The organism is Pseudomonas sp. E141 (genome assembly GCF_052659885.1).
The window spans coordinates 4,411,447-4,467,278 of the sequence record NZ_CP084024.1 but is presented as its reverse complement, the minus strand read 5'-3'; the positions used below and the strand labels follow the sequence as shown (position 1 = coordinate 4,467,278).

56 protein-coding genes and 1 tRNA gene (2 of these 57 only partly in view) are annotated in these 55,832 nt (G+C 60.4%); 32 read left to right on the top strand and 25 right to left on the bottom strand.

What is annotated here, in order from left to right; translation table 11 throughout:
• Positions 1-217 carry the end of a Nudix family hydrolase gene (locus GKKCFE_RS20070; protein ID WP_445577014.1) on the top strand. Its footprint begins 728 nt before the window's first position, so 217 of the gene's 945 nt are visible here — the last part of the coding sequence; the start codon falls outside the window, past its left edge; the stop codon is at positions 215-217.
• A 141-nt stretch (positions 218-358) separates the two neighbouring features.
• On the opposite strand, the gene GKKCFE_RS20065 is transcribed toward GKKCFE_RS20070, so the two are convergent.
• From GKKCFE_RS20065 to GKKCFE_RS20055, 3 genes are read right to left on the bottom strand one after another with little or no spacing between them, the layout of a single operon-like run.
• Positions 359-940 (bottom strand): cob(I)yrinic acid a,c-diamide adenosyltransferase, encoded by a 582-nt coding sequence (locus GKKCFE_RS20065; protein ID WP_445577013.1) that lies wholly within the window; start codon positions 938-940, stop codon positions 359-361.
• Between the two features lie 2 nt (positions 941-942).
• Complete coding sequence (locus GKKCFE_RS20060; protein WP_445577012.1) at positions 943-2,979, bottom strand: sensor histidine kinase; 2,037 nt, start codon at positions 2,977-2,979, stop codon at positions 943-945.
• Between the two features lie 46 nt (positions 2,980-3,025).
• Positions 3,026-3,943: a putative 2-dehydropantoate 2-reductase gene (locus GKKCFE_RS20055; RefSeq protein ID WP_439125205.1), complete on the bottom strand. Its 918-nt coding sequence runs from the start codon at positions 3,941-3,943 to the stop codon at positions 3,026-3,028.
• A gap of 142 nt (positions 3,944-4,085) precedes the next feature.
• Between GKKCFE_RS20055 and GKKCFE_RS20050 the strand changes: the two genes are divergently transcribed.
• Together GKKCFE_RS20050 and GKKCFE_RS20045 are read left to right on the top strand one after the other, a co-directional pair.
• Positions 4,086-4,571: a YajQ family cyclic di-GMP-binding protein gene (locus GKKCFE_RS20050; RefSeq protein ID WP_003205057.1), complete on the top strand. Its 486-nt coding sequence runs from the start codon at positions 4,086-4,088 to the stop codon at positions 4,569-4,571.
• A 97-nt stretch (positions 4,572-4,668) separates the two neighbouring features.
• Positions 4,669-5,511: a mechanosensitive ion channel family protein gene (locus GKKCFE_RS20045; protein WP_445577011.1), complete on the top strand. Its 843-nt coding sequence runs from the start codon at positions 4,669-4,671 to the stop codon at positions 5,509-5,511.
• Positions 5,512-5,662: 151 nt separating this feature from the next.
• On the opposite strand, the gene GKKCFE_RS20040 is transcribed toward GKKCFE_RS20045, so the two are convergent.
• Entirely contained in the window at positions 5,663-6,925 is a 1,263-nt protein-coding gene (locus GKKCFE_RS20040; RefSeq protein WP_139049279.1) for an OprD family porin, read from the bottom strand.
• Positions 6,926-7,780: 855 nt separating this feature from the next.
• On the opposite strand from GKKCFE_RS20040, the gene GKKCFE_RS20035 reads away from it, so the two are divergent.
• The gene (locus GKKCFE_RS20035) at positions 7,781-8,206 is read left to right on the top strand and encodes an HIT family protein (protein WP_076383691.1); all 426 of its coding nucleotides are present in this window, start codon (positions 7,781-7,783) and stop codon (positions 8,204-8,206) included.
• Positions 8,207-8,209: 3 nt separating this feature from the next.
• Positions 8,210-8,416, top strand: a complete 207-nt coding sequence (locus tag GKKCFE_RS20030) for a SlyX family protein (protein ID WP_047227075.1) — start codon at positions 8,210-8,212, stop codon at positions 8,414-8,416.
• 70 nt (positions 8,417-8,486) lie between these two features.
• Here the strand turns inward: GKKCFE_RS20030 and GKKCFE_RS20025 are convergent, their stop codons facing one another.
• The gene (locus GKKCFE_RS20025) at positions 8,487-9,092 is read right to left on the bottom strand and encodes a cold-shock protein (RefSeq protein ID WP_047227074.1); all 606 of its coding nucleotides are present in this window, start codon (positions 9,090-9,092) and stop codon (positions 8,487-8,489) included.
• A gap of 374 nt (positions 9,093-9,466) precedes the next feature.
• On the opposite strand from GKKCFE_RS20025, the gene GKKCFE_RS20020 reads away from it, so the two are divergent.
• The 18 genes from GKKCFE_RS20020 to GKKCFE_RS19935 all read left to right on the top strand — a co-directional run bounded on the left by GKKCFE_RS20020 (position 9,467) and on the right by GKKCFE_RS19935 (position 23,190).
• Positions 9,467-9,940 (top strand): Dps family protein, encoded by a 474-nt coding sequence (locus GKKCFE_RS20020; RefSeq protein WP_047227073.1) that lies wholly within the window; start codon positions 9,467-9,469, stop codon positions 9,938-9,940.
• Positions 9,941-10,146: 206 nt separating this feature from the next.
• Positions 10,147-10,524 (top strand): ribbon-helix-helix domain-containing protein, encoded by a 378-nt coding sequence (locus GKKCFE_RS20015; RefSeq protein WP_076383692.1) that lies wholly within the window; start codon positions 10,147-10,149, stop codon positions 10,522-10,524.
• A 123-nt stretch (positions 10,525-10,647) separates the two neighbouring features.
• Entirely contained in the window at positions 10,648-10,869 is a 222-nt protein-coding gene (locus GKKCFE_RS20010; RefSeq protein ID WP_003178589.1) for an FmdB family zinc ribbon protein, read from the top strand.
• Positions 10,870-10,944: 75 nt separating this feature from the next.
• Positions 10,945-12,720, top strand: a complete 1,776-nt coding sequence (gene aspS / locus GKKCFE_RS20005; RefSeq protein ID WP_047227071.1) for an aspartate--tRNA ligase — start codon at positions 10,945-10,947, stop codon at positions 12,718-12,720.
• Between the two features lie 119 nt (positions 12,721-12,839).
• The gene (locus GKKCFE_RS20000) at positions 12,840-13,586 is read left to right on the top strand and encodes a YebC/PmpR family DNA-binding transcriptional regulator (protein WP_188252013.1); all 747 of its coding nucleotides are present in this window, start codon (positions 12,840-12,842) and stop codon (positions 13,584-13,586) included.
• Between the two features lie 162 nt (positions 13,587-13,748).
• Positions 13,749-14,273: a crossover junction endodeoxyribonuclease RuvC gene (ruvC, locus tag GKKCFE_RS19995; protein ID WP_030140802.1), complete on the top strand. Its 525-nt coding sequence runs from the start codon at positions 13,749-13,751 to the stop codon at positions 14,271-14,273.
• Between the two features lie 114 nt (positions 14,274-14,387).
• Positions 14,388-14,996: a Holliday junction branch migration protein RuvA gene (ruvA, locus tag GKKCFE_RS19990; protein WP_047227070.1), complete on the top strand. Its 609-nt coding sequence runs from the start codon at positions 14,388-14,390 to the stop codon at positions 14,994-14,996.
• Positions 14,997-16,058: a Holliday junction branch migration DNA helicase RuvB gene (gene ruvB, locus GKKCFE_RS19985; protein WP_047227069.1), complete on the top strand. Its 1,062-nt coding sequence runs from the start codon at positions 14,997-14,999 to the stop codon at positions 16,056-16,058.
• A 128-nt stretch (positions 16,059-16,186) separates the two neighbouring features.
• Positions 16,187-16,654 (top strand): tol-pal system-associated acyl-CoA thioesterase, encoded by a 468-nt coding sequence (ybgC, locus tag GKKCFE_RS19980; RefSeq protein WP_047227068.1) that lies wholly within the window; start codon positions 16,187-16,189, stop codon positions 16,652-16,654.
• On the top strand, positions 16,644-17,339 hold the full coding sequence (gene tolQ / locus GKKCFE_RS19975; RefSeq protein ID WP_047227067.1) for a protein TolQ: 696 nt from the start codon (positions 16,644-16,646) through the stop codon (positions 17,337-17,339). The genes ybgC and tolQ overlap by 11 nt, the downstream gene beginning before the upstream one ends.
• 23 nt (positions 17,340-17,362) lie before the next feature.
• Positions 17,363-17,815 carry a protein TolR gene (gene tolR, locus GKKCFE_RS19970; protein WP_160893274.1) on the top strand — a complete coding sequence of 151 codons (453 nt, stop codon included), beginning with the start codon at positions 17,363-17,365 and terminating at the stop codon, positions 17,813-17,815.
• Positions 17,815-18,858, top strand: a complete 1,044-nt coding sequence (gene tolA, locus GKKCFE_RS19965) for a cell envelope integrity protein TolA (protein ID WP_076383694.1) — start codon at positions 17,815-17,817, stop codon at positions 18,856-18,858. The genes tolR and tolA overlap by 1 nt, the downstream gene beginning before the upstream one ends.
• Positions 18,855-20,156, top strand: coding sequence for a Tol-Pal system beta propeller repeat protein TolB (gene tolB / locus GKKCFE_RS19960; protein ID WP_076383695.1), 1,302 nt, complete (start codon positions 18,855-18,857; stop codon positions 20,154-20,156). The genes tolA and tolB overlap by 4 nt, the downstream gene beginning before the upstream one ends.
• Positions 20,157-20,208: 52 nt before the next feature.
• On the top strand, positions 20,209-20,706 hold the full coding sequence (pal, locus tag GKKCFE_RS19955) for a peptidoglycan-associated lipoprotein Pal (protein ID WP_003205029.1): 498 nt from the start codon (positions 20,209-20,211) through the stop codon (positions 20,704-20,706).
• Positions 20,707-20,712: 6 nt separating this feature from the next.
• On the top strand, positions 20,713-21,543 hold the full coding sequence (ybgF, locus tag GKKCFE_RS19950; protein WP_445577010.1) for a tol-pal system protein YbgF: 831 nt from the start codon (positions 20,713-20,715) through the stop codon (positions 21,541-21,543).
• 166 nt (positions 21,544-21,709) lie between these two features.
• Positions 21,710-22,357: a 7-carboxy-7-deazaguanine synthase QueE gene (gene queE / locus GKKCFE_RS19945; RefSeq protein ID WP_047227061.1), complete on the top strand. Its 648-nt coding sequence runs from the start codon at positions 21,710-21,712 to the stop codon at positions 22,355-22,357.
• A 19-nt stretch (positions 22,358-22,376) separates the two neighbouring features.
• Complete coding sequence (gene queC, locus GKKCFE_RS19940; protein ID WP_171061329.1) at positions 22,377-23,051, top strand: 7-cyano-7-deazaguanine synthase QueC; 675 nt, start codon at positions 22,377-22,379, stop codon at positions 23,049-23,051.
• Positions 23,052-23,114: 63 nt separating this feature from the next.
• A tRNA-Lys gene (locus GKKCFE_RS19935) sits at positions 23,115-23,190 on the top strand.
• A 126-nt stretch (positions 23,191-23,316) separates the two neighbouring features.
• On the opposite strand, the gene GKKCFE_RS19930 is transcribed toward GKKCFE_RS19935, so the two are convergent.
• A complete protein-coding gene (locus GKKCFE_RS19930) occupies positions 23,317-24,252 on the bottom strand; it encodes a LysR family transcriptional regulator (RefSeq protein ID WP_047227126.1) in 936 nt (311 codons plus the stop codon).
• Between the two features lie 171 nt (positions 24,253-24,423).
• On the opposite strand from GKKCFE_RS19930, the gene GKKCFE_RS19925 reads away from it, so the two are divergent.
• The 6 genes from GKKCFE_RS19925 to GKKCFE_RS19900 are packed head-to-tail and all read left to right on the top strand — an operon-like array spanning position 24,424 to position 31,331.
• On the top strand, positions 24,424-25,041 hold the full coding sequence (locus GKKCFE_RS19925; protein ID WP_047227059.1) for a thermostable hemolysin: 618 nt from the start codon (positions 24,424-24,426) through the stop codon (positions 25,039-25,041).
• Positions 25,038-26,603 (top strand): AMP-binding protein, encoded by a 1,566-nt coding sequence (locus GKKCFE_RS19920; protein ID WP_274089938.1) that lies wholly within the window; start codon positions 25,038-25,040, stop codon positions 26,601-26,603. Before GKKCFE_RS19925 ends, GKKCFE_RS19920 begins: the two co-directional genes overlap by 4 nt.
• Positions 26,578-27,459 carry a TauD/TfdA family dioxygenase gene (locus GKKCFE_RS19915; protein ID WP_047227057.1) on the top strand — a complete coding sequence of 294 codons (882 nt, stop codon included), beginning with the start codon at positions 26,578-26,580 and terminating at the stop codon, positions 27,457-27,459. Before GKKCFE_RS19920 ends, GKKCFE_RS19915 begins: the two co-directional genes overlap by 26 nt.
• Positions 27,460-27,467: 8 nt before the next feature.
• Entirely contained in the window at positions 27,468-28,595 is a 1,128-nt protein-coding gene (locus GKKCFE_RS19910; protein ID WP_076383699.1) for an aminotransferase class III-fold pyridoxal phosphate-dependent enzyme, read from the top strand.
• Positions 28,573-29,913, top strand: coding sequence for an aspartate aminotransferase family protein (locus GKKCFE_RS19905; protein WP_445577009.1), 1,341 nt, complete (start codon positions 28,573-28,575; stop codon positions 29,911-29,913). Before GKKCFE_RS19910 ends, GKKCFE_RS19905 begins: the two co-directional genes overlap by 23 nt.
• A complete protein-coding gene (locus GKKCFE_RS19900; RefSeq protein ID WP_173406626.1) occupies positions 29,910-31,331 on the top strand; it encodes an amidase in 1,422 nt (473 codons plus the stop codon). The genes GKKCFE_RS19905 and GKKCFE_RS19900 overlap by 4 nt, the downstream gene beginning before the upstream one ends.
• Before the next feature lie 6 nt (positions 31,332-31,337).
• On the opposite strand, the gene GKKCFE_RS19895 is transcribed toward GKKCFE_RS19900, so the two are convergent.
• The 6 genes from GKKCFE_RS19895 to GKKCFE_RS19870 form a co-directional block, all read right to left on the bottom strand.
• Positions 31,338-32,249 (bottom strand): DMT family transporter, encoded by a 912-nt coding sequence (locus GKKCFE_RS19895; RefSeq protein ID WP_445577008.1) that lies wholly within the window; start codon positions 32,247-32,249, stop codon positions 31,338-31,340.
• Between the two features lie 112 nt (positions 32,250-32,361).
• Positions 32,362-33,549: a cyanate transporter gene (locus GKKCFE_RS19890; protein ID WP_445577007.1), complete on the bottom strand. Its 1,188-nt coding sequence runs from the start codon at positions 33,547-33,549 to the stop codon at positions 32,362-32,364.
• Positions 33,550-33,675: 126 nt separating this feature from the next.
• Complete coding sequence (gene copD, locus GKKCFE_RS19885) at positions 33,676-34,536, bottom strand: copper homeostasis membrane protein CopD (RefSeq protein WP_445578058.1); 861 nt, start codon at positions 34,534-34,536, stop codon at positions 33,676-33,678.
• Between the two features lie 67 nt (positions 34,537-34,603).
• Positions 34,604-34,990: a copper homeostasis periplasmic binding protein CopC gene (gene copC / locus GKKCFE_RS19880; protein ID WP_047227052.1), complete on the bottom strand. Its 387-nt coding sequence runs from the start codon at positions 34,988-34,990 to the stop codon at positions 34,604-34,606.
• Between the two features lie 59 nt (positions 34,991-35,049).
• The gene (locus tag GKKCFE_RS19875; protein ID WP_445577006.1) at positions 35,050-35,952 is read right to left on the bottom strand and encodes a copper resistance protein B; all 903 of its coding nucleotides are present in this window, start codon (positions 35,950-35,952) and stop codon (positions 35,050-35,052) included.
• Between the two features lie 10 nt (positions 35,953-35,962).
• Positions 35,963-37,696 (bottom strand): copper resistance system multicopper oxidase, encoded by a 1,734-nt coding sequence (locus GKKCFE_RS19870; protein ID WP_339491049.1) that lies wholly within the window; start codon positions 37,694-37,696, stop codon positions 35,963-35,965.
• A gap of 393 nt (positions 37,697-38,089) precedes the next feature.
• On the opposite strand from GKKCFE_RS19870, the gene nadA reads away from it, so the two are divergent.
• On the top strand, positions 38,090-39,148 hold the full coding sequence (gene nadA, locus GKKCFE_RS19865; protein ID WP_047227049.1) for a quinolinate synthase NadA: 1,059 nt from the start codon (positions 38,090-38,092) through the stop codon (positions 39,146-39,148).
• Positions 39,149-39,197: 49 nt separating this feature from the next.
• Here the strand turns inward: nadA and GKKCFE_RS19860 are convergent, their stop codons facing one another.
• The 8 genes from GKKCFE_RS19860 to GKKCFE_RS19825 all read right to left on the bottom strand — a co-directional run bounded on the left by GKKCFE_RS19860 (position 39,198) and on the right by GKKCFE_RS19825 (position 49,412).
• Positions 39,198-39,686 (bottom strand): RDD family protein, encoded by a 489-nt coding sequence (locus tag GKKCFE_RS19860; RefSeq protein WP_047227123.1) that lies wholly within the window; start codon positions 39,684-39,686, stop codon positions 39,198-39,200.
• Positions 39,687-39,779: 93 nt separating this feature from the next.
• Positions 39,780-39,992 (bottom strand): cold-shock protein, encoded by a 213-nt coding sequence (locus GKKCFE_RS19855; RefSeq protein WP_047227048.1) that lies wholly within the window; start codon positions 39,990-39,992, stop codon positions 39,780-39,782.
• Positions 39,993-40,386: 394 nt separating this feature from the next.
• Positions 40,387-41,511 (bottom strand): glycine cleavage system aminomethyltransferase GcvT, encoded by a 1,125-nt coding sequence (gcvT, locus tag GKKCFE_RS19850; RefSeq protein ID WP_445577005.1) that lies wholly within the window; start codon positions 41,509-41,511, stop codon positions 40,387-40,389.
• Positions 41,512-41,550: 39 nt separating this feature from the next.
• Positions 41,551-42,927, bottom strand: coding sequence for an L-serine ammonia-lyase (locus GKKCFE_RS19845; protein ID WP_107321979.1), 1,377 nt, complete (start codon positions 42,925-42,927; stop codon positions 41,551-41,553).
• Positions 42,928-43,113: 186 nt separating this feature from the next.
• Positions 43,114-45,963: an aminomethyl-transferring glycine dehydrogenase gene (gene gcvP, locus GKKCFE_RS19840; protein WP_445577004.1), complete on the bottom strand. Its 2,850-nt coding sequence runs from the start codon at positions 45,961-45,963 to the stop codon at positions 43,114-43,116.
• A gap of 10 nt (positions 45,964-45,973) precedes the next feature.
• Complete coding sequence (gcvH, locus tag GKKCFE_RS19835) at positions 45,974-46,357, bottom strand: glycine cleavage system protein GcvH (protein WP_047227044.1); 384 nt, start codon at positions 46,355-46,357, stop codon at positions 45,974-45,976.
• Between the two features lie 431 nt (positions 46,358-46,788).
• Positions 46,789-48,297 carry a sigma-54-dependent transcriptional regulator gene (locus GKKCFE_RS19830; protein WP_047227043.1) on the bottom strand — a complete coding sequence of 503 codons (1,509 nt, stop codon included), beginning with the start codon at positions 48,295-48,297 and terminating at the stop codon, positions 46,789-46,791.
• Between the two features lie 209 nt (positions 48,298-48,506).
• Positions 48,507-49,412: a LysR family transcriptional regulator gene (locus GKKCFE_RS19825; RefSeq protein WP_107321983.1), complete on the bottom strand. Its 906-nt coding sequence runs from the start codon at positions 49,410-49,412 to the stop codon at positions 48,507-48,509.
• A 112-nt stretch (positions 49,413-49,524) separates the two neighbouring features.
• Between GKKCFE_RS19825 and GKKCFE_RS19820 the strand changes: the two genes are divergently transcribed.
• Together GKKCFE_RS19820 and GKKCFE_RS19815 are read left to right on the top strand one after the other, a co-directional pair.
• Positions 49,525-50,403, top strand: a complete 879-nt coding sequence (locus tag GKKCFE_RS19820; RefSeq protein WP_445577003.1) for an MBL fold metallo-hydrolase — start codon at positions 49,525-49,527, stop codon at positions 50,401-50,403.
• Between the two features lie 197 nt (positions 50,404-50,600).
• Entirely contained in the window at positions 50,601-51,215 is a 615-nt protein-coding gene (locus GKKCFE_RS19815) for an NAD(P)-dependent oxidoreductase (RefSeq protein WP_047227040.1), read from the top strand.
• A gap of 31 nt (positions 51,216-51,246) precedes the next feature.
• On the opposite strand, the gene GKKCFE_RS19810 is transcribed toward GKKCFE_RS19815, so the two are convergent.
• The 5 genes from GKKCFE_RS19810 to GKKCFE_RS19790 all read right to left on the bottom strand — a co-directional run.
• Entirely contained in the window at positions 51,247-51,576 is a 330-nt protein-coding gene (locus GKKCFE_RS19810; protein WP_173407518.1) for a GlpM family protein, read from the bottom strand.
• Positions 51,577-51,602: 26 nt separating this feature from the next.
• The gene (locus GKKCFE_RS19805) at positions 51,603-52,883 is read right to left on the bottom strand and encodes a sigma-54-dependent transcriptional regulator (protein ID WP_230682613.1); all 1,281 of its coding nucleotides are present in this window, start codon (positions 52,881-52,883) and stop codon (positions 51,603-51,605) included.
• 44 nt (positions 52,884-52,927) lie between these two features.
• Positions 52,928-54,829 carry a sensor histidine kinase gene (locus tag GKKCFE_RS19800; protein WP_047227037.1) on the bottom strand — a complete coding sequence of 634 codons (1,902 nt, stop codon included), beginning with the start codon at positions 54,827-54,829 and terminating at the stop codon, positions 52,928-52,930.
• Between the two features lie 160 nt (positions 54,830-54,989).
• Positions 54,990-55,724 carry an amino acid ABC transporter ATP-binding protein gene (locus GKKCFE_RS19795; protein ID WP_047227036.1) on the bottom strand — a complete coding sequence of 245 codons (735 nt, stop codon included), beginning with the start codon at positions 55,722-55,724 and terminating at the stop codon, positions 54,990-54,992.
• A protein-coding gene (locus GKKCFE_RS19790) for an amino acid ABC transporter permease (protein WP_047227035.1) crosses the window boundary here: on the bottom strand, positions 55,721-55,832 show its 3' end. 560 nt of this gene lie beyond the right edge of the window; 112 of the gene's 672 nt are visible here — the last part of the coding sequence; its start codon lies off the right edge, out of view; it ends in the stop codon at positions 55,721-55,723. The genes GKKCFE_RS19795 and GKKCFE_RS19790 overlap by 4 nt, the downstream gene beginning before the upstream one ends.

The following is a 55,832-nucleotide window of genomic DNA, read 5'->3' as shown; positions in this document are numbered from 1 at the left end:
GATGGACGTGGACTTCGTGACGCTCTCGCCGGTGCAACCGACCCAGACCCATCCCGAGGCCCAACCGCTGGGGTGGGAAGAGGCTTCGCGGTTGATCGAGGGCTTCAATAGGCCGGTGTATCTGTTGGGCGGGGTGGGGCCTGACGAACGGCAGCAAGCCTGGGCCGCTGGGGCGCAGGGTGTGGCGGGGATTCGGGCGTTTTGGCCTGGGCCTTGATTGGGTGGGGTGTTCGCGGGCCTCATCGCGAGCAGGCTCGCTCCCACATGGGATTTATGGTGTAACCAGTATCCATGTCACGCAACAGATTCTCTGTGGGAGCGAGCCTGCTCGCGATGAGGTCCTGACAGGCGACCCAGCTCAACTCTCGGGCTTGGCAGCCGCCACCCACAGCACCTCAGCCACCCCTTGCCGCCGGGCAATGACCCGCGCCGCGACGAATAACAGATCCGACAACCGATTGATATACGCCAACCCCGGCCCGGCCAACGGCTCCACGGCGTTCAACTGCTGACAACGGCGTTCGGCGCTACGGGCCAGGCTGCGGCAGACGTGGGCCTGGGCGATCAGTGTCGAGCCACCGGGCAGGATGAAATTCTCCAGCGGCCCGAGTTCTTCGTTCCATGCATCGATGGCTGCTTCCAGGCGCTCGACTTCCAGCATGTTCAAGGCCTGATAAGCCGGCATCGCCAGTTCACCGCCCAGGTCGAACAGTCGATGCTGACAAGGCGCCAAGACCTCGATCAGCTCCTGTAGCGCCGGATATTCAGCTGCCTCTACCGCGAGGCTGGCGAGCAACAATCCCAACTGACTGTTGAGCGTGTCCACCTCGCCAATGGCCTCGACCCGTGGATGGTCCTTGGCTACACGGCGACCATCCCCCAACCCGGTCTCACCTTTGTCGCCGGTGCGGGTGTAAATCTTCGACAGGCGAAAACCCATGTTCAGCGCTCCAGTTGTTTGTGTTCCTGCGGCACCATTGAGGTGCCGGTCAATGGCAGGCGCAAGGTGAAGCAGGTGCCCTGGCCCGGCGCCGACTGCACTTCCATCTGGCCCTTGTGATTATTGGTGATGATGAAATACGACACCGACAGCCCCAGCCCGGTCCCTTGGCCGATTTCCTTGGTGGTGAAGAACGGCTCGAAGGTGCGTTTGCGTACGTTCTCGTTCATGCCGATGCCGTTGTCCTCCACCTGGATCTCTGCCCACGGTGGGTTCAGCCGCGTGCGCAGGATAATGCGCCCGGGTTCGCTGTCGTCCTGGCGTTGATGGATCGCCTGGGCGGCGTTTTTCAGCAGGTTGAGCAGCACCTGCTCCAGCTCGTTGGCGGTGCCGGGCACCGGGCCCAGGTTGGGGTCGAACTGCCGGATGATCGCCTGGCCCTTGAAATCGAAACCGATCGCCAGGTCGAAGTCGTTACCGGCGATCTCCACCGCCTGGTCGATCAGTGCCGGTAGGTCGCAGGGTGCCATCTGCCGGGTGCTGCGCCGGCTGAAGCTGAGCATGTGGGTGACAATTTTCGCCGCCCGGGCGCCGGCCTGCTGGATGCCGTCAAGCAACTGCGGGATTTCCCGGCTTTGCAGGTAAAGGTTCACCCTCTGCAGTTCGATATTCAGTTGTTCGGCCTGTTCGATGTTCTTCGGCAGTTCCGGCGACAGACGTCGGCGGATGTTTTGCACGTTGTGCAGGATGGCTCCCAGCGGGTTGTTGATTTCATGGGCCATGCCCGCCGCAAGGCCGCCGACCGAGAGCATCTTCTCCGATTGCACCATCATTTCTTCCAGCGACAGGCGTTGGGTGATGTCATCGATGCGGATCACCACGCCGCGTCCGGCGCCGCCCATCAGTGGATAGAAAGTGAGGGCGTAGTGCCGGGCCTCGTCGTCCTTGGTCCAGGTGACGCGTTCGATTTTCGCTACCGTGTGCTGTTCGACCGTTTGCTTGAGCTGCGGCAGATAAGGCTTGAGCGGTTCGAAGGCGAGGAAGATCGGCTGGTTCAGCGCCTCGTCCAGGCGTGTGCCGGAGAGGGCGCTGGCTTCCTGGTTCCATTGGGTGACGTAGAGTTGTTCGTCGAGGGCGATCAGGGCCGAGGGCATGGAGTCGATAATGCTGTTGAGGTAGTTCTGGAAACCGGTGAGCTTTTTCTCGATCTTGCTGCGCACCTGGACTTCCAGCTCCAGTTTGCGATTGGTGTGGCGGGTTTCTTCCGCCAGGCCCTGGGCCTGGTCGTAGGCGGCCTGGGAATCGTCCCGCGCCCGCTTGAGTTGCTGCTCCCGGGCTTCGATCCGCGAGAGCATGGTGTTGAACGCCTCGGCCAGACTGCCGATTTCGTCGTGGTTGCCGCGGGCGGCGCGCAGGGAATAGTTCTCCTCGCGGGTGACCTGGCGCGACAGTTCCTCGAGCTGATGAATCGGCTGGGTGATCAGGCGTTTGATCTGCTGGGCAATGACCAGCCAGAGCAAGACGCTGAAAATCAGGATGCCGAGGCTGGCGGTCAGGGTGCCGGTGTAGAACGCCGTCGGCAGTTCGCTGCTGGCCACCAGCAACAGATGACCCGGCGCCGTCCCCGGGCGGGGCAGGGTGATGACCTGATTGCTGCGAAACTCACTGGCTTGCCACGCCTGCATGTGGCGGTAATGGTCCGGCAGCTTGAGCTTTTCGCCCTGTTGCAGTTGCGCCAGGCGTGCGCCCTCGCCGTCATACAACGCAGCGGCCCGCAACGGCGCGTAGCTGTTGAGTTCATCCAGCAGGCGCTGGGCGGTCTGGGGCGACTGCAGGGCGTCGGCGATCAGGCTCGGGTTGGCCACCAGTCGACCGATGGTCTGCAGGGCTTGGGGCGCCATGCTTTCCTGGGAAATGTAATAGGCGGCGCTGATAAAGGTCAGGTTGGCCACCAACAGGACGGTGGTCAACAACACCAGCAGGGCGGCCAGCAGTTTCTGGCCGACCGGGAGGTTTTCAAGGCGCTGGCGCAATGGCATCGGACTCTTCATTAAAAAGGAACACGAGGGCCAGCGTAGCCGCTGCTCAGTCGCCGGGCAATCCGAGGTTGTTCAAGTGGGCAATCAGTCGCTGCCGCAATTGTTCCAGGTGTGGCACCGGTAACCGGTGGCGCTCGGCAACCTTGCAAGCGTGGCCGAGCAGGTAGCTGATTTCGGTGCGGCGGCCATGGGCGACGTCTTGGTACATCGAGGAGTAGTTGGCGGCGGTAGCCTGGATGACCCGTTCGACTTCCGGCTGCAAGTCTTCGGCCGCCATGGGCTGGCCGCAGCGTTCCAGCAGGTCCGTGAGTTCCGCGCAGAGGGTCGCCACTTCGCAGTGATGCGTCTGCAAGCCGCCGTTCTTGCAGTGGTGCAGGACGGTCAGAGGGTTGATGGCACAGTTGAGCGCCAGTTTGCGCCAGAGCCGGGTGAGGATGTCAGCCGTCCATTCGTGGGGTATGCCGGCGGCGGTGAGGTCGTCCAGCCAGAACGGTGCTACCGGGTGCGCGGGGTCACCCAGCCAGGTGTAGCCGTGGCCGGCAAACACCACGCGCCAGTCACCGTCGCGGAATGCCCCTTCGGTACTGGAGGCACTGATGCAACGGGCCTGGGGAACACGATTGGCGACTGCGTCCTGACTGCCGAGGCCGTTCTGTAGCAGGATCAGTTCCGCGTCGGCGCTCAGGCGATGAGCCACAGAAGCCACGGCCGCTTCGGCGTCATAGGCTTTGCAGGCCAGGAGCAGGCGTTTGATCGGCTCGGGGGCGTCGGCTGTTTGCCCGGGGACCGGGTAATGTTGGGCCTGGCCCTGTTCCACCAGCGTCAGACCACCGGCGGCCCGATAGGCCTGCAAGCGTTGTTCATTGCGCAGTACCAGCCGCACCGGCAAACCGGCCCGGGCCAGGCGCGTCGCCCACAACGTACCGAGGCTGCCGGCCCCCAGGACATGCCAGGTAGTAGGCATCAGTTTTTTACTCGGTTTGGCGCAGGCATCTGGGGGCTCGCAGTGTCGACAGGAAAAGACCCGTTATAATGAGCCCGATTTTAACCACAAGCCAAGCACGCGCCTTTGTCACGGGCGCGTCTTTTTTATTGGAGAACACTACATGCCGTCATTCGACGTGGTATCCGAACTGGACAAACACGAAGTCACCAACGCCGTTGAAAACGCCGTCAAGGAACTCGACCGTCGTTATGACCTCAAGGGCAAGGGCAGTTTCGAGTTCAAGGAGAAGGACCTGACCGTCAACCTGACCGCCGAGGCCGACTTCCAGCTTGAGGCAATGATCGAGATCCTCAAGCTGGCCCTGGTCAAGCGCAAGATCGACGTTCAGTGCCTTGAGGTCAAGGACGCCTATGCCTCGGGCAAGCTGATGAAGCAGGAAGCCGTGCTCAAGGAAGGCATCGACAAGGAACTGGCGAAGAAAATCGTTGCTCATATCAAGGACGCCAAGCTCAAGGTGCAAGCCGCCATCCAGGGCGAGCAAGTACGCGTCACTGGCAAAAAGCGTGATGACTTGCAGGAAGCCATCGCGGCACTGCGGGGCAAGGAATTCGGCATGCCTTTGCAGTTCAATAACTTCCGCGACTGACACCCGGTGCACAGAGGCATTGTGGGGAGCGGGCAAACGCTCTTTTCACAATGCTTCGCCCGGTCTTTCGTGGTTACGGCAATAGAAGGAGAGGTAGATGGACTTGAACGCTGAAGTGGACAACTTGATCAAGGCGTCCGAGGCCTGGATCCCCATGATCATGGAGTACGGCAGCCGGGTGCTGCTGGCGGTGGTTACGCTGGCCATTGGCTGGTGGCTGATCAACAAGGTAACCCGCAAACTCGGCGGGCTGTTGGCACTGCGCAATGCCGACCTGGCGCTGCAAGGGTTCATCAGCAACCTGGCGAACATCATCCTCAAGATCCTGCTGATCGTCAGCGTGGCGTCGATGATCGGCATTGAAACCACCTCGTTCATCGCGGCTATCGGTGCGGCAGGCCTGGCGATCGGCCTGGCATTGCAGGGCAGTCTGGCGAACTTCGCCGGTGGTGTGTTGATTCTGTTATTCCGTCCGTTCCGCATCGGTGACTGGATCGAAGCTCAAGGCGTGGCCGGTACGGTCGACAGCATCCAGATCTTTCACACCGTGATTCGCACCGGTGACAACAAAACTGTCATCGTGCCCAACGGCAACCTGTCGAACGGCATCATCACCAACACCAATCGCCAGCCGACCCGCAAAGTCGTGTTCGATGTAGGCGTGGATTACCAGGCCGACCTGCAAAAGGCTCGCGAAGTGTTGTTGGAGCTGGCCAAGGACGAGCGTGTACTGGCCGATCCGGCGCCGGAAGCGGTGATTTCGACCTTGGGCGACAGTTCGATCACGGTGTCGTTGCGGGTATGGGTCAAAACGGCCGATTACTGGAACGTGATGTTCATGTTCAATGAACAGGCCCGGGATCGTTTGAAAGACGCGGGGATTGATATTCCGTTTCCACAGCGGGTTATTCGTATGGTCCACGAAGGGGCTGCGCAGTAACGCTTTGAATGCATGAGCTGATTGTTAGTTAGCTTGCTAATTACGAGGTTGCTTTTAAGCTGACTTGTAATGGGCACAAAAAAACCGCTCACCTGGATCAGGTGAGCGGTTTTTTATATGTTGCCGGTGTAACTATCGAGTGACCGCTGAATTACAAGATGCTCAGAGGGTATTCGACGATGATGCGGAAGTCATTGTTGTCGTTGCCGTTGATGGCATTGTAAGAGCTGTTAGTGCGGTAGAACGCGCTACGCAGGCGGAAAGACAAGTCTTTGGCTGGACCGCTTTGCATGACGTATTTGGTTTCGAAGTCCCACTCGTGCTCTTTGCCTTCTTCACCGCCAGTCTCAATGTTGTCACCGGTGATGTACCGAGTCATGAAGCTCAGGCCAGGAACGCCGTAGGTCTTCATGTTCAGGTCGTAGCGAGCCTGCCAAGAGCGCTCGTCTGCGCCGTTGAAGTCGGAGTATTGGACCGAGTTGGCGAGGAAGATAGTACCGTTGCCGTCGGCGCCGTAAACGTAGCCGGTATCGCCGGTGGAGCGCTGGTGAGCCAGGGTGAACTTGTGGGCACCGATGGAATAGGCAGCTGCGAGGGACCAGATGCGGTTGTCAACGTCGCCGCTGAGCTTCTGACCTTGATCCTTGCTGTCATAGCCGTTGAAGTCGAAGTTAAGAGACTGATCTTCGTTGATCGGCAGCGTGTAGTTCAGGTTGATGTATTTCTTTTTGTAGTGGTCTTCAACGTCGGAAGCTGCTACGCCAGCTACAAAATTCTCGGTGAATTGGTAGGTTGCACCAGCGATATCAGCGGATTTCAGGCCGGTGCCGTTGATGCTGTCGTGACCCATGTGGTTCTGTCCGCTTATCGCGGTAAACCGACCAGCGCTCAGTTCCAGTCCTTCGATTTCTTTGCTGGTGATCATGGTGCCTGTGGCGACTTCCGGCAGCAGACGGCTGTCGTCGGTGGCGAGAACAGGGCTGGCAACGTATTGGCTGCCGTATTTAAGGACTGTGTCAGAGAGACGGAACTTGACCGCGCCACCACCAATGGATTGGGTGTCTTCTGGTCGGCCTTCGCTATCGTTACCGAACATGCCGTTACCGGTACGGCCACGACCACTGTCCAGTTTGACCATGCTGTTGACCAAGGCATCTACACCGAAACCAACGGTGCCTTGGGTGAAGCCGGACTCGTACGTGGCGCGCACGGCAAGGCCGGTTTCTTCGCGATAACTTTGCGAAGCACTAGAGTTGTTTTTGAAATCACGATTCATGTACAGCATACGGGTCAGAACGTTCAGGCTCTGATCTTCAAAAAAGCCCTTGGATTCTTCCTGGGAAGAGGCCATTGCGAACTGCGAGGTACTGGCCGAAACAGCCAGTGCGATCATGCTCCACTTCATCACGCGCATCGTGATTTGCTCCTTTGGTTTTTAGAAGAGTCTTGCCGTCCCACCTGTTTTTTTATCTGGGCGGCTCTTTCTTTTTGTGTCGGCGCGAACTTATATCACGACGACATTCATTGGCGATACTTGCCCATCCAATCTTTCAGCTTCTTTACGACCCTGTCGCCAATGGCTCGATCCATGTCGTATTTGGGCTGTTCCGGCGCAATCGGACTCACAACTCGAAGTTGCTTCTTTTTTCCGGCGTCGGTGTAAAGACTCCTTTGTTACTGCGCTTGAAGCTCCCTGTGGGCAACCTTGCCACTTTATTTATAGGCCCGCAGGTTTTCGCTTCCGGCGATGCCCTGCAGGCGATATGGGGATGAATGCAACAAGCATGCTCAAACCCGTTTTTTGTTCACGTTTTTTTCACATTCTCCCTGCTGGCACGGTGAAACCTCATGAAACCGGGCTCCAAAGGCCTTGTTTTAATTAGGGTTGACTGCTGTGTCGCTCTCGTGTTTAGAACCGCTAAACGCTGCGAGACAACCAAAAACGTTACCGGTTCACCCTCTCAGTGAGTAGATCACGGATGCTTCGTGCACTGAGCGTAGACGCGTTGTGCTGTTTTGGTGCAAAAAAATCTCTACCTTGTACGAAAATTTTACAGGCTCAGTGCAAAAGGCAGTGCTCGCAGCGCCCGTCTCAGGCCTATGTGTTACCGGCCGCGCTGAGTTGGTGCGCGTACTGGAAAAAAAGCATCGGACAGGGTCATGACAGTACGCAGTGAACCCTTCGACGTTCAAGGGTATGCTGCGGCTCTATGTCCCCCTCAGGCCCGCTGAGTCGGGCAAAAACGATAACCAGCGAGGAGTGCGCGCGGTGTTTGCTTTAGATCCACAACTGCAACAAGACACGTTAGTCATGGGTGACTTCCCGCTGTGCCGGTTGCTCTTGTCCAACGACTCCAATTACCCGTGGTTCATCCTCGTGCCGCGACGGGAAAATATCAGCGAATTGTTTCAATTGGATGACGCCGACCAGCGGCAGCTGTGGAAGGAAACCACGGCCCTGGCCGAAACCCTCAAGGACTCCTTCAATGCTGACAAGCTGAACGTTGCAACCTTGGGTAACGTCGTCAGTCAGTTGCACATGCACGTCATCGTGCGCAAGCGTGATGACGCGGCCTGGCCAGCGCCGGTCTGGGGCAAACACCCGGCCAGGTCGTATACTGCTGAACAGGTGAAGGTCATTCGCGACCGATTGCGAGCGGCCTTGACCGATGATTTCAAGTTTCTGGAGGGCTGAACCATGAACCTTGAAGAGCGTGTAACGGATCTGGAAAGCCGCCTGGCGTTTCAGGATGACACCATCCAGGCATTAAATGACGTGCTGGTGGAGCAGCAACGAGTGGTCGAGCGTCTGCAGCTGCAAATGGCCGCGTTGCTCAAGCGCCAGGAAGAGATGGCCGGGCAATTTGAAACCTTCGAAGAAGAAGCGCCTCCGCCTCACTACTGACCGACCGGAACGACAGGCAATAAAAAACCGCGAGCAGCCTGGCTGCATCGCGGTTTTTTTACGCTTGGGATCAGCGGCGCGGTAGCGCGGCGATCACATCTTCGGCCTGCAGGCCTTTGTCGCGGTTCATCACGGAGAACTCCACGCGCTGGCCTTCGACCAGGACGCGGTGGCCTTCACCACGAATGGCTCGGAAATGCACAAAGATGTCATCGCCGGAGTCGCGGGAGATGAAACCGAACCCCTTGGAAGTGTTGAACCACTTCACGGTGCCGGTATCGCGGTTGGACATGTCGTAGTTTTGCGGTGCGGCGGCCGGTGACGACTTCTTGTAGAAGCTGACAGCCAGGTGCAATGCCACGGCGAGCAGTGATGCGGCGAGGCTGAACAGCACGGCCGGTTGACCGGCGATTTGCGGCATGGGTGCCAGCAGGGTCAGGGTTTGCAGGGCAACGGCCAACACCAGCAAGGCGCTGACCAGGTTTTGCAGTTGATGACGTGGGCCTTTGTTCCAGTAGGGGATAACAGGTGCAAGGGTCAGGTTGAGCAGGCCGAAAAAGGCCAGGTAAAGCGCATCGGGATGTTGCAGGTAAGGCGTGGCTTCGGAACCCAGGCTAGGGATGAAGGACAGCAGCAGGGCAGCTGCGCCCATTAGCAAGTGGACGATTTTCAACATTTTGATTGACTCACGGTTAAGACGGATCACAAGGAAGAGCTGATCGGGGCGGTTCGCTTCGGAACAATAGAGAGGCGTTGGACACATTCCCGAATCAGCCTATGCGCCATGCCCGGAAAAATAGGCGTAGCGACACACTGCCTATTTAACAGCAAAGCCCCGACCTTCTCAAACCCGTTACGGGGGGCGGACCGCGCTGTTCGTCGGCGCAAGGTATCAGGCAAGGGCGTGAAATCTCCCGCCTCGTCGGAACCGTCCGGTGTTGCGGCTTGTCGGTTCAGGAGGGCTGGCGATTTGTCGCAGGCTGGCGGCGGTAACACCGGCTAGAGTGCAGGGGCCGCTGTCGAATTCATCACCGCAGGAGATCAACCAACATGGCCATTGATATCGGGATCAGTGAAGAAGATCGCAAATCCATCGTCGAGGGGCTTTCACGGCTGCTGTCGGACACTTACGTTCTGTACCTCAAGACCCATAATTTTCACTGGAACGTCACGGGGCCGATGTTTCGCACCCTGCACCTGATGTTCGAGGAGCAATACAACGAACTGGCGCTGGCGGTGGACCTGATTGCCGAACGCATTCGTGCCCTCGGCTTTCCTGCGCCGGGCGCTTACGCCGTGTATGCACGCTTGTCTTCTATCAAGGAAGAAGAAGGCGTGCCTGGCGCCGAAGACATGATCCGCCAGTTGGTCGAGGGTCAGGAAGCCGTGACGCGTACGGCCCGTAGCATCCTTCCTTTATCGGACAAGGTCAGTGACGAACCGACCACCGATCTGCTGACCCAGCGCATGCAGGTCCATGAAAAAACCGCATGGATGTTGCGCTCGCTGCTGGAAGACCGGTAAGCGCCGGGCCGGGCGATGACGGAGGGGCTGGCATTATCGCTGGCCCTTTGTGTAGGACGTCGTAATTCGTCGCCTGCCTGCTGCTGGCTTGTCCTACGCCGATGGTCATAAAGTCATCTGGAACTGGCGATGCCGTTGAGCTTCCATAGAGCCACAGATTGGTTGTTCCAATTGAGAGGTTCGTATGGCAAAGGAGTGTCAACGGTATGATTCAAGGAAAAGAACCCGGGGAGGGTGTGCATGGGCGCTTTCAGCCCATTACCATCGACCCGTTCGTCCGGGGGTTCGACATGCAGCTGGCCCGGCCCCTGTCCCGATCGATCCGCCTGAACGGGTTCGCCACCTGTCTTCGGCTCGAGCAGGTCTATTGGGATATTCTCGGTGACATGGCCCAGCTCAACAGCTGTTCCATCAGTACTCTGCTGTCCCATGTGGACCGGGAAGTGCACCTGCGCCATGGCGGGGTACGCAACTTCAGCGGTTTAGTGCGCGTGGTTTGCGTGGTGCACAGTTTGAAGGAGGCAGGGACGGAGGTCGTGGGGCGTCATTGGCGTGATGAATGCGTGGCGCCTGTCAGTGGCTGAAACCGACCGGCAACGGCCTGTGCCGTCTTACGGCTGCACAGGCCGCATTTAATGGATATAATCCCGCTCTTTGCCGCAAAGCCCAGCCTTTGCGCGAGTAACCTGATCGCCGAGACAACCCCCATGCCGATGTACGACTATCAATGTGCTTCCTGTGGTCATCAGATGGAAGCCATTCAAAAGATCAGCGCGGCACCGCTGGTCGACTGCCCTGCCTGTCAGGCGCCGGAACTGAAAAAGATGCTGTCCATGCCAGGTTTCCGCCTCGGTGGCACCGGCTGGTATGAAACCGACTTCAAGACCGGCGCCAAGAAGAACCTGGCCGGTGGCGACAAAGCTGACTGAGTTGAACACGCGCGAGCTCTTGCACGGGCAGGGCCTCCAACCGAATTTCGAATTACGAGAAGTGAAACCACTACCATGATGCGCAGCCATTATTGCGGCCAACTGAACGAAAGCCTGGAAGGTCAGGAAGTTACTCTTTGCGGATGGGTCCATCGTCGCCGTGACCATGGCGGGGTGATTTTCCTCGATATCCGTGATCGTGAAGGCCTGGCTCAGGTAGTGTTCGATCCGGACCGCGCTGAAACCTTCGCCACCGCCGACCGCGTGCGCAGCGAATACGTAGTCAAGATCACCGGCAAGGTACGCCTGCGTCCGGCCGGTGCCGGCAACGCCAACATGGCCTCGGGCATGATCGAAGTGCTGGGCTATGAGCTGGAAGTGCTCAACGAAGCGGAAACCCCGCCGTTCCCGCTCAACGAATACTCCGACGTGGGTGAAGAAACCCGCCTGCGCTATCGCTTCATTGACCTGCGTCGCCCGGAAATGGCCGAGAAGCTGCGTCTGCGTTCGCGCATGACCACCAGCATCCGTCGTTACCTGGACGAGAACGGCTTCCTCGACGTCGAGACGCCGATCCTGACCCGCGCCACGCCGGAAGGTGCTCGCGACTACCTGGTGCCGAGCCGCACCCACCCCGGCAGCTTCTTTGCCTTGCCGCAATCGCCGCAGCTGTTCAAGCAACTGCTGATGGTGGCCGGCTTCGACCGCTACTACCAGATCGCCAAGTGTTTCCGCGACGAAGACCTGCGTGCCGACCGTCAGCCTGAGTTCACTCAGATCGACATCGAGACCAGCTTCCTCGACGAAAAAGACATCATGGGCCTGACCGAAGGCATGATCCGCAACCTGTTCAAGGAAGTGCTGGGTCTGGAATTCGGCGAGTTCCCGCACATGACCTTCGAAGAGGCCATGCGCCGCTACGGTTCCGACAAGCCGGACCTGCGCAACCCGCTGGAACTGGTGGACGTGGCCGATCAGCTCAAGGAAGTCGATTTCAAGGTGTTCAGCGGCCCGGCCAACGACCCGAAATGCCGGATCGCGGCCCTGCGTGTGCCAGGCGGGGCAAGCATGCCGCGCAAGCAGATCGACGACTACACCAAGTTCGTCGGCATCTACGGTGCCAAGGGCTTGGCGTACATCAAGGTCAACGAGCGCGCGGCGGGTGTTGACGGCCTGCAATCGCCGATCGTGAAAAACATCCCTGAAGCCAACCTGAACGTGATCCTCGATCGCGTGGGCGCGGTTGATGGCGACATCGTGTTCTTCGGCGCCGACAAGGCCAAGATCGTCAGCGAAGCCTTGGGTGCGCTGCGCATCAAGCTGGGTCACGACCTCAAGCTGCTGACCTGCGAATGGGCGCCGATGTGGGTCGTCGACTTCCCGATGTTCGAAGAGAACGACGACGGCAGTTTCTCCGCGCTGCACCACCCGTTCACCGCGCCGAAGTGCTCGCCTGAGGAGTTGGAGGCCAACCCGGCCACCGCTCTGTCACGCGCTTACGACATGGTTTTGAACGGCACCGAGCTGGGTGGCGGTTCGATCCGTATCCATCGCAAGGAAATGCAACAGGCGGTCTTCCGTCTGCTGGGCATCAGTGAAGCGGAACAGGAAGAGAAATTCGGCTTCCTGCTCGATGCTCTGAAGTACGGTGCACCGCCCCACGGTGGCCTGGCCTTTGGTCTGGACCGCCTGGTGATGCTGATGACCGGCGCCCAGTCGATCCGTGAAGTGATCGCGTTCCCGAAAACCCAGAGCGCGGCCGATGTCATGACCCAGGCTCCGGGTGTAGTGGATGCCAAGGCACTGCGCGAGTTGCACATCCGTTTGCGTGAACAGCCAAAGGCTGAGTAAGGCCGACACCTGAAGGCGCATCTTCGGATGCGCCTTTTCATTGGGGTCGATATTTCTGGTTGCCGGCTACTGTGCGAGCGCAGGGCGGGCAATGTTGCAAAGAGAAACCGGAGCGAGTTATGGCAGGTCATTCCAAGTGGGCGAACATCAAGCACCGCAAAGAACGTCAGGATGCCAAGAGGGGCAAGATATTCACCAAGTGGATCCGTGAGCTGACGGTCGCTGCCCGCCAGGGTGGCGGTGATCCGGGCTCCAACCCGCGCTTGCGCCTGGCCCTGGACAAGGCGCTGGGGGCGAACATGAGTCGCGACATCATCGACCGCGCTATCGCCCGCGGCGCGGGTGCGACCGAAGCCGATAATGTGGAAGAGCTGACCTACGAGGGTTACGGCCCCGGTGGCGTAGCGGTGATGGTCGAGTGCATGACCGACAACCGCAACCGCACCGCCGCCGCCGTGCGTCACGCCTTCAGCAAATGCGGGGGCAACTTGGGCACCGACGGTTCGGTGGCGTACCTGTTCGAGCGCAAGGGGCAGATCAGTTTCGCGCCGGGCCTCGATGAAGATGCCCTGACGGAGGCGGCCCTGGAAGCCGACGCCGATGACGTGGTCAGTCATGAAGACGGTTCCTTCGACGTGTTCACCTCGTTCGCCAGCTTCTACGCCGTGCGCAATGCCCTGGAGGCTGCCGGTTTCAAGCCGGCCGACGCGGAAATCGTCATGCAACCGACCACCAGCGCCGAACTGGACCTGGAAGGTGCGGAAAAGGTGCTCAAGATGATCGACATGCTCGAAGACCTGGACGATGTGCAGAACGTTTATTCCAATGCCGATATTCCGGAGTCGGTGGCTGAACAGCTTGGCTGAGAAGGCTTGTTCAAATATTGACGATTGCGAATGACCAAAATGTGGGAGCGAGCTTGCTCGCGATAGCGGTATTTCAGTCAACGCTGTGCTTGCTGATCCGACGCCATCGCGAGCAAGCTCGCTCCCACAGGTCTGAATAACTCCCCTCAAACCGCAGGCGTTATGACTTTAATCCTTGGTATCGACCCCGGTTCGCGCATCACCGGCTACGGCGTGGTTCGTGATACCGGGCGCGGCTGCGTGTACGTCGCGTCAGGCTGTATCCGCACCGGTGCCGGTGAGTTGCACGAGCGCTTGCAGATCGTTTATCGCGGCGTGCGTGAAGTCATCCAGACCTACGGCCCGGTCACCATGGGCATTGAAAAGGTCTTCATGGCGCGTAACGCCGATTCTGCCCTGAAGCTGGGGCAGGCTCGTGGGGCGGCCATTGTGGCCGGTGCCGAGGAAAACCTGGAAATCGCCGAATACACCGCGACCCAGGTCAAGCAGGCAGTCGTTGGAACGGGCGCGGCGAACAAGGAACAGGTGCAAATGATGGTGATGCATCTGCTGAAACTGGTCAGCAAGCCGCAGATCGATGCCTCCGACGCCCTGGCCATCGCCATTTGCCATGCCCATACCCGTTCCAGCCTGTTGCCGCATGGCCTGGGAGCCGCACGCAGTCGTGGCGGGCGCCTGCGTCTCTGATAGCATCAGCGCAATCTTTCGTGAGCCCGAGCATTTTGCGCCTGTGTCGTCGGCCTCCATGCTCCGGCCGTTACTCGCCAGCCCACGGCTGGCCTACGCCCAAGGATCTGAAACGTGATTGGACGCTTGCGCGGCACCCTGGCTGAAAAACAGCCGCCGCACCTGATTCTGGATGTAAATGGCCTGGGTTATGAGCTGGAAGTGCCCATGACCACCTTGTATCGCTTGCCGTCGGTCGGTGAACCGCTGACGCTGCACACCCATTTGGTCGTGCGCGAGGATGCCCAGTTACTCTATGGCTTCGTCGGCAAGCGCGAGCGGGATTTCTTCCGCGAGCTGATTCGTCTCAACGGCGTCGGCCCGAAACTGGCCCTGGCCTTGATGTCGAGCCTGGAAGTCGACGAACTGGTGCGCTGCGTGCAGTCCCAGGACACTTCGGCCCTGACCAAGGTGCCAGGTGTCGGCAAGAAAACCGCCGAGCGCCTGTTGGTTGAGCTCAAGGACCGTTTCAAGGCCTGGGAAGCGGTGCCGGCCATGTTCGCGCTGGTGCCTAACCAGCCGGACGCGCCAGCGCCCGCGGCCAGCGCGGAAAACGATGCGGTCACCGCACTGATCTCCTTGGGCTACAAGCCGCAGGAGGCCAGCAAGGCGATTTCCGCTATCAAGGAAAAAGGCTTGAGCACCGAAGACATGATTCGTCGTGCCCTGAAGGGAATGATTTAAGTGATTGAAGCCGATCGTCTGATCGCCGCCACGGGTGCCCCCCGTGACCGTGAAGAAGTACAAGACCGTGCGATTCGTCCCGTCAGTCTGGCCGATTACATCGGTCAGCCGGCGGTCCGCGAGCAAATGGAACTGTTTATCCAGGCGGCCCGTGGGCGCAGCGAGTCTCTGGACCATACCTTGATCTTCGGCCCACCCGGTTTGGGCAAGACCACCCTGGCCAACATCATCGCCCAGGAGATGGGCGTGTCGATCAAGAGCACGTCCGGGCCGGTCCTCGAGCGTCCGGGTGACCTGGCGGCGCTGCTGACCAATCTTGAGCCCCATGATGTGCTGTTCATCGACGAAATCCACCGGCTGTCGCCGATCGTCGAGGAAGTGCTGTACCCGGCGATGGAAGATTTCCAGCTCGACATCATGATTGGCGAGGGGCCGGCGGCCCGTTCCATCAAGCTCGATCTGCCGCCGTTCACCCTGGTGGGCGCCACGACCCGTGCGGGCATGTTGACCAACCCGCTGCGGGACCGTTTCGGTATCGTCCAGCGCCTGGAGTTCTACAACAACGCCGATCTGGCGACGATCGTCGGCCGCTCGGCCGGCATTCTCGGGTTGCCGCTGGATCCGGATGGCGCTTATGAGATCGCCCGACGGGCGCGGGGTACGCCGCGGATCGCCAACCGGCTGTTGCGTCGGGTCCGGGATTTTGCCGAAGTCCGCGCCAAGGGCCACATCACCAAACCGATTGCCGACCTGGCGTTGAACCTGCTGGACATCGACGAGCGTGGTTTCGACCACCAGGACCGGCGCCTGCTGCTGACCATGATCGAGAAGTTCGACGGCGGTCCGGTGGGCGTGGACAGCCTGGCGGCGGCCATCAGCGAAGAGCGCCATACCATCGAAGATGTGCTGGAACCGTACCTGATCCAGCAGGGCTACATCATGCGCACCCCTCGCGGGCGTGTGGTGACGCGTCACGCCTATCTGCATTTCGGCTTAAACATCCCGACACGAATGGGTGAGATGCCGGTGGTAGACGAATTCCTCGATGCCGTGGACGATTGAACGACCTCTGTGCAGCGACTTTTTTCAGGTTCGTGCTGTCCCAGACGACACCCGGAGCGTCATTGCATTTCGAGAATGAAAAAACAGTTGCCTGGCCGATTGGCAACCTGAGGAGTAAGCACTAGAGTATGCGCGCGCAAAACGGGCTGGAGTCGTTCGCACATCGCTGTCGCGTTTATTACGAGGACACCGATGCCGGCGGCATCGTTTACTACGTCAATTACCTCAAGTTTATGGAACGGGCTCGAACCGAACGGCTGCGGGAACTGGGTTTTGCCCAATCCGCGCTGGTGGGAGAGGACCTGTTATTCGTCGTGCATTCCAGCGAAGCGCGCTACCACGCGCCGGCGCGACTGGACGACGAGCTTCTGGTAAGTGCCGATGTCATCGAATTGAACCGTGTCAGCCTGCGCTTCAAGCAGCAGGTCAGGCGGGCTACGGATAATGCGCTGCTCTGTGAAGGGCAGTTTCTGGTGGCCTGTGTGCGCACCCATAGTTTGAAACCCCGGGCCATTCCCGAAGCTCTACGTGCGGCCTTTGCCGGCGTGAGCGGCGCCGGTACATACTCAGAGCAGGAGATAAAGCGTGGAAGCTAACGTCGTCGACCATTCCTCCATGTGGAGCCTGGTCAGCAATGCCAGCGTTGTGGTGCAGTTGGTAATGCTGATCCTGGTAGCCGCATCGGTGACCTCATGGATCATGATCTTTCAGCGCAGCAACATGCTGCGCGCCGGTCGTCGAGCCCTGGAGAGCTTCGAGGAGCGCTTCTGGTCCGGTATCGACCTGTCCAAACTCTACCGCCAGGCCGGCAGCAACCCGGACCCGGACTCGGGGGTCGAGCAGATCTTCCGTGCCGGCTTCAAGGAATTCTCCCGTCTGCGCCAGCAACCAGGCGTGGATCCTGAGGCGGTGATGGAAGGGGTGGCCCGTGCCATGCGCGTCGCCATCTCCCGCGAGGAAGAAAAACTCGAGCAAGGCCTGCCGTTCCTGGCCACCGTTGGTTCGGTCAGCCCGTACATCGGCCTGTTCGGTACCGTGTGGGGGATCATGAACTCCTTCCGTGGCCTGGCCACTGCCCAGCAAGCGACCCTGGCCACCGTGGCCCCGGGTATTGCCGAGGCACTGATTGCCACCGCCATCGGTCTGTTCGCGGCCATCCCGGCTGTTATCGCCTACAACCGCTTTGCTGCCCGCAGCGAAACGCTGACCAGCCGTTACTACACCTTCGCCGATGAATTCCAGGCGATCCTGCACCGCAAAGTGCACACCAGCGAAGAATAAGCAGGTATTTCCCAATGGCTTTAATCGCTCGAGCCCGAAAAAAGCGCAAGCCGGTTGCCGAGATGAACGTGGTGCCCTACATCGACGTGATGTTGGTGCTGCTGGTCATCTTCATGGTGACCGCGCCGATGCTCAATCAGGGCGTGAAGGTTGATCTGCCCAAGGTTTCCAGTGAAGCCTTGCCGCAGGACAACGACACCCAGGTCCTGACCATTTCGATCAAGGCTGACAAGACCTACTACTGGAACCTTGGCAGCGAAGTCGACACCGAGAAGCAGCAGGACCGGGCCATGACCTTGCCGCAGATGACCGATGCGGTGACCAAGATCATCAACGCCGGCAACAGCAACGGCAAACGCACCCAGGTCTTCATTCGCGGCGACAAGACCGTCGACTACGGTGCGGTGATGGGCGCCATGGGCGGCCTGCAGAAAGCCGGGGTCGGTAATGTTGGCTTAATCACTGAGGCGCCCTGATGCAGCAACAGCGAGAGCCGTCCGCCTCGGAAAGCTACTTCTGGCCTAGTGTCTGGGCAATTGGCCTGCATGTGCTGGTGTTTGGCATGCTGTTCGTCAGTTTTGCCATGACGCCGGAGCTGCCGCCGGCCAAGCCGATCGTGCAGGCGACCCTGTATCAGCTCAAGTCCAAGAGCCAGGCCACCACGCAGACCAACCAGAAGCTTGCCGGTGAGGCGAAGAAATCCGCCGCGCGCCAGACCGAAGTCGAGCAGATGGAGCAAAAGAAGGTCGAGCAGGAAGAGATAAAAGCTGCGGAACAAAAGAAAGAGCAAGCGGCTCAAAAGGCCGAAGAAGCCAGGAAGGCTGACGAAGCCAAGAAGGCCGACGAGGCGAAGAAAACCGCCGAGGCCAAAAAGGCCGAAGAAAAGAAACTGGCTGATATAGCCAAGAAAAAATCCGAAGAAGAAGCCAAGAAAGCCGCTGAAGAAGAGGCCAAGAAAGCGGCCGCTGAAGAAGCGAAGAAAAAGATTGTCGAGGACGCGAAGAAAAAAGCGGCCGAAGACGCCAAGAAGAAAGCTGAAGCTGACGAGGCGAAAAAGAAAATCGCCGAAGACGCGAAGAAGAAAGCCGCCGCCGACGCCGCCAAGAAAAAGGCTCAGGACGCAGCGCGTAAATCCGCCGAAGAGAAAAAGGCCCAGGCCTTGGCAGATTTGCTTTCCGACACGCCGCAGCGCCAGCAGGCATTGGCTGATGAGCAGGGCGATGAAGTCGCCGGCAGTTTCGATGATTTGATTCGCGCCCGAGCGGCAGAAGGCTGGGCTCGTCCACCTTCGGCACGCAAAGGCATGACTGTAGTATTGCAAATCGGCATGTTGCCCGACGGTACGGTTACCTCGGTCAGCGTGGCCAAGTCCAGCGGTGATGGCCCGTTCGACGCTTCGGCGGTCGCAGCGGTCAAGAACATTGGGCGATTGACGGAAATGCAAGGAATGAAACCGAGCGATTTTGCTCCCTATCGTTCATTCAAGATGACATTCACACCTGAGGATCTAGCCTTGTGAGAAACCTTCTTCGATCAATGCTGGTCGTTATCTGCTGCCTGGCAGGGATAGCGGTAGCAGAGGAAAAGAACATTCTGGTCACCAGCGGCAGCGATCGGGCGACCCCGATCGCCGTCGTACCGTTCGGCTGGCAGGGCGGTAGCGTCCTGCCGGACGACATGTCGGAAATCATCGGTAATGACCTGCGCAACTCGGGTTATTACGCGCCGATTCCGAAGCAGAACATGATCAGCCTGCCGACCCAGGCCAGCGAAGTCATCTATCGCGACTGGAAAGCCCTGGGCGCCCAGTACCTCATGGTCGGCAACATCGTGCCGGCCGGCGGTCGCCTGCAGGTGCAGTACACCCTGTTCAACGTCGCCACCGAGCAGCAAGTGCTGACCGGCAGTGTGTCGGGCAGCGTCGATCAACTGCGTGACATGGCGCACTACATCTCCGATCAGTCGTTCGAGAAACTCACCGGCATCAAGGGTGCGTTCTCTACCCGCATGCTTTATGTGACGGCCGAACGCTTCTCTGAGAAAAACACCCGCTATACCTTGCAGCGTTCAGACTATGACGGTGCTCGTGCAGTGACCCTGCTGCAATCGCGCGAGCCGATCCTGTCGCCGCGTTTCGCCCCCGATGGCAAGCGCATCGCCTATGTTTCGTTCGAACAGAAGCGCCCGCGTATTTTCATGCAACACATTGACACCGGTCGCCGTGAGCAAATCACCAACTTCGAAGGCCTGAACGGTGCGCCAGCCTGGTCGCCGGACGGTACGCGCCTGGCATTCGTGCTGTCCAAGGACGGTAACCCGGACATCTATGTGATGAACCTGGCTTCGCGGGCGATTTCTCGCGTGACCAACGGTCCCGGCATCAACACCGAACCGTTCTGGGGCAAGGATGGCTCGACCATCTACTTCACCTCCGACCGTGGCGGCAAGCCGCAGATCTACAAGACCAGCGCCAGTGGTGGTGGTGCCGAACGCGTGACGTTCGTCGGTAACTACAACGCCAACCCTAAACTGTCGGCGGACGAAAAGACCCTGGTGATGATCCATCGCCAGGATGGCTTTACCAATTTCAAGGTGGCGGCTCAGGATCTGCAGCGCGGTAGTGTAAAGATCCTCACTGATAGCACTCTGGACGAGTCGCCTACTGTTGCGCCCAACGGCACCATGGTAATCTACGCCACCCGCCAGCAGGGCCGGGGAGTCTTGATGCTCGTGTCCATTAATGGACGCGTGAGGCTCCCGCTTCCTACCGCACAAGGCGAAGTCAGAGAACCGTCCTGGTCCCCTTACCTGAACTGACGCGGCGCAATACGTTTTACTTAACACACTGGGGTTCATTAGGAGTTTCACGATGGAAATGCTGAAGTTTGGTAAATTTGCTGCGCTGGCTCTGGCCATGGCTGTAGCTGTAGGTTGCTCGTCCAAAGGCGGCGACAACGCCGGTGAAGGCGCTGTTGATCCAAACGCTGGTTACGGCGCTAACACTGGTGCAGTTGACGGCTCCCTGAGCGAAGAAGCTGCTCTGCGCGCAATCACCACCTTCTACTTCGAATACGACAGCTCGGACCTGAAGCCAGAAGCCATGCGCGCTCTGGACGTTCACGCCAAAGACCTGAAGTCGAACGGTGCTCGCGTCGTTCTGGAAGGCAACACCGACGAACGTGGTACTCGTGAGTACAACATGGCACTGGGCGAGCGTCGTGCGAAAGCCGTTCAACGCTACCTGGTACTGCAAGGTGTTTCCCCAGCTCAGCTGGAACTGGTTTCCTACGGCGAAGAGCGTCCAGTTGCTACCGGCAACGACGAGCAGTCCTGGGCTCAAAACCGTCGCGTCGAACTGCGTAAGTAATTCGTCATGCGAACGTGCCGCCGTGCTGTAACTGTTCTGGCTCTCAGCCTCGCGCCGCTTGCGGTGTGGGCTGCGGTTCCCGTGGTCGATAATGATTCCGGCTATAACAATAGCGCAAGCAATTATCCGCCTGCAGGTTACGGTACGAGCGGCGCCTATGCCGGGGGAGGGGTTTCGGCCCCTGTCTCGGCACAGGGCCAGCTGTTCAACCAACTGCAGCAAATGCAAGACCAGATTTCACGCCAGCAAGGCGCGATTGAAGTTCTGCAAAATGAAGTTTCGCGCATGAAGCAGGAAAACCTGGAGCGATACCAGGATCTTGATCGGCGCATAGGAACCGGCGTTGCACCTGCCGCGACTCCTGAGAATTCTCCAGCCGGTGGCGACTTGAACGCCCCTGGCGCAGCCGCAGGCGCGGGAGCAACTGCTCCGGCACCTGCAGCCGGCGGTGAGCCGGCTGATCCGGCGAAGGAAAAGCTCTATTACGATGCGGCCTTCGATCTGATCAAAGCCAAGGATTTTGACAAGGCCAGCCTGGCCTTTGCCGCTTTCCTTCGCAAATACCCTAACAGCCAGTATGCGGGCAACGCCCAATATTGGCTGGGTGAAGTGAACCTGGCCAAGGGCGACCTGCAAGGTGCCGGTCAGGCCTTCGCCAAGGTCTCGCAGCTCTATCCCAAGCACGCCAAGGTGCCGGACTCGCTCTACAAGCTCGCTGACGTGGAGCGTCGCCTGGGCCACACCGACAAGGTCAAGGGCATTCTGGAGCAGGTGGTGGCCCAATACCCGGGTACCTCCGCCGCCCAATTGGCTCAGCGTGACTTGCAGCGTATGTGAGGCTGTTTGATCCGTTTCGAAGAAACCCGCGCTTGTCGCGGGTTTTTTCGTTAGAATTCACGCCCTTTTTATGAAACACGCTTCTTGGGATCTGCGCGTTGGCGGGGTTGCTGGAAGTGCCTGACGGAGGCGGACAGCCTGTTTAGCTGTTACGCCCGTGGCGACTATGCAAGACACATTGAGAATTACCGAAGTTTTTTACTCGTTGCAGGGTGAAACGCGAACGGCCGGGCTGCCCACAGTATTTGTGCGCCTCACCGGTTGCCCGTTGCGTTGCCAATACTGCGACAGTGCCTACGCCTTCAGTGGCGGCACCCTGCGCAGCCTCGACGACATCCTTGAGCAGGTGGCCGGTTTTCGCCCGCGCTACGTCTGCGTTACGGGGGGCGAACCACTGGCGCAACCCAACGCGATCCCCTTGCTCAAGCGGTTGTGCGATGCCGGTTACGAGGTATCGCTGGAAACCAGCGGCGCCTTGGACATCGCACCCGTTGATCCGCGAGTCAGCCGCGTCGTCGATCTGAAGACCCCAGGGTCCAAGGAAGCCCATCGCAATCGCTATGAGAACATCGAACTGCTGACGCCCAACGATCAGGTCAAGTTCGTTATCTGCTCGCGGGAAGATTATGACTGGGCCGTGTCCAAGCTGATTCAATACGGGCTCGACCAGCGGGCTGGCGAAGTGTTGTTTTCGCCAAGTCATCATGACTTGAACGCCCGGGAGCTGGCGGACTGGGTGGTGGCGGACAATTTGCCGGTGCGCCTGCAATTGCAGCTGCATAAATATCTTTGGAACGACGAGCCGGGGCGCTGATATGACTGAACACTCGAACATTGCAGAAAAACGTGCCGTCATCCTGTTGTCCGGCGGCCTCGATTCCGCGACGGTCGTGGCCATGGCGCGTGCCGAGGGCTACCGCTGCTACACCATGAGTTTCGATTACGGCCAGCGCCACCGCGCCGAACTGCACGCCGCCGAGCGGGTGGCCCGGGACCTGGGCGTCGTCGAACACAAGGTGATCGGCCTGAACCTCAACGGCATCGGCGGCTCGGCCTTGACCGACAGCTCCATCGACGTGCCTGAAACTCCCAGCGAAGGCATCCCGGTGACCTACGTGCCGGCACGCAACACGGTGTTCCTGTCCCTGGCCCTGGGCTGGGCGGAGGTGCTGGGCGCCCGTGATATCTTCATCGGCGTCAACGCCGTGGATTATTCCGGCTACCCGGACTGCCGTCCGGAGTTCGTCGAAGCGTTCGAGCGTATGGCCAACCTGGCGACCAAGGCCGGTGTAGAAGGGCAGGGCTTCCGTATTCAGGCACCACTGCAGAATCTCAGCAAGGCCGACATCGTTCGGGCGGGGGTGAAGCTTGGCGTGGACTACGGGCTCACCGTTTCCTGCTATCAGGCTGACGATCAGGGGCGCGCCTGCGGCAAATGCGACAGCTGTCGCCTGCGTGCCGAAGGCTTCGCGGCGGCGGGTGTGAGCGATCCAACCCCTTATTTTTGATTTATTTCAAATTAGGTGTTGAATAGTCCTTAGAAATCAGTATTATACGCGCCACCACACAGCGGGTCGTTAGCTCAGTTGGTAGAGCAGTTGGCTTTTAACCAATTGGTCGTAGGTTCGAATCCCACACGACCCACCATTTTTAGCAGTTTTAAAAGTCTGGAAGGCCCACGAAAGTGTGGATTTCCGGATTTTTTTTTGCCTGTAGAAAACTCGCCGCTTGAAAACCGGAACCACCCGACGATTCGAGTGGTTCCCTGGGTTGTTAAAGCAAGCCGTCCTCGGCGCATACCTTCACGATCTGTTCGCGAAACCAGATGTTGGCGTTGTCCTGGCCGGGTTTCTCGCTCCACATCATATCCAGCGTAAAGTTCGGTAAGCCCACTGGTGGCCTGCGATGGCTATATTTGCCTTCATCGCAGGTCAACGCCTGGATACGCCGAGGCAACGTCAGGATGAAGTCGGTTCCCGGAATCATATTCAGTGCTGCCACGTAGCTGTTGGCCCGAGCGACAATCTGTCGGTTGTAGCCTTGCCGGGCGAGCCAGCCGTCCACCATGTTGGTGTCGGAGGTCCAGGGCGTCGGAAAAACATGCTGGCAGGCGACGAACGCCTCCAGATCAAATTCCTCCCTGGGCAGTGAAAAGTCTTTATCGACCACGCAGACCAGTTCATCTTCCAGTAATACTTGCGAGCGCAACCCCTTCGCGCCGCGATGAAAGTTGGGGCCAAAACAAACAACCAGGTCGAATCGACCCTCCATCAATTCGTCAACCGGAATATCTTTGTGAAATTTCGTGATGTTAATGATAACGGGGAAACGGCTGCCAATGAATCGTTTCACTAGCTGGGGAAGTATAAGAAGTTCGAAGTACTCCGGGGCGCAAATATTGAATGTTATTTCTTTCTGCGTGGGGTCGAATGTTTGAATGCCGGAGTGGCATATATTTATGGTCTTGAGGATGTTGAGTACATGGCTGTACATGGCCGTGGCTTTGTTCGTGGGCCGCATGCCACTACGGGTATTGATGAATAACTCATCTTCGAAACTTGTGCGCAGCTTCTTCAGGCAGTAGCTCACGGTTGACTGGCTCACACAAAGGGTCTCGGACACCTCGGTGACGCTGCTTTGCTCGTACACCGCGACAAACACCATCAGGTCCTGCATGTCCAGCTTTCTAAGCAAATTACTATTGAGCATAAGATCCTTCTCGGCGCAATCCATCAGCTAGCGTCCCTTGTTTTTATGACAAAGGGGTTTATTTATATATTAGCGGAAGGCATTTATTTTTTAAATGGCTTGTGGGAATTTTCTTAAATATGCTCGCCTCGCTTTTTATAGAAATCCTGCACAAGGACGGAGGAGGACGATATGCAAATTCGCGTCGCAGAAACTAAGACACCGTTATGGGTGCAAGCCACTGAAGTAGTGAAAGAGAAATTTCGCCGTTCTTATTCGGCGTCGGTTGAACCGAATCCACAATACTTTGCGGTCACCCAGGATCCGTCAGACCGTATTCTTGCCTGTGCCGGTATTACATTCGCGGACCACCGCACACTGTTTTCCGAGCAATACCTGGCGCAACCGATAGAAGTGATTTTGTCCCAGCGCCTGGAGAAAACGATCGACCGCTCAAACATTGTCGAGATCGGCAATTTGATCTCCCATCACCTGACGGCCGGCATGATTCTGGTCAACATGATTCCCCTGTTGTCCTGGTGCATGGGTGGGCATTACTTGTTGTGTACGGTGACACCCCGCGTTCGGCAAATGATGGAAAGTTGCCAAATCGATTTCGAGCCGCTGCTGACAGCAGACCCTGCGCGCCTGGGCGAGGAGGGTGGCAAGAACTGGGGGACTTATTACTCCAAATTGCCGGTCACCGGGTTCATCCGGGTAGACCCGCAGCGCTCGCGTTTCGCGGCCATGACGCTCAATACCTCGTTCACCCAACTGCCTGGCGATTCACTGGCGAGGGCGCAGCCATGAGCGGTGGATTTATCCATCACTTGCAAAGCGCGTTGCAAGACAATCGCCAGGCTGTCTGCGCGGTGGACTGGTCGGCGTCGGGCGGCGAGCCGGTGGCATTGACCTATGGCGAGCTGGAACATCGTGCCCTCAATCTGGCCGCCGAACTGCAACGGCGTTTTCCCAGCCCGGCCCATGGCGATCATGTGGTTTTGGGAATTGCCACGCGTAACAGCAGCGACTGGCTGGTGGCCGATCTTGCTTGCCTGTTTGCCGGGATTACCGCGTTACCGTTGCCATTGGCTTTCAGCCAGGCTCAGGCGGAGCACCTGGCCGAGCGTTGCGACGGGTTTGTAGTGGATGCCGCCGGGCAGCGGACACTGGCGCAACGATGGAAGTTGAATTTCCCTGAAAGCCGTTTGCGCCACATCAGCGAGCCGGTCATCGAACAGCCTTTGTTGCATACGCCCGACGGTGATGAAGACTGGATCTGCAAAATCATTCACACCTCGGGCACGACCAGTCGCCCGAAGGGCGTGCAGTTGAGTACCCAGGCGGTCGGCGCCGTGCTGGCATCGCTGCGTCAACGTATGCCCGCCGATGCTCATCGCCGTTACCTGTCGCTGGTGCCCTTGAGTTTGCTGCTCGAACAGGTGACTGCCGCCTATCTACCGTTGCTGGCGGGCGGAACCGTGCATTTCTTGCCACCGAACGAAGCATTGCTCGGCGAGCCTGGGGCTTCGCCACAGCGTCTGGTCGAGTGGATCCTGCAGGTCCAGCCAACGGCCCTGACAGTGCCGCCGGTGATGGTCAACCGCTTCCTGGAACAAATGGACGAGGGCGGCGAGCAGGGCGAGAGACTGGCGCGCTATCTGCAATCGGGTGCGCATATTACCTGTGGCGGTGCGGCGGTCAGCATCGATGTACTGCGCGGACTGGAAGAACGGGGCATTGCTGTGTACCAAGGCTACGGCCTGTCCGAGAACGCCTCGGTGGTCAGCATGAACACCTTCGAACAGCAGCGCCTGGGCAGCGTGGGCAAACCCTTGCCCCATGTCCAGGTGCGTATTGGCGCCGACCAGACCATTGAGGTCAAGAGCAGCTCACTGTTCAGTGGCTATTCCGGCACTGACCCTAGCGCCTGCTCCATGTCCGCCGATGGCTGGATGGACACTGGAGACCTGGGCATGCTGGACGACGATGGCTACCTCTATGTGCACGGGCGCAAGAAGAACGTGATCTGCCTGCCCAACGGGCGCAACGTCAGCCCTGAACAGGTTGAGCTGGAGTATCGCAAATACCCCGGCGTCAACGATGCCGCAGTGTTTTTCGATGAGCACCATGGCCTGGTGGCGTTGCTGTGTGTCGAGTCGGCCCCCGCGCGCGATGAGCTGGTGGCCTGGTCCGCCCGGCGTTTTTCCGACATCGAAAGACCCAGCCGACTCTGGTTGTTGACCCAGGACGACCCGTTGATCGAGCAGCTTTACACCGTTACCGGCCGGCCAAAACGCGCCGACATCGCCACTGTTTTTTCCACTCTGCAAGGGACTGCATCCAATGACCACGCCTGCCTTTCACTTTGAAACCGCGGACATCTCCATCGTCGAGTCGCACCACTTCGCCAGCCTGGGCAAGAGCGAGCTGTATGAGCTGCTGGGCCATTACGGGGTCGTGCTGTTTCGTAACTGTATCCACAGCGCCGAAGATTTCAGCGCCTACGTCAAACAAAACAGTTCGCGGCTGAGCCTGGATCCGGCCCGCGTCATGGTGGGCGGCGCGGCACAGTTGGTGGACGCGGGACATCAGGCGGTTGGCCTGCACTGCGAAAACGGTAACTCGCCGTTCTGGCCGGACATGACCTGGTTCTATTGTCAGGAAGCACCACGCAAGGGGTCGCAAACGACGTTGTGTGACGGTGAGAAGGTGTTGGCGAAACTGTCTCCAGCCTGCCGCAGTTTTTTTGAAGAAAACCCTATCCGCTACAGCCGTACCGTTGCGGGGGAAAAGTGGCGTCGTTTGGTTTGCCACTATTCGCCAGCGTTGTCGGACCCGGCGGCCGTCGAAATCGAGGACCTGTGGCAAATCATCGGGGAGGACCCGCAGACGGTTATTTCCTTCAACCCGGCCGATGACTCCATTCACTACGCCTTCAGCACTCCGGCGATCCTCACGTCCGCGTTCAGCCAGCGTCCGGCCTTCGCCAACAGCATCCTGGGACCTTCCTTCAACTACGAAGCTCCGGTGATCGACACCGTGGGGGGGCAGCCGATTCCTGCTGGGTTTCTGCGGGAAATTGCCGAAGTGTCCGCCCAGTACACCTGCCCGGTTGGCTGGCGCGATCACGACGTGGTGATGATCGACAACCGTCGGGTCATGCACGGTCGTGAAACCATCGTCGACGAACGTCGACGCATCTTCAACGCCTTGAGCTATCGCTGAGACTCATCATGACGAACAACAACAAATACATTGTCAGCGGACAGTACGAGAGTTATCTCGATGGCGATGGCCGGCAGATTATCGACCTGAGCGGCGGGTTCGGTTTCCAGGTGCCGTCGGTGATCGAGGCGGTCAGTCGCCAAGCGGACATCATGGGGTTATCCAACCGGGTGCTGATGTCCCAACCGCTTATTGCCTTGTGCCGACGCCTGGCCGAGCTGCTGCCTGCGCCGCTCGTCAACTCTTATGTGTGCAGCTCCGGGGATGAGGCGTTCGAGGGCGCATTGAAGTTGTGCAAGGGCCTCAAGCCCAAGGGCAACACCATCGTGTTCATCCAGGGGGGGGATTATGGCGCGCTGACCTACGGACGTTGCCTCAGCGCCGCGCAAGATGATCTGGCCGTGCAGAGTTTTCTAGGGTTCAAGCGAGTGGCGATTCGGCATCTGGCTGACCTGGACACGGTGGACTGGAGCGATTGTTTCGCGGTGTGCCACAGCAACACCCGCGTGGATGCCAGCGGCCGATTGCAACTGCTCGATGCTGCACTGCTCGAGCAATTGCATGCCCGCGCAGCACAGGCTGGCGCGCCGGTCATCGCGGTCGACACCCACAGTTGCCTCGGTAGCCTGGGGACGCTGTTCGGTTTCCAGCGTTATCGTCCTGTCCCGGACATTGTCGTGCTTGGGGGCCCCCTGGGGGGCAGCGCGATTCCCATCGGCACCTATACCTGCAGCGAGCGCATGGCCTGGCAGGTCTATGGGCGCAGCAGTCCGGCCAAACACGGCAGCACCACCGCTGGTAATCCGATGGCGTGTGTAGCGGCCCTGGCCGCCCTGGATTATGTGCAGGCCCACGACTCGCCTCTGCATTGTCTGGAGAACGGTCAGCGGCTGGTGCAAACCCTGGCGCCATTCGGAGCGGTGGCTGTGGGTGGCTGGGTCAGCCTGCCGCTGGCCGATGATCTGCAGCCGTCCCTGCTGTGCGAAGCGCTTTACCAGCAAGGCGTTTATATCAGCCCACCCCGGGGCCGCGAATTGATCTTGCGCTGCCCGATCACTGCACGCCCCGAACAGATTCAACGTGCCGCCCACCTCATCAAGGAGACGCTAAGCCATGTCCTTACTCAGGCCGCATGAACAACTGCTGGATGATTGCCAGCGGCACTGGAGCGCATCGGCGGCCAAGCTGTATCGCCTGGGCAAGACCAGCGTCGAACAGCAGACCGATGGCATCCATGTCACCGATCACACCGGCAAGCGCTTCATTGACTGCGCGTGCAGCTACGGGGTGTTCATCGTCGGGCATCGCAACCCGACGGTGCGTGAGCAGGTGCAGGCGCAATTGAATCAGTTGGCCTGGGTCCCGGAAGGCCGGCGCCATCCGCTTCAAGACAAGCTGTCCGAGCGGCTTTGCCAACTGGTGCCGGGAGAATGGGGCGACGTGCAATTCATGGTTTCGGGTGCCGAGGCCGTCGAGCAGAGTCTGCGTTATGTGCTGCGGATCCAGCCTCAGCGGCGCAGGATCGTCGTGATGAGCGGCTCTTATCATGGCAAGACTTTGGCGGCGATGAGCATTCTGGGCCAGCTACAGCACCACAGCAGTTATGGCATCGCTTGCCCCGAAGTGACCTGTGTCCCCTACGGCGATTTCGCCGCCCTGCAAAAGGCCGTGGGCGAGGGTGTCTGTGCGGTGTACGTCGAGCCGATTCTGGGCGGCGCTCATCTGCAGGTGCCCCCGGTGGGCTACATGGCCAACCTTCGCGCCTTGTGCGACGCCACGGGCACGCTGCTGGTGGCGGATGAAATCCAGACCGGTTTCGGCCGATGCGGCAAATGGTTCGCCGTGCAATATGACGACGTGGTGCCTGACATCATGATCCTCTCCAAGGGCCTGACCGGCGGCTACACCTCGTTCGCTTGCGCCATGTACAGCCGGCGCCTGGCCACCCAGTATCCACTCAGCGAAATCGAGCCCGACACGCGAACCAATGGCGGGCATCCGCTAGCGTGTGCCTCGGCGCTCGCGGCCATCGACTACATCGAGCAACACAACTTGGTGGAGCTGTCGCGGGTCAACGGTGGGTTGCTGCGCCACGGTCTGCAACGACTGGCCTTGCGTTATCCGCACATCATCGAGGATGTGCCGGGCGTCGGCCTGATGACGGGCCTGCGCCTGCGTGGTTCGGTCTATGAGGCGCTGATGAGCATGGAGCTGGGCAAGCGTGGCGTCCACGCCGGGCATTCCATGAATGAAAAGGCCGAACGCCCGGTGTTGCGTTTCTATCCGCCGCTGAATATCACGCCCGAAGCCTTGCAGCATGTCCTGGCGATGATCGAAGAGTCCCTGCAAGCCATCGATCGGCGCCCGGCGCTGGCGGTGAAAGCGTTTTCCCTGGTGGTGCGCAACATGTATCTGTTGCCCAACAAGTGGCTGCGCAGCAAGGAGGCGTCATGAGCCTGTTCAACCCCGATACGCTGACCCTGCGGGAAATGGCCGGTCTGCTGCGCCGTGGCGTGCTGACCAGTGTCACGTTGCTGGAGTTTTACCTGCAACGCATCGCTGAGCGTAACCGGCACATCAACGCACTGATCCAGCTGGCGCCAGTCGAGGAACTGCGGCGCCAGGCTCGCGAGGCTGACGAGATGGCGCGCGTTGGCCAGATCAGTGGCCCGCTGCATGGCATTCCCATCACCATCAAGGATGTCCTGCATGTGCGTGGTTTCAAGATGTCCCGAGGGCTGGGGGAGCTGTTGGGCGAACCCAGCGAGCAGGACGCAACGGCCGTTGCCCGGCTTCGACAGGCCGGGGCGATCATTCTGGGCATCAGCAATGTGCCTGAGCTGTGCATGGCCTTCGAAACCGAAAACCTGGTCTATGGCCGGACCCTGAACCCCCACGACCTGCAACGCTCCGCCGGCGGCAGCAGCGGCGGTGAGGCCGCGGCGATCGCTGCCGGGTGTTCCCCGGCCGGGCTGGCGTCCGATGCATGTGGCAGTGTGCGGATACCGGCGCACTTCAATGGCATCTGCGGCTTGAAACTGACCCAGGGACGGGTGCCGCTGACCGGCCAGTTTCCCAATGACCGTTCCGGGCTGTTCCACATGACCTCGGCCTTTGGCGTGATGGGCCGCTATGTCGATGACCTGGCGCTGCTCGGCCAATTGATCAGCGGTGCCGACGGACAGGATCCGGACACCGTCGACGTACCGTTCACCGCCAGCGAGCCGCTGGCCAACCTGCGGGTGGCGCTGTTCTCGGCGTCGAGCCGCCCGCCGGTCAGCGCGGCGGTGAGCCAGGTATTGCAGCACGTCGAACGATGCCTGGGTCCGGTGGTGGCCGAGGTGAGCACGGTCGCGCCGCCGATGCTCGATGAGGCCTGTGATGTGCTGTGGCGGGTGTTCATCACCGGCGCTGACGCCGGTCGCGGTTGGCGGCAATTGTTCGAGTCCATGAACAAGCGACGTTTTACCCCGGCCATCGCTCAATTGCTGGACATGAGCGAGGCGGTGGAGTTGACCGTGGATGAGGTCAAACGCGACTGGATCATGATCGATACGTTTCGCTATGAGTTGGCGAAATTCTTCAAGCAGCATGACCTGTTCATCTGCCCGGTATTTCCGGACGTGGCGTTCCGTCACGGGGAGTCCCTGGAGGATCGCGACCGGTATGCCTTCGTGTTCCCGTTCAGCCTCAGCGGTTCCCCGGCAGTAGTGATCCGCGCCGGAACGGACCCGGCTACCGGGATGCCCATCGGCATCCAGATTGTCGGGCCTCATTGGCAGGAAGAACGGTTGTTGGCGGTGGCTGCTTTCCTGGAGCGTGAGCTGGAGCGCTGGAGTCCGGTTACGCCCCGTCCGGCATCGACGTACTGACCGCCCTCAAGCCGTGACGGTTCTGGTGTTTCGGCTGCTGAGCACCAGTGCCAGCATGCCGATACCCACCAGGGCAGCACCGAGGATCTCGATCATCAGCGGTTGCTGCCTGAGCCAGAACCAGTGCAGTACGGTCACGAACAGGGTGCTGAGGTAGACATAGGAAACCACCGTGGACGGCGCGATTACCCCAATTGCCCGGTGCAACAGCCAGAAAGTGGCGAGGGTGCCGAACACGGCCAGGTACATCAGCCAGCCGATGTCCAGCGTCGACAACTGCAGAGCGCTGCGCCAGTCGCCGCTGAACAGGCAAAACACCAGCAAAAACAGCGCCCCGAACAGCATGTTCCAGAACGTCATCGTCACCGGGTCGCGGCCTTTCAGCGCGCGGACCTTGAACCGTTGGCTGAGGGGGGAATACAGCGCCATCGCCAGGCAACCGGCGCCGAAAACCAGCACGGGATAGAGCGCCGGCAATTGTCCCGGAGCCGACCCCTTGAGGGTCAGCAACACTGCGCCGATCGCTGCGGTCGACATCGGCAGCAGGCGGGTCTTGAGGCTTGGGTTGGGCAGCAGAAATACCTCGAACAACAAGGTCATCAACGGCACCAGCGTGTACAGCGTCGCGGTATTGACCGCCGAGGTGTAGCGCAACGCTTCGAACAACGAACCGAAGTACGTTGCCAGCAACAGGCCAAGTACGGCATGGGCCAGCAGGCCTTTGCCGGAGACCGGCGAGGTGTTTTTCAGCAGCAACAGCGGCAGGAACATCAGGGCGGAAAACAGCAGTCGCAAGCCGGTGAGCAGGATCGGATCGATTGACTGACTGACCTGCGCCGCGGCAAAGAACGACGCTGCGATCAGGATTGCCCAGATGAGCATGCCCCAGTGAGCGGCTGCGAAACCGACGTTTTTCATCAAGGTTCTATTCCTGCTTTCAAATACCGGAACGTCATGAGGGACAAATCGGCCGGCTGTCATGGTGAGTGTGAAAAACAGGGCCGCAGTCAACTGCAGCCCTTTGACGCCACTAGCTGATATGTCGCGCGTAGTGTTTGGGATTGAAGCGCAGGACCATCACGATCATCAGCGCCATGACCGCGGTGAGCGACCACCAGGCCCATTCGAAGCTGCCCAACTGATCGCGGATCATCCCGGCAATCAATGGCGAGAGCCCGGCGATCAGGTAGCCGATACCTTGCACGAAGGCCGTCAGACCACCGGCCCGACGTGGGTTGTCCAAGTGATCGAGGGACACGATCAGGCTCATTGGGAACAGACCGCCAATGCCCAGCCCCAGCAGGCAAGGCCACAACAGGCTGAAGCGGTCCGGGCTAAGGATCAGGCCGCAGAACCCCGCGATGATCAGGGCCAGCAAAACCGCCAGGACCAGGCGCTTATCCTGGCTGCGGTTGGCAATCGCCGGGGTGACGAGGCCGGACAATACTTCCATCGCGGTGAGGAACCCCAGCAGCAGGCCGGCGTGCTGTTCGCTCCAGCCTTTCTCCACGTAATACGGCGCCAGCCACGCCAGCACGCAGGTGTAGGAGGCGGTGCCGAGGCCGAAGAAGATCGCCAGCAGCCAGGCCCGCGAGTTGCTGAAAAACGATTCCTGGCGCTGTGCCGGGGCTGCGGGCAAAGGCGTGACGGCCGCGCGCTGGGCGTACCAGCAGCCCAGGGCGATCAGCGCCAGCAGTGCCCAGATCGCCAGGCCGATACGCCAGCTGCCGGTCTGCGCCAGGACGAACGGTGAAAACGACGCCGCAAGCGCCGCGCCGCCCATGATGGACGTGACGTACAGGCCCATGAACAACGAGACATTGTCGGCGAAGCGCGATTTGATCAGCGCCGGCATCACGGCCTGGATCAGGGCGATACCGATCCCCGCCAGCACCGCGCTGATAATCAGCTCGGCGGCGCTGTCCAGGTACAGGCGCGATGCCGTGGCGATGCCGATGATCAGCAGCGACAGCACGATGGTGCGGTGCTCACCGATGCGCAGGGCAATGCGCATGCCCAAGAACATCGCCAGACCCATGGCCATGACCGGCAACATGGTCAGTAACGAAGCGGTGCTGAAACTCAGCGGCACCTCGCCGCGAATGGCTGATAACAATGGCCCGACAGCCGCCATAGAGGGGCGCAGGTTCAGTGCCACCAACACCACGCTGACCATCAGCCAGACGGCGTGGGTGCTTGAAGTTCGAACGTTTTCCATAACAGAGCCTTGCTGGATAAAGCTCCATTTAGGCTGGGATGTGAGGGGTGGGGCAAACTGAAATCTGGTGGGGGGTATTTAAAAATCAGGTGCACTCCAAACCCCTGTTCAGTGGAGTCAGTCGTGCTATTCCATCGCCGGACTCAACGTCCCGAGCCATGCCACCAACGCCAGTATTACCACCGCCACGGACAGCTCCAGAGCCATGCTGCGCCGCAGGGCATTGACCGCCACGCTGTGCTCCCCGGTCTGCCGAGCCTGTTCCAGCAACGGGCTCAGATGAAAACGATTCAGCGCGGCAAACACCAGCATCGCCGCGAACAACACGACTTTCAGCGCCAGCAATTGACCATAGGTGCTATCCAGCAGCCCGTCGACGCGAGGACCGACGATGAACAGATAGTTCACCACCCCTGTCACACTGATCACCACCACAATCACCGCCCCGGCGGTTTCAAACCCGGTCAGGGTTCGCGCCAGGACCGGCAGCCGGTGTTCAGCCTGGCGAAGCAGCAGGGCAAACGCAGTCAGGGCGCCTACCCAGCCGCCCGCTGCCCACAGGTGCAGAAAATCGGTGATGAAGTGCCAGTTACGGCGCAGGCCTTCGTCCATGGCGCCATGTCCGGTCCAGGCCAGTGTCGCCAGGGCCACGGCACCGCTGAGGGTGACCAGCCACAAGCTGACGGTCGGAGCCGTGTGGTTCAGGGCCACCGCTATTGCCGCCAGCAACAGCGCCGCGATCCGAACACTCCAGCTCACACCCACGTCGGTCTCGAACACCATCATTTCAATGTGCGGCAACAGCTCGTTCCAGTCGGTGACGCCGCTCATGGCCCAGGCCATGCACAGCATGGCGGCCACCGACAACAGCACGCCAAACAGCGCTGTGGTCAGCACAAGTGCTTTGAAATGCACCACCACGCCCGAGATCCGCTCTGGGCCGCGCAAGCTATACAGACCGAACGCAGCCAGGCCGAACAACACCATCAGATCCAGGTACAGGGCCAAGCGCAGAACAATGTTGAGCAGGTCAATGTTGATCGAGGCGCTCAAGTCACTTCACCTTGAACGTGACATTGCCGGTGATCGGGTGAGTATCGGACGACACCGCGCGCCACTGGACCTGGTAGGTGCCGGTGGTGAGCGGAGCGTTCGGGGTAATGACCATGGTTTTGGGGTCATCGCTGCCGGAGACCTTGGCCTTCATGGGCATGGGCGAGTGCGCCGACATGCCGGGCATCCCGGTCATGACCAGCTTGGCGCCGGAGAACTTGGTCATCAGGTTCTCGGAAAAATGCAGTTCGATCTTTGCCGGCGCCGCACCTTCAGCACCTTCGGCGGGCGTGGAGGAAAGCAGCTTTGGGTGCGCTTGGGCCAGGCCACTGATTAACAGGCCTGTGGACAGCGCGACGGTGACTACAGCGGTTCTGATAAATGACATGCAAGGACTCCTACAGCTCAGGTTTCTAGTTTTTTAGTTGACTGCGATTACAAACACCCTCAGAACCACATGCGCACGCCCAGCACCAGGCGTGCCTCGCTGCGGTCTTCGTTCTCTTCCCGGGCGTAGTCGGCAGTGTTGCCGTAGACGCGGTTCCAGGTGACGCCGATATAAGGGGCGAACTCACGGCGGATTTCGTAGCGCAGCCGCACACCCACTTCAGTGTCCGACAGCCCGGAGCCGACACCGCGATCGGGATCGTTCTTGCCGTAAAAGTTGGCTTCGGCGGTGGGTTGCAGGATCAGACGATTGGTCAGCAGGATGTCGTAGTCGCCTTCCAGGCGCACCGCACTCTGACCGCCTTCGCCGATGAACGCGGTGGCCTCGGCTTCAAAGTTATACAGCGCCATGCCCTGTACACCGAAGGCGGCCCAGGTTTGCGGGTCGCCCGGCTTGAAATCCTGGCGCACGCCGGCGACCACGTCCCACCAGGGGCTGAAGGCATGCCCCCACAGTGCCTGGAGTTCGGCTTCCTCGGTCTTGCCGTTGGTGCGTTCGCCTTCGGAGCGCAGCCACAAGCGATCGATGTCGCCGCCGATCCAGCCCGAGGCGTCCCAGCTCAGGGCACTGCCATCATCGGCGTCTTGCCATTCCAATTGGTCGATGAGCAAGAATGAATGGATGGCGCTGTCATGCACGGCATGGCCGCCATGGTCTTCGTAGACGGCGGCGCGGTCGGCGTCGGTCAGCTCGGGAATCGGCGTGCGGCTGCTGGTGGGGGCCGATTGCATCGGTTCCATCCCCTGCATCGAGTCCATGCCTTGCATCTGGCTATGGTCCATCCCCTGCATCTGGCTGTGATCCATGCCTTGCATGGCATCGCTCGCGGCCCAGGCCGAGCCAGTGGCGCCCAGGGTGAGGCTGGCAAAAAGTGCCAGGGGGTAGTGAAAAATAGTGGTCATGGTCGGCTCCTCATTCCTGCACCCGAACTTCACGGAACATCCCCATCTCCATGTGGAACAGCAAGTGGCAGTGATATGCCCAGCGTCCGAGGGCGTCGGCGGTGACCCGGTAACTGCGTTTGGAGCCCGGCGGCACATCGATGGTGTGCTTGCGCACCATGAACTGGCCATTCTCGTCCTCCAGATCGCTCCACATACCGTGCAGGTGGATGGGGTGAGTCATCATGGTGTCGTTGATCAGCACGATGCGCAGGCGCTCGCCGTACTTGAGCAGCAGCGGTGCGGCATCGGAGAACTTCACGCCGTTGAACGACCAGCTGAATTTCTCCATGTGGCCGGTCAGGTGCAGTTCGAGGGTGCGGCCCGGTTCACGCCCGTCGGGGTCGGGGAACGTGCTGCGCAGGTCCGAGTAGGTGAGGACCTTGCGACCGTTGTTGCGCAGGCCCATGCCCGGGTCGTCGAGCTTGGGGCTGACGCTCATGGCCTGCATGTCCACCAGCGGATTGTCTTTTTCGGAGTCTGGATGGGACAGCCCGTCGTCCATGCCTTGCATGGAGCCGTGGTCCATCCCCGCCATTTGACTGTGATCCATGCCCGCCATGCCCTGCATCGAGCCGTGATCCATACCACCCATGCCCATGTCGTCCATGGTGACCAGTGGCCGTGGATCCAGCGGCGGCACCGTTGCCGAAAGACCGGAACGGGTCGCCAGGGTGCCGCAGGCGTAGCCGGTACGGTCCATCGATTGGGCAAACAGCGTATAGGCTTCTTCGCTTGGCTCGACGATAACGTCATAGGTTTCGGCCACGGCGATGCGCAGCTCATCGACGCTCACCGGTTTGACGTACTGTCCATCGGACGCCACCACGGTCATTTTCAGGCCGGGGATGCGCACGTCGAAATAGGTCATGGAGGAGCCATTGATCAAGCGCAGGCGAAGGCGTTCGCCGGGTTTGAACAGACCGGTCCAGTTCATGTCCGGCGTCTGGCCGTTCATGAGGTAGGTGTAGGTGGCGCCACTGATGTCGGCCAGGTCGGTGGGGTTCATCTTCATTTCGGCCCACATCTTGCGATCGGCCACGGTGGCGGCCCAGCCGTTCTTGCCGACATCGTCAATGAAATCACCGACGGTGCGTTTGTTGTAGTTGTAGTAGTCCGATTGCTTCTTGAGCTTGCGGATGACATCGGCGGGGTCTTCGTCGGTCCAGTCGGTGAGCATCACCACGTAGTCGCGCTCGTACTGGAAGGGCTCGGGCTCCTTGGCGTCGATCACCAGTGGGCCGTAGACCCCGGACTGTTCCTGGAAGCCGGAATGACTGTGGTACCAGTAAGTACCGTTTTGCCGGACCTTGAATTGATAGACGTACATGCCATCGGGCTCGATGCCCTTGAAGCTCAACCCCGGCACGCCGTCCATGTTGGCCGGCAGCAGAATGCCGTGCCAGTGGATGGAGGTTGGATCTTTCAAACGGTTGCGCACCCGCAGGGTCACGGTGTCGCCCTCACGCCAGCGCAGCAGCGGGCCGGGGATGCCGCCGTTGATGGTCTGGGCGATGCGCGGATTGCCGGTGAAGTTGACCGGGCTTTCGCCGATGAACAGGTCGAACTCGGTGCCCGTCAGTACATTGGGTTGGCCGGGGCTGGTGACCGCCCAGACGGGCGCGCGCCACAAGCCCAGGCCAGCCAGGATGCCGCCGGCAGTCAGGCCTTTTACGAAGGTTCGCCGGGAAGTATTTGATTGCATGCCGTTTGAAGTCCGTCAGTCGATTTGCAGCGAGCACAGGGGCGTCCGTGTGCAGGGTTGAAAGAAAGATGACACAGGCGGGAACGCGAAGTGATTACATTTCAGTCAGGTTGACGCGGCTGTGAGAGCAAGGCTTGCTCGCGATGAAGGCCATGCGGTTTTTCAGAAATCGAGGCGCCAGCTTCGCGGGCAAGCCTTGCTCCCACAGATAGAGCGCTGGCCACAGGGCACAGGTCAGAATGATCTTTTGCAACGGCGGGTTATTCTGTAGCCTTGCCGGCTTCACGCTATACCGTGCCTGATTGATACCCACTTTCCCGGCGGTACCCGAGTGGTCCGGAGCCGGGTGTATACTCGACTTTCGCGCAAAACGCGCCTGCAGGTCTTGCGAACATGACGCAAATTTCCGAACGCCTTCTGGTTCAGGCCCATCTCGACGCCAAACAGCCCAAGCCGCTGACCGCCGAGCAAGAGGCCTGGTACCGCGCCGCCATCGCCGCCGAGCTCAAGGCTCAGGATGCGGTGCTGGTCGCGCACTTCTACTGCGACCCGATCATCCAGGCCCTGGCCGAAGAGACCGGGGGCTGTGTGTCCGATTCCCTGGAAATGGCCCGCTTCGGCAACGCCCATCCGGCCAAGACCGTGGTGGTGGCCGGGGTCAAGTTCATGGGCGAGACCGCCAAGATCCTCAACCCCGAAAAACGCGTATTGATGCCGACCCTGGAAGCCACGTGCTCCCTGGACCTGGGTTGCCCGGTGGAGGAGTTCTCGGCGTTCTGCGACCAGCATCCGGAACGCACCGTGGTGGTGTACGCCAACACGTCGGCAGCGGTCAAAGCCCGGGCCGACTGGGTGGTGACGTCCAGTTGCGCACTGGAAATCGTCGAGAGCCTGATGGACAACGGCGAGACGATCATCTGGGGCCCCGACAAGCACCTGGGCACTTATATCCAGCGCAAGACCGGCGCCGACATGCTGCTCTGGGATGGCGCCTGCATCGTCCACGAAGAGTTTAAGTCCAAGCAGTTGGAGGACATGAAGGCGCTGTACCCGGACGCCGCGATCCTGGTGCACCCCGAGTCGCCAACTTCGGTGATTGAACTGGCCGACGCGGTGGGCTCCACCAGCCAGTTGATCGCCGCAGCCCAAAGCCTGCCAAACAAAACACTGATCGTCGCCACTGACCGTGGCATCTTCTACAAGATGCAGCAGTTGTGCCCCGACAAGGTCTTCATCGAAGCCCCCACCGCCGGCAACGGCGCGGCATGCCGCAGTTGCGCGCACTGCCCGTGGATGGCGATGAATACCCTGGAGCGCACGCTCAAGAGCCTGCAGGAAGGCACCAACGAGATATTCGTCGACCCGGCGCTGATCCCCCAGGCCATTCGCCCGCTCAAGCGCATGCTGGACTTCACCCAGGCGGCGCGGATGAAGCTGGCGGGCAATGCCTGAAGGTAGCTCCAAGTTGCAAGCTGCAAGTCCAAAGCTTGCAGCTTGCGACCTATTTCTTTTTCTTGGGAATTCGCACCAGCTGCGTATCCGAGTAGATGTCATGCCAGGTGCGCTTGCGCTTGTCGAACAGCGACCAGATGAAGCCCAGTCCCACCAGCAGCAATGAGGCGATCGACACGACAAATCGCAACAGGGCCTGCCACAGACTGATCGCCGTGCCATCGGCGTTCTGCACGCGAATGCACCACACCTGCATGCCCAGGGTCTGGCCGTTATGGGTCCAGAACTTGGCGAAGAAGCCGAACAGCACGAAAAGCAGCACGGTGGACAGTAGCGGGTCGCCGTCCAGTGCGCCGGCGTCGGTGAGGGCGCGCATTTTTTCTTCGCCGATGATCGCCATCTGAATCATCTTGTAGACGCCGCCAGTGACGATCAGTAGGGCCGTGCACAGTAAAAAGTCATAGAACATCGCGGCCAGGCGACGGCCCAGGGTGGCGGGAGGGAACTCGCCTTGGGGGATGAGCAGGTGTTTGGGCATGACGGCCTCGGACGAAAAAGAGGCCATTTTACGGATTTACGCCCATAAAAAAGCCCCTGATATCAATCAGGGGCTTTTTTGTTTCTCGAAAGCTTAGCCTTCGGCTTGAACCTCGTCAGCCTGCATGCCTTTCTGGCCTTGCACAGCAACGAAAGTGACTTTCTGGCCTTCTTTCAGGCTCTTGAAGCCGCTGCCCTGAATGGCGCGGAAATGCACGAACAGATCCGGACCGCTGTCAGGAGTGATAAAACCAAAACCTTTCTCGTCGTTGAACCACTTGACGATACCGTTCTGACGCTCAGCCATTTTCTTATTTCCTTTGATGCTAAATTAATGACAGCCTCTTCCACATGAAAGAGTACTGGGGCTGGGTTGCAGGAAAGTAAGAGACGTCGAGCGGGATGTAGCGAACTTCATAAGCTACTGCCCAGGTCACGGTTCCAAGCGACCCATGCAAACACAGTGATCAAACTCTACGCCAACTATGAACAAAAAAACAACCCCCTCTGAAGGCCCCGTATTTGCTCAGCATTCTCGTATTTACAGGGGCTGCGGGCTGGGGCTTATTCGATAGGCTAGTTCAATTGTTTTCAACGTTATAGGTGCAATTTCAATATCGAGTAGATGCACCTTTTTATGGCGGTTGCGTTACACATTAGTGCACGTATAACGCAACCGCGTTACGTATAGAAACAGTCAATCAACCGCGGTAGTAGCGTTGTGGAACAAATGGCATTTTGCTTACAAGCAAAGGCACTTTTTTCCCACGCACGATGGCCCAGACTGGCGTATCCAGTGCGACATAGGCGCTGTTCAGGTAACCCATCGCCAACGGAGCGCCCAGGGTCGGGCCGAAACCGCCGCTGCACACCGTACCGATAATCTCGCCCGCTTCGTCGACGATCTCTGCACCTTCGCGCACGGGTGTGCGTTCCTGGGGCAGCAGGCCGACGCGTTTGCGCTTCACGCCGCCCTGTTGCTGGGCGAACACGGTTTCAGCGCCCGGGAAACCACCGGCCCTGGCGCCATCGGCGCGGCGGGCTTTAGAGATCGCCCACAGCAGGCTGGCTTCGATCGGGGTCGTTTCGGTGTTCATGTCGTGGCCATAAAGGCACAGGCCGGCTTCCAGGCGCAGGGAGTCGCGAGCGCCCAGACCGATGGCGGCCACCTCCGGTTCGGCCAGTAGGGCGCGGGCCAGTTTTTCGGCCTCGGCGGCGGGCACCGAGATCTCGAAACCGTCTTCACCGGTGTAGCCCGAACGGCTGACAAAGCAGTCCATGCCCAGCAGCGTGACGCGCTGGAACTGCATGAAGGTCATCTTCGCCACGTCTGGCGCCAGTCGTGCAAGCACGGTGACGGCGGCCGGGCCTTGCAGGGCGAGCAGGGCGCGGGCTTCGAACAGTGGCTCGATGCTGCACTGGTCGCCGATATGGGCGCGCAGGTGGGCCAGGTCCTGCTCCTTGCAGGCCGCGTTGACCACCAGGAACAGCTCGTCGTTGCCCAGGTTGGCGACCATCAGGTCGTCGAGGATGCCGCCGTTTTCGTTGGTGAACATGGCATAGCGCTGCATGCCCACCGGCAGGTCGATGATGTCCACCGGCACCAGGGTTTCCAAGGCTTTGGCGGCGTTTGCGCCGCTCAGGCGGATCTGGCCCATGTGGGACACGTCGAACAGCCCGGCCTGATCGCGGGTGTGCTGATGTTCTTTCATCACGCCCAATGGGTATTGCACCGGCATGTCATAGCCGGCGAACGGCACCATGCGGGCGCCGAGTTCGAGGTGCAGGGCGTGCAACGGGGTCTTCAGCAATGGTTCGGTGGACATATCAGCTCCTGGAAAAAATGTAGAAGTGAGGCAAGCGCATCAGCATTCGATGATGTTGACCGCCAGACCGCCGCGGGCGGTCTCCTTGTATTTGCTTTTCATGTCGGCGCCGGTCTGGCGCATGGTGCGGATGACTTTGTCGAGGGAAACGAAGTGATGCCCGTCGCCGCGCATGGCCATGCGCACCGCATTGATGGCTTTCACCGAGCCCATGGCGTTGCGCTCGATGCACGGCACTTGCACCAGGCCGCCGATGGGGTCGCAGGTCAGGCCGAGGTTGTGTTCCATGCCGATTTCGGCGGCGTTTTCCACTTGCTGCACGGTGCCGCCGAGCACTTCGCACAGGGCGCCGGCGGCCATGGAACAGGCCACGCCGACTTCACCCTGGCAACCGACTTCGGCGCCGGAGATGGAGGCGTTTTCCTTGTACAGGATGCCGATGGCGGCGGCGGTCAGCAGGAACCGCACGACGCCATCTTCATTGGCCCCAGGGATGAAGCGCATGTAGTAATGCAGTACGGCCGGGATGATTCCCGCCGCGCCGTTGGTCGGCGCGGTGACGACGCGGCCACCGTAGGCGTTTTCTTCGTTGACGGCCAGGGCATACAGGTTGACCCAGTCCAGCACCGACAGCGGGTCGCGCAGGGCAGCTTCCGGGTTCTTGCACAACTGACGGTGCAGCGCCGCCGCCCGGCGCTTGACCTTCAGCCCGCCCGGCAGAATGCCTTCGTTGCGGCAGCCGGCCGCCACGCAATCCTGCATCACCTGCCAGATCTTCAGCAGGCCGGCGCGGGTTTCGGCTTCGGGGCGCCAGGCACTTTCGTTGGTCAGCATCACCTGGCTGATGGACAAGCCATAGGTGGTGCAGTGGCTCAACAAGTCCTTGGCGCTTTTGAACGGGAAGGTCAGGGGGGTGGCATCTTCGACGATACGGTCGGCGCCGGCAGCGCTTTCGTCGACGACAAAACCACCGCCTACCGAGTAATACTCGCGGCTGCGCACCTGCAGGCCCGCCGCATCGAAGGCGCGGAAGATCATGCCGTTGGGATGAAAAGGCAGCGGCTTGCGAATCATCGCCAGGTGCAGTTTTTCGTTGAATTCAATGCAGTGTTCACCCAGCAGGTTCAGGCGCCCGTTGCTGCGAATCTCTCGCAAGCGGGCGTCAACCGTTTCAGTGTCCACGGTATCCGGGTGTTCGCCTTCCAGACCCAGCAGCACGGCCTTGTCACTGCCGTGGCCTTTGCCGGTGGCGCCGAGTGAGCCGTAGAGCTCGACCTTGACGCTGGCGGTGGTGTTGAGCAGGTCATCACGACGCAGCCCTTCGACGAAACGGGCAGCGGCACGCATCGGGCCGACCGTGTGGGAACTGGAGGGGCCGATGCCGATTTTGAACAGGTCGAACACGCTTAACGACATGGTGTTTCTCCGGTTTCTTTTTATGAGGATCGACGGTTTAAGGTCTGGCATAGATCCTTGTGGGAGCGAGCCTGCTCGCGATAGCGGAGTGTCAGGCAACATCTCTATTGGCTGTTACGCCGCTATCGCGAGCAGGCTCGCTCCCACAGAGGATGCGGAGGGCTGGTAGATCGCCCTCCGCTCAGGTCAAGCGTAGCTTTCGATCGACGGGCAGGCGCAGACCAGGTTGCGGTCGCCGAACACGTTGTCGACCCGGCCCACCGGCGGCCAGTATTTGCCGTCGATCAACGACGCCACCGGGTACACCGCTTGTTCGCGGCTATAGGGGTGGGTCCACTCGCCGACGATTTCCGCGGCGGTGTGTGGGGCGTTTTTCAGCGGGTTGTCGTCTTTGTCCAGGCTGCCGTTTTCCACCGCACGGATTTCTTCGCGGATGCAGATCATGGCGTCGCAGAAGCGGTCCAGTTCTTCCTTGGATTCGCTTTCGGTCGGCTCGATCATCAGCGTACCGGCCACCGGGAACGACATGGTCGGGGCGTGGAAGCCGAAGTCGATCAGGCGCTTGGCCACGTCATCGACGCTGATGCCGCTGCTGTCCTTGAGCGGGCGCAGGTCGAGGATGCATTCGTGGGCCACCAGGCCGTTGCTGCCGGAGTAGAGCACTGGGTAGTGTTCTTCCAGACGGCGGGCAATGTAGTTGGCGTTGAGGATCGCCAACTGCGAGGCACGCTTGAGGCCCGCACCGCCCATCATGCGGATGTACATCCAGGTGATCGGCAGGATGCTTGCGCTGCCAAATGGCGCCGCGCACACCGCGCCTTCCTTGCGCGCCATGTTGGCGTGGCCCGGCAGGAACGGTGCCAGGTGGGACTTGACGCCGATCGGGCCGACACCCGGGCCGCCACCGCCGTGAGGAATGCAGAAGGTCTTGTGCAGGTTCAGGTGCGACACGTCGCCGCCGAACTTGCCTGGGGCGCAGAGGCCGACCATGGCGTTCATGTTGGCGCCGTCGATGTACACCTGGCCGCCGTTGTCATGAATGATCCCGCAGATTTCGCGGATGCCTTCCTCGAACACACCGTGGGTGGACGGGTAGGTGATCATCAGCGCCGCGAGGTGTTCGCGGTGCTCGGTGGCCTTGGCCCGCAGGTCTTCGATGTCGACGTTGCCGCGAGCATCGCAGGCGGTCACGACCACACGCATGCCGGCCATGTTGGCGGTGGCCGGGTTGGTGCCGTGGGCCGACGATGGGATCAGGCAGATATCGCGACGGTCTTCGCCACGGCTCTGGTGATAGGCGCGGATCGCCAGCAGACCGGCGTATTCACCCTGGGAACCGGCGTTTGGTTGCAACGACACCGCGTCGTAACCGGTAGCAGCGCAGAGCATGGCTTCCAGTTCGTCGGTCAGTTGCTGGTAGCCGGCGCTCTGTTCGGCGGGGGCGAATGGGTGCAGGGCGCCGAACTCGGCCCAGGTCACCGGGATCATTTCGCTGGCGGCGTTGAGTTTCATGGTGCAGGAACCCAGCGGGATCATGGTGCGATCCAGGGCCAAGTCCTTGTCGGCGAGCTTGCGCAGGTAGCGCATCAGCTCGGTTTCGGAGTGATAGCGGTTGAACACCGGGTGGCTGAGGACCGCCGACTGGCGCACCAGCTCGGCCGGGATACGGCTGTGCACGGTGGCGGCCAGGGCGGCGAAGTCCGGCAGGGCCTTGCCGTCGGCCAACAGGCTCCACAACGTTTCGACGTCCGCCTGGCAGGTGGTTTCGTCCAGGGACAGGCCCAGGCGTTCAGCGTCCACCACGCGCAAGTTGATGCGCTGGGCACGCGCCTTGTCGTGCAGGGCAGCGGTTTGCGCGCCGGTGTGCAGGGTCAGGGTGTCGAAAAAGCTGTCCTGCTCGACAGCCAGACCCAAGGCGCCCAAACCCTTGGCGAGGAGCGCGGTGAGGTGATGAATGCGGTTGGCGATCTGAGTCAGGCCTTTAGGGCCGTGATACACGGCGTACATGCTGGCGATGTTGGCCAGCAAGACCTGGGCGGTGCAAATGTTGCTCGTGGCTTTCTCGCGACGGATGTGTTGTTCGCGGGTCTGCATCGCCAGGCGCAAGGCCGGCTTGCCGAAACGGTCCACGGAAACACCCACAAGGCGGCCCGGCATATCGCGCTTGAAGGCATCCTTGGTAGAGAAATACGCCGCGTGTGGGCCGCCAAAGCCCAATGGCACGCCGAAGCGCTGGGCGCTGCCGATGGCCACGTCGGCGCCGAACTCACCCGGTGCCGTCAGCAGGGTCAGGGCCAGCAGGTCTGCGGCGACAGCGACCAGGGCGTTGGCGGCATGGAAGCGTTCGGTCAGTTCACGGTAATCGAACAGGTCACCGTTGCTGGCTGGGTATTGCAACAGCGCGCCGAAGAAACTGCCGACATCGGTCAGTTCGCGTTCGTCGCCCACGACCACGTCGATGCCCAAGGGCTCGGCACGGGTGCGCAGCACATCGAGGGTTTGCGGGTGGCAATGGCGGGAAGCGAAGAAGGCATTGCTGCCCTTGTTCTTGCTCAGGCGCTTGCAGAAGGTCATGGCCTCGGCCGCGGCGGTGGCTTCGTCCAGCAAGGATGCGTTGGCGATCGGCAGGCCGGTCAGGTCGCTGATCAAGGTCTGGAAGTTCAGCAGCGCTTCGAGACGGCCCTGGGAAATTTCCGGCTGGTAGGGGGTATAGGCGGTGTACCAGGCCGGGTTTTCCAGCAGGTTGCGCAGGATCGGCGCTGGCGTGTGGCAGTTGTAGTAGCCCTGGCCGATGTAGGTCTTGAACAGTTGGTTCTTGCCGGCGATGGCCTTGATCGAGGCCAGTGCATCGGCTTCGCTCTGGCCGTCGCCCATGTCCAGCACGCTGGTGCCCTTGATGCTTTCCGGAATGACGCTGGCGCTCAACGCTTCCAGGGAGTCGTAGCCCAGGCGCTCGAGCATGGCTTGCTCGTCGCTGGCTCGCGGGCCGATGTGGCGGGCGATGAATTCGTTGGCGGTGCCGAGATTAACGGTCATGTTGCGCTCCTCAGGCTTCGGCGTTGGCTTTGATCAGGCGGTCATAGGCGTCCTGATTCAGCAGTTGGTCAACTTGGGTGGCGTCGGCGGGCTTGAATCGGAAAAACCAGCCTTCGCCCAGCGGATCTTCGTTGACCAGTTCCGGATTGCTTTCCAGGGCCGGGTTCACTTCCAGCACTTCTCCGTCCAGCGGCATGTACACACCGCTGGCGGCTTTCACCGATTCCACGGTAGAGGCTTCATCACCCTTGGCGTAGCTTTGCAGTTCCGGTAACTGAACATAGACCACATCGCCCAAGGCGTTCTGGGCAAACGCGGTAATACCGACGGTAACGCTGCCGTCGGCTTCAGTGCGCAGCCATTCGTGATCTTCAGTGAAACGCAACTCGCTCATGGAAACTCCTGGGGCCAGATTCGTCTGGTGGACGCGAAGAAAGGCGCGGGGCTTGGCCCGGCCGAATGGTTATATCCTTAGCAAGAATGCGGCCAATGATAATAAATACTTATATATCAATGGCTTACTTGGTTCTGTCGAGCGCAGGTTGTATTGAGCTGTAGCGAAATCGCTACAGCTATACGCCTGGAAAAAATCGTTGTGGGATCAAAGCCTTGCGCGGCGCAGCTTAGCGCCAGGTGTATCGATATCGTTCCGCTGTAGCGCTTTCAGTACAGGTGGAGGTCGTTTTTGAGCCAGGTTCCAGGTACGCCGCAGGTCCCAATGTGGGAGCGAGCCTGCTCGCGATAGCGGTGGGTCAGCCAGCACGGATATTGACTGATACATCGCTATCGCGAGCAGGCTCGCTCCCACAGAGGGCAGCAGCGTGCTTACGGCTTGCCGGAAATCCCGTATTTACGCAACCGATGGGCAATCGCTGTATGGGAGGTTTGCAGGCGGCTGGCGAGCTGGCGGGTCGAGGGGTAGTTGACGTAGAGGCTTTCGAGCAGATGTTTTTCGAAGGCTTCCACCGCTTGCTCAAGGCTTTCGACTTCCACGTCACCCTGGCGCGCCACAGACGTGCCGGCAATGTCCAGGTCGCCAATGTCCACCAGGCTGCTTTCACAGATGGCCGCGGCGCGGAAGATCACGTTCTGCAATTGCCGCACATTGCCCGGCCAGCGGTTGCCCAGCAGCGCCGGGTAGGTGCCGGGGGCCAAGCGGCAGACCGGGCGCTGGATTTGCGCACAGGCCTGCTGCATGAAGTAGCGCGCCAGCAGCAAGATGTCCTGGCCACGCTCACGCAGCGGCGGCACTTCGACGTTGAGCACGTTCAGGCGATAGAACAGGTCTTCGCGGAACGAACCTTCGCTGACCATTTTTTCCAGGTTGCGGTGGGTCGCGCTAAGAATGCGCACGTTGACCTTGATTTCCCGGTCGCCGCCGACCCGACGGAAGCTGCCATCGTTCAAGAACCGCAGCAGCTTGGCTTGCAGGTAGGGCGACATCTCGCCGATTTCATCGAGAAATACCGTGCCCTGGTTCGCCAGTTCCATCAGCCCCGGCTTGCCACCCCGTTGCGCGCCGGTGAAGGCGCCGGGGGCGTAGCCGAACAGTTCACTTTCGGCCAGATTCTCCGGCAGCGCCGCACAGTTCAGGGCCAGGAACGGCGCGCCGTGGCGGGCACTGATGGCATGGCAGGCCCGGGCCACCAGCTCTTTGCCCGTGCCGGTTTCGCCCTGGATCAGCAACGGTGCATCCAACGCCGCTACCCGCTGGGCCCGGGCCTTGAGGGTGCGGATCGCCGGGGATTCGCCCAGCAACGCGTCAAACCCTTCGGCGTGGTCGTGGTGCAGCGCCGACAGGCGTTCGCCGATGCGGTTTGGCTGATAGAGGGTCAGCAACGCACCGGCGTTTGTAATGGGCGTGGCGTCCAGCAGTAAGGTCTGGCCGTTAAGGGTGATTTCCCGCAGCGGCAGGCGGAAACCATTCTCCAGCAGAGCGACCAACAGGGCTTCGTCACCGAACAGCTCGGCAACGCTTTCCCCGGCCGGTTCACGCCCGTACAGGGCGATCAACGCCGGGTTGGCCAGCAATACGTGGCCGGCGCTGTCGAGGGCCAGTACCGGGTCGGTCATGGCCGCGAGCAGGGCGTCGAGCTGCAAATGCCGACGCTGGCCGGGCAGGATGTCCACCACGGTGACCGCCTGCACGCCCCGCACGCTGAACAGCGCCTCGCGTAATTCGTCCAGCACCTGCGGGCTGAGGGTCGGGGCATCGATGTAGACGTTGGGCGGCACCATCTCCACCGCATCCAGATTGAGATTGCGCCCACCGAGCAGCGCCAGGACTTCCTGGGTAATGCCGACGCGGTCGATGAAACTGACGTGGATACGCATGGGGCGGTTCTGGGTTCTGGAATACGGAGGGTGGCAAGTATGCCTTGGGGCGGGCTATTGGTGAAATCCTGGTGCAGTACTTGAGAACGGCGGTGACCCCCTGTGGGAGCGAGCTTGCTCGCGATAGCGGTGTGTCAGTCAATAAAAGGGTGGCTGACACGCCGCCATCGCGAGCAAGCTCGCTCCCACAGAAGTCCCTCAGGCGGCAGCTACAACCCAATATCCCACTCCGGCCTCTCGGGAAACTTGAGCACCAAAAAATCCAGCAGGCTGCGCAGCGCCGACGGCATGTGTTTGCGTGAGGCATACACCGCGTACATGTTCATCCGGCGGGGTTCGGCGTGGGGCAACAGGCGGATCAGTTCGCCGTTCTTGATGTGGGTGCCGGCCTGGTAGCTGGGCAGCATCGCCACGCCCGCACCGGCTATTGTTGCCTGCAGCAATGTGCTGGCCTCGTTGGCGCTGATGTTGCCCTGCACCGGCACCGAGACCTGCTCGCCGTCCTGCTCGAAATGCCACAGGCTCTTGCCGACGTAGGAGTGGGTCAGGCAGTTGTGCCGGCTCAAATCCTCGACCCGTTGGGGCGTTGGGTGTTCACGCAGGTAGCCGGGCGAGGCGCAGATCACCGAGCGACAGACTGTGAGGCGCCGGGCAATCAGGTTCGGGTCCAGGTCGTTGCTCATGCGGATCGCCAAGTCGATGCGCTCGTCCACCAGGTTCACGGTGCGGTCGAGCATTTGCAGGTCGACGCTGACCCCTGGGTAGCGCACGACGAACTCGGTCATGGCTGCCGCCAATTGGGCCTGGCCGAACGAGGTGCTGGCGCTGATGCGTAGCATGCCCCGTGGCGCGTCGTCCGACGTACTGACGGCGGCCTGCATGTCGCCGGACAGATCCAGCATCTGCCGACAGCGCGGCAGGATCTCCAAACCCGCGGCCGTCAGGCTCAATTTGCGGGTGGTGCGATGCATCAGCCGGGCACCGACCCAGTCTTCCAGTTCCGCCAGATACCGTGACACCACCGGTCGTGACAGGTCCAGGTGTTCGGCTGCCGCCGACTGACTGCCCAGTTCCACCACGGCGACGAACACTTGCATTGCTTGTAGACGATCCATGATTTGCCCGATTTCAGAAACAAACTATGTCCAAGCATCGCATTTTTTGAAACGAGTCAGGTCCCTAAGCTGCGCTCATTCCCAATCGGGCTTATGCACAACGGAGCACAACATGACCGGATCCACCTTATTCAAGCGTCTGCTGCTGACCAGCGCTTCGATGATTTTTGCGGCCAATACCTGGGCAGCCGATCTTGCCCTGGAGGTCTACAACCCTGGCGCGGCGGCCGTTTTCCCGGTGACCTCGGTATTGGTCAATGGGGAAAAAGAAGTGGTGTTGGTGGACGCCCAGTTCGGCAAGTCCCAGGCCGAACAGGTGGTGCAGAAAATCCGCGCCAGCGGCAAGCAATTGACCACGATCTACATCAGCCACGGTGATCCCGACTACTATTTTGGTCTGGAGACCCTGACCGCCGCGTTCCCGGATGCCAAGGTGCTGGCCTCTGCGCCGACCGTCGAACACATCAAGCACACCATGGACGGCAAGTTGAAATATTGGGGGCCGATCCTCAAGGGCGATGCGCCGAGCAAAGCGATCGTACCCCTGGTACTCAAGGGCGACAGCCTGACCCTGGAGGGCAAGCGCTTGCAGATCATCGGTCTTGATGGCCCGCAACCGGACCGCAGCTTCGTGTGGATCCCGTCGATCAAGGCGGTGGTCGGCGGCGTCGTGGTGGCCGAGAACATTCACGTCTGGATGGCCGACACGCAGACGCCGCAGTCCCACAAGGATTGGCTGGCGACGCTGGAGGGCATTGAAAAACTGCAACCGAACACTGTGATTCCCGGCCATTACCTGGGTGATAGTGCCCGGTCCCTGGCTCCGGTGAAATTTACCGCCGAGTACATCAAGGCCTTCGACGAAGAAACCGCCAAAGCCAAGGACTCCGCCGCCCTGATCGCCGCCATGAAGCAGCGCTACCCCGATCTGGGGGAAGACAGCTCCCTGGAGCTCAGTGCCAAGGTGGCCAAGGGTGAGATGAAGTGGTGAATACCGATCTTTGATCAGAGCACCGTTGTGGCGAGGGGATTTATCCCCGCTGGGTTGCGCAGCAACCCCAAAACAGGCGAAGCGCTCCGTCTGATAAACCTCAATGTCAGCTATAGGGCTGCTACGCAGCCCAGCGGGGATAAATCCCCTCGCCACAAGAGCCTGTATTTCAACATCGCTAACCAATGGAGAACATCATGAGCAAAATCGCAATCATCGGCGCCACCGGTCGGGCTGGCAGCCAGTTGTTGGAAGAAGCCCTGCGTCGTGGCCACAGCGTGACGGCCATTGCCCGTAACACGGCCAAGATCGGTAAGAGGGCCGGTGTGGTCAGCCAGCAGTTGGATGTATTGGACAGCGAGGCCTTAATCGCAGCGGTAGCCGGTCATGATGTGGTGATCTGCGCCGCCCATTTCGCCACCGTGCCGGCCGACAAAGTCATCGCCCCAATCAAGGCTGCCGGGGTCAAGCGCTTGCTGGTGGTGGGCGGGGCCGGTTCGTTGCTGCTGCCGGACAATAGCCGTGTGATCGACAGCGAAGGCTTCCCTGAAGAATACCTCGCCGAAGCCAGCGCCGGAGCATTGTTCCTGGACGTGCTGCTCAAGGAACAGGACCTGGACTGGACCTTCCTCTCGCCCTCGGCGGAGTTCGTCGAGACCGAGCGCACCGGTCAGTTCCGTATCGGCAAGGATCACCTGCTGTTCGACGCCGCCGGGCGCAGCTGGATCAGCTTTGCCGATTACGCCATTGCAATGATCGATGAAGTGGAGACGCCGCAGTTTTCGCGGCAGCGCTTTACCGTCGGTTATTGAGCCACTGGTTAGGACAGGCGCTCCTACGGGGTCAGCTGTGGAGTCTCATCCACACGCTGACCAGCACCGTCGCCGCCATCAGCCACGCCACCGCCGCCACGGCCAGCGAAGCCTCCAGGCGCATCCGGTCGACCATCACATACAGCGTCGCCAGGTAGACGAAGTAGGGGATGATCGACCACATGCCAAACACGATGGTGGTTTTCAGATCGTCCACCGAGCGGCCCTTGCCAACAATGTAGTGGGCGATCAGGGCGAAGGTGGGAAACAGTGGCACCAGCCCGGCGATGTAATAGTTCTTGGTCTTGGCGAGCATCGCCAGGATGACCACCACGGCGGCACCGAGCGCTGCTTTGAAAATCAGGTCCACAGGTTTACTGCCCCAGGTTAATGGCTCAGGCCATATTTTTTGACTTTGTCGAACAGCGTGGTCTTGGCCATGCCCAGTTCGAGACTGGCCTGGGTCAGATTGCCACCGCTGCGTTGCAGGGCGTCCACCAGCAGGTTGCGTTCGAAGGCTTCCACCGCTTCGGCGAAGGCCAGGCCCTGGCTGGCGCCGCTGGCCCCCGACTTCTTGAAGGCCGGCAGGCCGAGTGCATAGCGCTCGGCGACGTTGCGCAGTTCCCGCACGTTGCCCGGCCAGTCGTGGCTCATCAGGTTGGACAGCGTCTGGTTGTCCAGCTCCGGGACCGTGCGGTCGAAACGCAGGGATGACTGCTGCAGGAAATGCTCGAACAGTTGCAGAATGTCTTCGCGGCGCTCGCGCAGGGGCGGCAGTTCCAGGGTCACCACGTTGAGGCGGTAATACAAGTCGCTGCGAAACTGCCCGGCCCGGCCCAGTTCATCCAGGTCGGACTTGGTGGCGGCGATGACCCGGCAATCCACGGCCACACTCTGGTTCGAACCCAGCCGCTCGAGGGTGCGTTCCTGCAACACCCGCAGCAACTTGATCTGCAAGGGCAGGGGCATGCTTTCCACTTCATCGAGAAACAGCGTGCCGCCGTCGGCGTGCTCGATCTTGCCGATCCGTCGTTTGCCGGCGCCGGTAAAGGCGTTGGCCTCGTGGCCGAAAATCTCGCTTTCGAACAGGTTCTCCGGCAGGCCGCCGCAGTTGAGCGCGACGAATTGTTTGCTGTGACGTCGGCTGAAGTCGTGCAGGCAGCGCGCGACCAGTTCCTTGCCGGTGCCGGTTTCACCTTCGATCAGCACGTTGGCCGAGGTGTCGGCTACGTTGGCGATCAGTTCTCGCAGGTGCTGCATGGCCGGTGAACGGCCGATGATCCGGCCTTCCAGGGAGTCGCGTTCGGCCAGTTGCCGGCGCAGCGATGAAACCTCCCGGGCCAGGCTGCGTTGCTCCAGGGCGCGGCGGGCGACGTCCACCAGGCGTTCGGGGGAGAAGGGTTTCTCCATGAAGTCATAGGCGCCTTTTTGCATGGCGCCGACGGCCATGGAGATGTCACCGTGGCCGGTGATCAGCACCACCGGCAGGCTGCGGTCCCGGGCCTTGAGGCGGGTCAGCAGCTCCAGGCCATCGATGCCCGGCAGGCGAATGTCGCTGATGACGATGCCGGCAAAGTCATCGCCGACCCGCTCCAGGGCCTCTTCGGCGCTGCCCACGCCGATGCAGGGAATGTCTTCCAGGGACAGGGCCTGCTGGCAACCCAGCAGGACATGGGGGTCGTCTTCGACGATCAGTACGCTCAGGTCGTTATTCATGGCTGCTCGGCAGGTAAAGGGCTTACCAACGGTAAACTGAGGGCAAACGTGGTTCCACCTTCGGCCGGGTGTTCGACCTCTAGATGCCCGCCCGCGGCGGCGGCCAGGCTCGCCGAAAGGGTCAGGCCCAGGCCCAGGCCCTGTTCGCCAGGTTTGGTGGTGAAGAAGGGTTCGAACAAATGTTTGCGCGCCTCGGGATCGATGCCATGGCCGTTGTCCCGCACCCGCAGGCGATATTTGCCATCCGAGGCAGTGCCTTCAAGCCACAGCCGCGGCTCGGGCTGGCTCTGCATGGCGTCCAGGGCGTTGCCGATCAGGTTCACCAGGATTTGTTCAAGACGCGTCTGGTCGATCTGTACCTGCACGTCATCGTAACCGGCATGCACCTGGATCTTCAGGCTTTCGAGGCGGCCGCCCAGCAGTTGCAGCGCGGCTTCGACCGCCTTGCCGAGGCTGGCCCGGCCCTGATCGTCCCCGCGCCGGGCGAAGGAGCGCAGGCTGGCGGTGATCCGGCCCATGCGGTCGATCAGGTCGTTGATGGTCTTGAGGTTGGCGCTGGCGATATCCAGCTGGCCCCGCTCAAGAAAGCGCACGGTGTTGCCGGACAGGGTACGCAGCGCGGCCAGCGGCTGGTTGAGTTCATGGGCGATGCTGGTGGACATCTGGCCAATGGCGGCGAGTTTGCCAGCCTGCACCAGTTCGTCCTGGGCCCGGCGCAACGTCTCTTCGGCCTGCCGCCGTTCGCGGATCTGGCCCTTGAGCCGTTCATTGCTGGCCCGCAGGTCGGTGGTGCGTTCGGTAATCCGACGTTCGAGCTGGTTGTTGGCTTCCTGCAAGGCCTCCCGGGCAGCGAGGCGAGTGGCGATGACCTTGCGCCGCTCGTTCCAGGCGATCAGCAGGAAAGCCACCAGGGCGAAGGCCACGGCCACCAGGATGCCCTGGTTGATTGCCTGGCGACGCAGGTCTTCAAGTGGCGTCAGCAGGGTGAAATTCCAGGGTGTGTCGCTCAGGGGGCGGGTCTGTGACAGATAGCTGATGGGCCGCTCGTCGGACACCAGTTCGGCATTGGCCGGGAAGGTCAGTTTTTCCATGCCTTCGGCCAGCCGTTCCCGAGCCAGGGGAACCAGCTCGTTCAGTGGGAACCAGTAATATTGCAGGCTGCGGGCCAGGCGCTCTTTGGTTTCGTCGCTCAGCGGTCGCACGGACTTGAGCCGCCGCGCCGGATCGCTGGACAAAATGATGATGCCATTCTCGTCGCTGACGAAGGCTTCCAAGCGCGCGCGCTGCCAGCGCTCTTCCATGGCTTCCAGGCGCACTTTGACCACCGCCACGCCGATGATCTTGCCCTGCTGTTCCAGGCCATGGGCCAGGTAATAACCAGGCTCGCCGCTGGTGCTGCCGATGCCATAGAAGCGCCCGGGCTGACCGCGTACGGCGTTCTGGAAATAGGCGCGAAAGGACAGGTCTTCACCTAGGTAACTGTCGACGTCGCGCCAGTTGCTGGTCGCCATGACCCGGCCTGTGGTGTCCATCACATAAATGGCCCGACTGCGGCTGCGGCGGTTCAGGCCTTCGAGGTATTCGTTGACGGTCTTGCGGTGCTCGGGCGTGGGGTCGTCGAGCAGTTGCGATACGCTGGATTCAAGCTCCAGCAGGCTGGGCAGGTAGGTGTATTTGCTGATCTCGCTCTCGACCGCGCGGGCGTGCAGCTCCAACTGGCGCTCGCCGTTCTCGCCCAGGCTGCGAATGCCGTAGTGCTCACTGATCCAGAAGCCGAGGTAACCCAGGCCGATCATCAGGGCGATGATCAGCGGCGGCAGGAACAGATGGCGAATCAGACGAGGCTTCACGGCGAGTGATGGCGGCGCGGCGCGATAGAGAGTGGGGTCGCATTTCATCACAGAAGCCTTGGGTCAACCACAACACAAATCGACAAACCAACACTGCTCCCTTGTGGGAGCGAGCTTGCTCGCGATGACTGCTGATCAGTCGACAATAAGGTGACTGGCAGTCCGCTATCGCGAGCAAGCTCGCTCCCACAGTGGGGAGCGGTGTTGTTTAGTGCTGCAGGATTTTCTCAAGGAAATGCTGCGCACGTTCGGAGCGGGCGCTGATGTCGCCGAAGAACTCTTCCTTCTCGCAGTCTTCGATGATCTGGCCCTGGTCCATGAAGATCACCCGGTTCGCCACTTTGCGGGCAAAGCCCATTTCGTGGGTCACGCACATCATGGTCATGCCTTCGTGGGCCAGTTGCACCATCACGTCGAGCACTTCGTTGACCATTTCCGGGTCAAGGGCCGAGGTCGGTTCGTCGAACAGCATCACGATCGGGTCCATCGCCAGGGCACGGGCAATCGCCACGCGCTGCTGTTGGCCGCCGGAGAGCTGGCCCGGGTGCTTGTGGGCATGGGCCGACAGACCGACCCGCTCAAGCAGTTGCAGGCCTTTCTGGGTGGCTTCTTCCTTGCTGCGGCCCAGCACCTTGATCTGGGCGATGGTCAGGTTTTCGGTGATGGTCAGGTGCGGGAACAGCTCGAAGTGCTGGAACACCATGCCAACGCGCGAGCGCAGTTTCGGCAGGTTGGTCTTCGGGTCGGCGATGGACGTACCGTCGACCACGATGTCGCCTTTCTGGAACGGCTCCAGGGCGTTCACGCATTTGATCAGCGTGGACTTGCCCGAACCCGACGGGCCGCACACCACCACAACTTCACCCTTGCTGACCTCGGTGCTGCAATTGGTCAGTACCTGGAAGTCCCCATACCACTTGTTGATGTTCTTGATAGAGATCATACGGCGAACCTTTTTTGCAGACGCTTGACCAGCAGCGAGGCGGCAAAGCTGATTGTGAAGTACACGAGACCTGCGATGATCAGGAACTCATGGGAGCGGCCGATGATG

What these genes read in the sequence shown, in the direction of transcription:
- GKKCFE_RS20065 (WP_445577013.1), bottom strand. Translation starts at nt 940, where the DNA reads ATGGGTTTTCGCCTGTCGAAGATTTACACCCGCACCGGCGACAAAGGT.
- GKKCFE_RS20060 (WP_445577012.1), bottom strand. Translation starts at nt 2,979, where the DNA reads ATGCCATTGCGCCAGCGCCTTGAAAACCTCCCGGTCGGCCAGAAACTG.
- GKKCFE_RS20055 (WP_439125205.1), bottom strand. Translation starts at nt 3,943, where the DNA reads ATGCCTACTACCTGGCATGTCCTGGGGGCCGGCAGCCTCGGTACGTTG.
- GKKCFE_RS20050 (WP_003205057.1), top strand. Translation starts at nt 4,086, where the DNA reads ATGCCGTCATTCGACGTGGTATCCGAACTGGACAAACACGAAGTCACC.
- GKKCFE_RS20045 (WP_445577011.1), top strand. Translation starts at nt 4,669, where the DNA reads ATGGACTTGAACGCTGAAGTGGACAACTTGATCAAGGCGTCCGAGGCC.
- GKKCFE_RS20040 (WP_139049279.1), bottom strand. Translation starts at nt 6,925, where the DNA reads ATGCGCGTGATGAAGTGGAGCATGATCGCACTGGCTGTTTCGGCCAGT.
- GKKCFE_RS20030 (WP_047227075.1), top strand. Translation starts at nt 8,210, where the DNA reads ATGAACCTTGAAGAGCGTGTAACGGATCTGGAAAGCCGCCTGGCGTTT.
- GKKCFE_RS20025 (WP_047227074.1), bottom strand. Translation starts at nt 9,092, where the DNA reads ATGTTGAAAATCGTCCACTTGCTAATGGGCGCAGCTGCCCTGCTGCTG.
- GKKCFE_RS20020 (WP_047227073.1), top strand. Translation starts at nt 9,467, where the DNA reads ATGGCCATTGATATCGGGATCAGTGAAGAAGATCGCAAATCCATCGTC.
- GKKCFE_RS20015 (WP_076383692.1), top strand. Translation starts at nt 10,147, where the DNA reads ATGATTCAAGGAAAAGAACCCGGGGAGGGTGTGCATGGGCGCTTTCAG.
- GKKCFE_RS20010 (WP_003178589.1), top strand. Translation starts at nt 10,648, where the DNA reads ATGCCGATGTACGACTATCAATGTGCTTCCTGTGGTCATCAGATGGAA.
- aspS (WP_047227071.1), top strand. Translation starts at nt 10,945, where the DNA reads ATGATGCGCAGCCATTATTGCGGCCAACTGAACGAAAGCCTGGAAGGT.
- GKKCFE_RS20000 (WP_188252013.1), top strand. Translation starts at nt 12,840, where the DNA reads ATGGCAGGTCATTCCAAGTGGGCGAACATCAAGCACCGCAAAGAACGT.
- ruvC (WP_030140802.1), top strand. Translation starts at nt 13,749, where the DNA reads ATGACTTTAATCCTTGGTATCGACCCCGGTTCGCGCATCACCGGCTAC.
- ybgC (WP_047227068.1), top strand. Translation starts at nt 16,187, where the DNA reads ATGCGCGCGCAAAACGGGCTGGAGTCGTTCGCACATCGCTGTCGCGTT.
- tolA (WP_076383694.1), top strand. Translation starts at nt 17,815, where the DNA reads ATGCAGCAACAGCGAGAGCCGTCCGCCTCGGAAAGCTACTTCTGGCCT.
- pal (WP_003205029.1), top strand. Translation starts at nt 20,209, where the DNA reads ATGGAAATGCTGAAGTTTGGTAAATTTGCTGCGCTGGCTCTGGCCATG.
- ybgF (WP_445577010.1), top strand. Translation starts at nt 20,713, where the DNA reads ATGCGAACGTGCCGCCGTGCTGTAACTGTTCTGGCTCTCAGCCTCGCG.
- queE (WP_047227061.1), top strand. Translation starts at nt 21,710, where the DNA reads ATGCAAGACACATTGAGAATTACCGAAGTTTTTTACTCGTTGCAGGGT.
- GKKCFE_RS19930 (WP_047227126.1), bottom strand. Translation starts at nt 24,252, where the DNA reads ATGCTCAATAGTAATTTGCTTAGAAAGCTGGACATGCAGGACCTGATG.
- GKKCFE_RS19925 (WP_047227059.1), top strand. Translation starts at nt 24,424, where the DNA reads ATGCAAATTCGCGTCGCAGAAACTAAGACACCGTTATGGGTGCAAGCC.
- GKKCFE_RS19920 (WP_274089938.1), top strand. Translation starts at nt 25,038, where the DNA reads ATGAGCGGTGGATTTATCCATCACTTGCAAAGCGCGTTGCAAGACAAT.
- GKKCFE_RS19915 (WP_047227057.1), top strand. Translation starts at nt 26,578, where the DNA reads ATGACCACGCCTGCCTTTCACTTTGAAACCGCGGACATCTCCATCGTC.
- GKKCFE_RS19910 (WP_076383699.1), top strand. Translation starts at nt 27,468, where the DNA reads ATGACGAACAACAACAAATACATTGTCAGCGGACAGTACGAGAGTTAT.
- GKKCFE_RS19905 (WP_445577009.1), top strand. Translation starts at nt 28,573, where the DNA reads ATGTCCTTACTCAGGCCGCATGAACAACTGCTGGATGATTGCCAGCGG.
- GKKCFE_RS19900 (WP_173406626.1), top strand. Translation starts at nt 29,910, where the DNA reads ATGAGCCTGTTCAACCCCGATACGCTGACCCTGCGGGAAATGGCCGGT.
- GKKCFE_RS19895 (WP_445577008.1), bottom strand. Translation starts at nt 32,249, where the DNA reads ATGAAAAACGTCGGTTTCGCAGCCGCTCACTGGGGCATGCTCATCTGG.
- GKKCFE_RS19890 (WP_445577007.1), bottom strand. Translation starts at nt 33,549, where the DNA reads ATGGAAAACGTTCGAACTTCAAGCACCCACGCCGTCTGGCTGATGGTC.
- copD (WP_445578058.1), bottom strand. Translation starts at nt 34,536, where the DNA reads ATGGTGTTGTTCGGCCTGGCTGCGTTCGGTCTGTATAGCTTGCGCGGC.
- copC (WP_047227052.1), bottom strand. Translation starts at nt 34,990, where the DNA reads ATGTCATTTATCAGAACCGCTGTAGTCACCGTCGCGCTGTCCACAGGC.
- GKKCFE_RS19875 (WP_445577006.1), bottom strand. Translation starts at nt 35,952, where the DNA reads ATGACCACTATTTTTCACTACCCCCTGGCACTTTTTGCCAGCCTCACC.
- GKKCFE_RS19870 (WP_339491049.1), bottom strand. Translation starts at nt 37,696, where the DNA reads ATGCAATCAAATACTTCCCGGCGAACCTTCGTAAAAGGCCTGACTGCC.
- nadA (WP_047227049.1), top strand. Translation starts at nt 38,090, where the DNA reads ATGACGCAAATTTCCGAACGCCTTCTGGTTCAGGCCCATCTCGACGCC.
- GKKCFE_RS19860 (WP_047227123.1), bottom strand. Translation starts at nt 39,686, where the DNA reads ATGCCCAAACACCTGCTCATCCCCCAAGGCGAGTTCCCTCCCGCCACC.
- GKKCFE_RS19855 (WP_047227048.1), bottom strand. Translation starts at nt 39,992, where the DNA reads ATGGCTGAGCGTCAGAACGGTATCGTCAAGTGGTTCAACGACGAGAAA.
- gcvT (WP_445577005.1), bottom strand. Translation starts at nt 41,511, where the DNA reads ATGTCCACCGAACCATTGCTGAAGACCCCGTTGCACGCCCTGCACCTC.
- GKKCFE_RS19845 (WP_107321979.1), bottom strand. Translation starts at nt 42,927, where the DNA reads ATGTCGTTAAGCGTGTTCGACCTGTTCAAAATCGGCATCGGCCCCTCC.
- gcvP (WP_445577004.1), bottom strand. Translation starts at nt 45,963, where the DNA reads ATGACCGTTAATCTCGGCACCGCCAACGAATTCATCGCCCGCCACATC.
- gcvH (WP_047227044.1), bottom strand. Translation starts at nt 46,357, where the DNA reads ATGAGCGAGTTGCGTTTCACTGAAGATCACGAATGGCTGCGCACTGAA.
- GKKCFE_RS19830 (WP_047227043.1), bottom strand. Translation starts at nt 48,297, where the DNA reads ATGCGTATCCACGTCAGTTTCATCGACCGCGTCGGCATTACCCAGGAA.
- GKKCFE_RS19825 (WP_107321983.1), bottom strand. Translation starts at nt 49,412, where the DNA reads ATGGATCGTCTACAAGCAATGCAAGTGTTCGTCGCCGTGGTGGAACTG.
- GKKCFE_RS19820 (WP_445577003.1), top strand. Translation starts at nt 49,525, where the DNA reads ATGACCGGATCCACCTTATTCAAGCGTCTGCTGCTGACCAGCGCTTCG.
- GKKCFE_RS19815 (WP_047227040.1), top strand. Translation starts at nt 50,601, where the DNA reads ATGAGCAAAATCGCAATCATCGGCGCCACCGGTCGGGCTGGCAGCCAG.
- GKKCFE_RS19800 (WP_047227037.1), bottom strand. Translation starts at nt 54,829, where the DNA reads ATGAAATGCGACCCCACTCTCTATCGCGCCGCGCCGCCATCACTCGCC.
- GKKCFE_RS19795 (WP_047227036.1), bottom strand. Translation starts at nt 55,724, where the DNA reads ATGATCTCTATCAAGAACATCAACAAGTGGTATGGGGACTTCCAGGTA.